Genomic DNA, 57,671 nt, shown 5'->3' on the forward strand with positions numbered 1-57,671 from the left:
TTGTAAACATGGTGCCGAGAGAGGGACTCGAACCCTCACACCCTAAGGCACTAGCACCTCATGCTAGCGTGTCTACCAATTTCACCATCTCGGCATCAAATCTTTGCAGATTATTGTGGAATCTCGTCGCCTTGCGCCGGAACTTCACTCACTGCATCTTCAGCTTGCTGAATTACCTGACCTTCAGTCGGGTTAATCCATTGTGACTCAGTTTTATGTGTAGACATATTACCAAGCACTAAGCTAAGGATAAAAAATGTAGTTGCAAAAATTGCAGTCATTCGGGTAAGGAAATTTCCTGAGCCACCAGCACCAAACACAGTGTTTGAAGCGCCAGCACCGAATGAGGCTCCCATATCTGCGCCTTTACCTTGTTGAATCAACACTAGGCCAATTACACCAAGCGCTGCCAACAGGTAAATCACAAGTAGAACTGTAAACATTTTTCCACCTATGTTCCTAATTGTTGAGCCAGCGCCGTTCAAAAAACTATTTTTAAGAACAAGGCTAGCGACCTCCTAACTGAAGGCCGAGCAATACTAGCGAATGCGACGATGACTGACAAGGGGAATTTGCTAAAAAATAAGCCTTTAACAAGCGAGTGGTTAAAAAAAGGGCAAAAGCGACACAAGTTAAACAAACTTAATCACGGGCATGATGATGCACGCCATTGCGATAAACTATTTAACTAGCAATTCGCTTTTACAGCATCAGCAATCTTAAGTGCAGATTTCTGAACAAGATCAGCATCTTCACCTTCAACCATCACTCGTAATAGTGGCTCTGTACCTGACTTACGCAGCAATACGCGGCCTTTCTCGCCAAGTTCAGCTTCCACTTCAACAACAGCCGCTTTAACCGCCTCTGCTTCTAATGGGTTTGAGTCGCCGCTGAAACGAACATTTTCTAGAACCTGAGGGTATAAAGTCATACCTTGAGAGAGTTCATTCAGTGTCATTTCGCTATCAACCACTGAAGCCAACACTTGCAGTGCAGCAACGATGGCATCACCCGTCGTTACTTTATCTAATAGAATCACATGGCCAGAGTTTTCTGCACCGATCTTCCAACCTTTAGCAAGAAGCTGCTCCATTACATACCGGTCACCTACAGCAGCACGTACAAATGGAATACCTAATTGCTTAAGTCCATTTTCCATACCAAGGTTCGTCATCAATGTACCAACAACCCCGCCTTTTAGTTCACCACGACGTAGCGCATCACGAGCAATGATGTAAGCAATTTGGTCGCCATCAACCTTGTTGCCTAGCTCATCAACCATAATGATACGGTCACCGTCGCCATCAAAGCCAAGACCTAGTGCTGCTTTCTCTTCAACCACTTTAGCTTGTAGAGCACGCACATCCGTCGCACCCACTTCATGGTTAATGTTGGTACCATTAGGCTCAACGCCCATTGCAATGACTTCAGCACCCAACTCTTTAAACACAGCAGGCGCAATGTGGTAAGTAGCACCGTGTGCGCAATCGACCACAATTTTCATTCCGGCTAATGTCATTTTGTGCGGGAATGTACTTTTACAAAATTCAATATAACGACCAGCGGCATCATTTAAGCGAACAGCTTTACCCAATGCTGAAGATTCCACGCACTCGATATCTTTGTCTAGTTCCGCTTCGATAGCCAACTCAATTTCGTCTGACAACTTAGTGCCTTCAGAAGAGAAGAACTTAATACCGTTGTCGTAATATGGGTTATGTGATGCAGAGATAACAATCCCCGCCTCAGCACGAAAAGTTTGTGTTAGGTAAGCAACAGCCGGTGTCGGCATTGGCCCCGTAAACGTTGCCTGTAGGCCCGCTGCAGCTAAGCCAGCTTCTAAAGCAGACTCAAGCATGTAACCAGAAATACGAGTATCTTTACCGATAATCACTTTCTTTGTGCCCTGCTTTGCTAAAACACGACCCGCAGCCCAGCCAAGCTTCAAAACAAAATCAGGTGTAATTGGGTACTGACCCACTTTGCCACGTACGCCATCTGTTCCGAAGTAACGTCTTTTATCAGACATATTGATTTTCCTTAATTATTATTTAGTGATTGTTGTTCATCACTTCAATTATCTTCATCGCTTCCAATGTATCTTCTACATCGTGAACGCGAATAATTTGAGCACCTTTCATCGCAGCAATGGTGGCGCAAGTAACACTTCCTACCATGCAATCTGCTGGTGCTTTATCTAGCAGCTTAAAGATCATCGATTTTCTCGAGATACCCGCTAAGATTGGCAAGCCAAGCGTATGAAATTTTTCAAGGTGCGCTAATAGGTGGTAATTATGCTCTATGGTTTTACCAAAGCCAAAGCCAGGATCTAAAATAAGTTGCTCTTTAGGTATACCTACGGACTCACAAGCCTCAACCCTTTCTTTTAAAAAGTCTTCAACATCCGTGAAAACATCGTCATAGCTAGGGTTAGCTTGCATGGTTCTTGGCTGGCCTTTCATGTGCATCAAACAAACTGGAACTTGAGCTTGAGCGGCAGCCTCTAAAGCGCCCGGCTCTTGCAGAGCTCGCACATCGTTGATCAAGTCAGCGCCCGCTTCAACGGCTTGACGCATCACTTCCGCTTTACTGGTATCAATAGAAATCCACACATCAAAATTAGCTCGAATCGCTTTAATTGCTGGTATAACCCTTGAGAGTTCATCTTCCAATGTAACTTCAGGCGCTCCCGGACGGGTAGATTCACCACCGATATCAATAATACTGACACCGGCTTTGATCATGCGTTCAGCTTGCTGTAATGCTTTCTCTAATGAGTTGAATTGACCACCATCAGAAAATGAGTCGGGAGTTACATTGAGGATACCCATCACATGCGGACGGTCTAAAAGGAGTGTTTTGTTGTTTGCTTGTAATATCATGGAAGGCAGGTCTTAAAAGGTTAAAACACTTTGCGCTATAAACAGAAAAACCCTGAGCGTACTCAGGGTTTTAATTAATAGCTTAGCGATTAAGAATCTTTGTTTTGAGCGTCATCTGATTCAGATTTAGCTTCTTCAACTTTCGACTCTTCAGCTTTTGGTTCGGCTTTAGCTTCAGATTTTTCCTCAGCTTCAGGCTTAGTTTCTTCCTTTGCAGGTTCTGCTTTTGCCTGGTCACCCCAACCAGCAGGCTCACGAATGTCAGTCTTACGTTCCATGAGGTCATCAATCTGACCCGCATCGATCGTTTCGTACTTCATAAGCGCATCTTTCATCGAGTGCATCAAATCCATATTATCTTCTAGGATTTGCTTAGCTCGAGCGTAGTTGCGGTCGATAAGAATACGAATTTCTTCATCGATAAGTCGAGTTGTATCGTCAGAAACATGCTTCGCTTGGCTCATGCCGCGACCTAGGAAAACTTCGCCTTCTTCTTCAGCATAAAGAAGAGGACCTAGTTTCTCAGAGAAGCCCCATTGCGTAACCATCTTACGAGCAATATCTGTTGCACGTTCGATATCGTTAGACGCACCAGTCGAAACATTATCTTTACCGTAGATAAGCTCTTCAGCAAGACGACCACCGTACAAGCTAGAAATCATTGACTCTAGATGTTGGCGAGACATGCTTACGCGATCTTGCTCTGGTAGATACATAGTCACACCAAGTGCACGACCACGAGGGATGATTGATACTTTGTACACTGGATCGTGTTCAGGTACCAAACGACCAACAATCGCGTGACCCGCTTCGTGGTAAGCCGTTGACTCTTTCACTTCTTCAGACATAACCATTGAACGGCGCTCTGCACCCATCATGATCTTATCTTTCGCAAGTTCAAACTCAACCATAGATACATTGCGTTTGTTTCCGCGAGCAGCAAATAGAGCCGCTTCGTTAACAAGGTTCGCAAGATCTGCACCAGAGAAACCTGGAGTACCACGAGCAATCAGAGATGGTTCAACATCGCCCGACAATGGAACTTTACGCATGTGTACTTTAAGAATCTGTTCACGACCGCGCACATCAGGCAGACCAACCACAACTTGACGGTCAAAACGACCTGGACGAAGCAGTGCAGGGTCAAGTACGTCTGGGCGGTTAGTCGCAGCAATAACGATAATACCTTCGTTACCCTCGAAACCATCCATCTCAACCAGCATTTGGTTCAGTGTTTGCTCACGTTCATCGTGACCACCACCAACACCAGCGCCACGTTGACGACCTACTGCATCGATTTCATCGATAAAAATGATACATGGTGCGGCTTTCTTCGCTTGTTCGAACATGTCACGCACACGAGATGCACCAACACCAACGAACATTTCTACGAAGTCAGAACCAGAGATAGTAAAGAACGGTACTTTCGCTTCACCCGCAATCGCTTTTGCAAGCAATGTCTTACCAGTACCAGGAGGACCAACCAACAGGATACCTGTAGGGATCTTACCACCTAGCTTTTGGAAACGACTTGGGTCACGAAGGTAGTCAACAAGTTCTTTAACGTCTTCTTTTGCTTCGTCACAACCAGCAACATCAGCAAACATCGTTTTGATTTGTTCTTCGCTCATCATTCGAGCTTTGCTCTTACCAAACGACATTGCGCCTTTACCGCCGCCGCCGCCTTGCATTTGACGCATGAAGAAAATCCACACACCAATCAGTAAGATCATTGGGAACCAAGAGATGAAGATAGTGCCAAGCAGGCTCTGCTCTTCAGGTGGTGTGCCCTGAACTTTCACGTTTTGGTTAATTAAGTCATCAAGTAGCTTCTGATCATAAACAGGCATGTAAGTTACATACTTAGCACCACCACCACGACGGGTGAAAGAGATTTCACTGTTATTGAACTGTGCGTCTTGAATCTGGCCTTGGCCAACTTCCTGTACAAACGTGGTGTAATCAACTGCTCTGCCATTACTTTCACCAGGGCCGAAGCTCTGGAATACAGACATAAGCACTACAGCGATAACTAGCCACAGAATTAAATTTTTTGCCATGTCACTCAAGGTGTCAGCCTCTCGATAACTAATTGTAATTAAAGGTAGGGTACTACAGTTTGTTACCTGTAGCTATATTGTTAACGGTTCAAAATCGAACAGAATCGTTAACCTTTGTAACCAGTGGCTACGATAAACACTTCACGAGAACGAGCTCGAGAAGAGTCGGGTTTTCTGACCTTAACCGTTTTAAACATCTCACGGACATCTTTAACGTATTGGTCAAACCCTTCGCCTTGGAATACTTTAACAACAAAACTACCATTGGTAGCTAGAACTTGTCGACACATATCCAAAGCTAATTCAACCAAGTACATAGCTCTTGGTTGGTCTACTGAGTTATTTCCTGCAATGTTAGGAGCCATGTCAGACATAACCACATCAACCATATTAGGTTGAATACGATCTAACAACGCTTCCAATACTGCTTCTTCGCGGAAATCACCTTGTAAAAAGCTCACTCCAGCGATGGGATCCATAGGTAACAAGTCACACGCAATGATTTGCCCACTGTCACCAATAATCTTAGCAGCATATTGAGACCAACCGCCAGGAGCTGCACCCAAATCCACAACAGTCATCGCAGGAGACAACAATTTATCTTTCGCTTGAATCTCTTCCATTTTGAAATAAGCACGTGAACGATAGCCTTTCTTTCTCGCCTCATTTGCGTACTTGTCGTCGAAGTGTTCCTTCAACCAACGGCCTGAACTGGCCGAGTGTTTCTGTTTACTCATTGGATACCTAAATTGGAGGAAAGTACTAATTGCTGAATAAATTATAGTCTTCAGCATTAGATGGCGTTAAAATAGGTTTTTTCAACCCTAATACTAAAGAAAATTGGCCGCGTAATGAACCTAAGTACCAAACAAAAGCAGCATCTAAAGGGCCTAGCTCACAGTTTAAAACCTGTTGTGCTAATGGGCGCAAATGGACTTACTGAAGCTGTTCTAGCGGAAATCGAATTAGCTCTAGACCACCACGAACTGATCAAGATTAAAGTAGCATCAGAAGACCGTGAGACTAAGCAACTGATTATCGATGCAATTGTACGTGAAACTAAAGCTGAGAAAGTACAAACTATCGGTAAAGTTCTTGTACTGTTCCGTCAGTCTGAAGCACGTAAAATCGAGATTCCACGCAAATAAGTTAGTTTGGCATCAAACTAGCTCCGCAATCAGAAAGCCACTGTGCTTATCTTTTAGTGTAGCGTGAGAAACGAAAAAGGTCGCATTAGCGACCTTTTTACTTATTAGAACCAAAGTAAATTCAATTAGATGTATTCTACTTTGTCGATTTCGAAATCTTTATCGCCGCCAGGTGTAGAGATAATAACCTCGTCACCTTCCATCTTACCAATAAGACCACGAGCGATCGGTGATTTCACCGAAATGCGGCCAGTTTTGATTTCAGCTTCATCTTCAGAAACGATTTGGTAACGGAACTCTTCATCAGTATCTACGTCAATCAAAGTAACCGTAGTACCAAAGATAACCTTACCTGTGTTATCCATTTGAGTTACGTCGATGATCTGAGCTAGTGATAGCTTGTATTCGATATCTCGAATTTGAGCTTCACAGATACCCTGCTCTTCACGAGCAGCGTGATATTCAGCGTTCTCTTTCAAGTCACCTAGTTCACGTGCTTCACCGATAGCTGCTGAAATAATAGGACGTAGCTTAAGTAGGCGATCTAATTCGTCACGTAGCTGCTGAGCGCCACGCACTGTCATTGGAACCTTTTCCATTTTTTACCTCTATGCCAAAGCTTTCTTTGGCCAACATAAATCCACCCAACATAGTTATTGGGTGATAGAAACAAAACGATTTGGCTTAGTGTAAACAAACTTTATGGCTAAATCACCTTTATTCCACTTTGCGTTATAAAAGCTTTATCTAGGTCTAAATTACAGACATCACAAAAATGAATAATAACCTCCCCATCAATAAGCTCAGAAATAAATACCTAAAAAAACAAAAAACAAACAAAATAAATACAGATCACACTTTTATAAAAGCCACGTTAAAACAGATAGTTAAGCAACAATAAATATAATAAAACAGTGTTCATTTTTTAGTTTTATATCATTTTACTAACTAACAATGGAACTTTAGAGGTAAAAAGTAACCCATGGATTGCACTGGCATTTTTCAGACTTCTGTTCTAATCATGATTATGAAGCCTGATTAATACAGGCAATACACAAAAGGGTTCAAATCCTTGATAAAACTTCTATGGACAGTAATTAGGAATTAATAACATGAACAAGACTATGATCGCGCTTGCTGTATCGGCTGCAGCTCTTGCTACTAACGCAGTAGCAGCGGACGGCAAACAAGCTGGTGGTATCGACGGCACTTCTGTATACAGCTCAAACGGCACTTCTCTAGAGATCGGTGGTCGTGCTGAAGCTCGTCTATCTCTAAAAGACGGCAAAGCTGAAGACAAAACACGTGTACGTCTTAACTTCCTAGGTAAAGTTGAAATCCAAGACGGCCTATATGGTGTTGGTTTCTACGAAGGCGAATTCACAACTGCTGAAAACGGCGGCTCTACTGATAACAACGACGGTGACATTACTAACCGTTACACGTACGCTGGTATCGGCGGTGACTTCGGTGAAGTAACTTACGGTAAAAACGACGGTGCACTAGGTGTTATCACAGACTTTACCGATATCATGTCTTACCACGGTAACTCTGCAGCGATGAAAATTGCTGTAGCAGATCGTTCAGACAACATGGTTTCATACAAAGGTCAATTCCAAGACCTAGGCGTTAAAGCTAGCTACCGTTTTGCTGACCGCGATGAACAAGGTGGCGAATTCGTTGACAACGACGCAGACGGCTACTCTCTATCTGGTATCTACGCAATCGGCGATTCTGGCTTTAAGCTAGGTGCAGGTTACGCTGATCAAGACGAGCAAAACGAGTACATGCTAGCGGCATCTTTCCGCACTGAGGCTTTATACTTTGCTGGTACATTCACTGACGGTGAATTAGCAGACAAAAACGGCGATTACACTGGTTACGAATTCGCAACTGCGTACACGCTAGATAAAACTGCATTCACTCTAACGTACAACAACGCAGAAACTGACGGTGAAACTTCAGCTGACAACGTTGCTATCGATGCGACTTACTACTTCAAGCCTAACTTCCGTACGTACATCTCGTACAACTTCAACCTTATCTCTGAAGGTGACAAGTTAGGTTCAGTTGGCCTTCTTAACGGCCCTGCATCAAAAGCAGATGCTGAAGACGAGCTAGCTCTAGGTCTACGTTACGACTTCTAATTCTGGTTACCTAATTGATTAATTAGTTAATTGAGAATCAAAACGCCCGCTATCTAGCGGGCGTTTTTTATATCTGTATACTGAAAAAATCAGCCATCCAAGAAAATCTTCTATGCGCCTTCTATCCACACTACTTCTATGTAGTTTTTCCATTAGCGTTTTCTCAATTAACGCTTTTGCATACGCCCCTTTAGATAAACTGCCCGATGGCAGTAGCACAAGTCTGATCTTAGAATCTTTAAGTGGCCGTTCAAATGAAATGAATACCAACAGTGATGGCTTTTATCCACCAGCCAGCACTTTAAAACTGGTTACAGCTTTAGCGGCTAAGTTGGAATTGGGGGATGACTTTCACTACACGACCAACATAGCTCGTTCTAATGATGATGTTGTGATCTCATTCAGCGGTGACCCAACGCTCCAACGAGAACAGCTTAAAAGCCTTTTGGCTCAATACGCAAAATCTCAATCCAGAACCATCAAGGGCAACTTATACCTAGATAACTCGACTTTTACGGGCTATCAGCGAGCTGTGGGGTGGCCTTGGGACATTCTAGGCGTTTGTTACAGCGCGCCTTCTAGTGCAATGACCTTAGATAGCAACTGCGCACAAGCCTCTATTTATACAAAAGATAACGGTTCGACACGTGTATATATTCCAGCTCATTATCCGATAGACGTGACAACCACCGCAGCCACCGTGACTCGCTCAGGGCAAAAGGCCACACAATGCGACTTAGAGCTCATGACGACTCCGGACAACGCTTACAAGCTCTCTGGTTGCTTAGTTGAGCGTAAGAAACCACTGCCGCTCAAATTCGCGATTCAAAATCCAGAGCTTTATACCTACCAAGTCGTGACATCACTGCTTCAAGAGTTAAAAATCCAAGTTAAAGGCGATGTGATTGTGGGTAAAAAAGCTAAAGCAAACAAAACGACGTTAGTCGCGAGCCACCATTCAGAAAAGCTTCCTGAACTGCTCAATACCATGTTGAAGAAATCAGACAATCTAATAGCAGATAATCTAACTAAAACGCTGGGTGCGACATTTTATGTTCAACCGGGCAGCTTCAATAACGGCACTGAAGCGATAAAGCAGATCTTACTGACTAAGGCCAACATCGATCTCAGCAAAGCGCAATTAGTCGATGGCTCAGGGTTATCGAGAAATAACCGAATGACCTCGCAAACCATGGCACAGGTGCTTCGTTATATCTGGGAAAACGATCAACAACTCAACCTAATTGATGCGATGCCAACGTCAGGCACCGATGGAACGCTTAAGTATCGTCAAAGCATGCGAAAAACTCCGATTCAAGGCAACATCATTGCCAAAAGCGGCTCTCTATACGGCAGTTACAACATGGCAGGGTTTGGTTTAGATAAATCAGGTAATCCAAATTCGATCTTCGTGCAGTTTGTTCGTGATTATTTCCCTGACAAGCCAGATCCTGACAGACCAGTGGAAGCACCGATCACTCAGTTCGAACGCGCTTTCTACAATGATGTGGTCGAGTTTAGTCAAACACAGAACAAATCTCAGTAGCTGCTAGCTTCTTGTAAGCGGTCAATTAAACAATAAAAAATGGCGCTGAAGATCTTGAATCTTCAGCGCCATTTTTGTTTCTAAGGTGTTTTTAGTTATTTTTATAGGTGCCTATTTGTATAGGAGCTAAGCGATACCGAGGAATGAATTCACTACCGTGAAGTAAATCCACATCCCTGAAATATCCACTATCGAAGCGAGAACAGGGCTCACCAACACCGCAGGATCTAACTTAAATAACCGAGCAACAATCGGTAACCCAGCGCCTAGCACGGTTGATATTGTCACTTGAATAAACAGAGCGACAGCAATCGCGTAAGCAATCATATTAATGTCATAACCACCCGTTGATTGGTTGTCACTAAACAGTAAGATGCGGCCAATCATCACTAAGGCGATCGCAAGTGCTAAGCAAATCGCGACTCTAAGCTCTTTCCATAGAACGTTCGCCCACTGGCGTTTCTTCAATTCCCCTGTGGCTAAGGCTCTGATGACCAGAGTCGCGGCTTGTGTTCCGGTGTTACCCCCTGCAGCAGCGATCACCGGCATATAGATTGCCAGAAGTACTAGCTGGCTAAGGATATCTTCATACTGAGCAATGATAAGCCCAGAGACAATACCCAGCAGCGCTAAAGCAATAATCCAACCGATACGTTGCCTTACGTGGCTTAGTACTCCAGTTGAAAGGTAACCTTGTTGCGGTTCAACCTCTGAGTAGATCAGCCCTAGTTGGTGAGCTAGATGTCGAGAGCGCTTCTCAAAGCCCTGCTCTTCTAACTCACTAAGTAAAGTCTGAATCGTACTAAGAGAACATTGCCCAAGCACTAACACCGCATCTTCAAGTGGCATACGGTTCAAAAGGTTAATTTGTTGCTCACGTCCGTACTGTTGAAAGGCATTAGATACCGCTTGGATGTCTTTCTCTGAGTACAGAGCTTCAATAGATAAAAAAGTGTTGTTCATTACCGTCATGGCGAATCTCCCGATTGGCAAAGGTAACGACCATCAAAACAAATAGCCTATAGCGAGTACACCAAGAACATATAACTCGTATATCAAGAGCGTATAGCTAGGCGCACCAAAAACTTAAAGCTAATATATCAACAACTTAAAGCGATAATGTGTCTACTTGTTAGAATCTAGTGTGTGGAAAAGAATGAGGGGGAAAAACAAAGATACCCTACCTGAACGGCAGGACAATAGATCAATACCGAGACAGGTTATTCTTCTCCATTCAAACTAGGAGGATGGTCGGTATTGTTCATAAAAATCTCCAGAATTACTGTCAATATGACAGCGCGCACAGTGTAGCAATGCACGCTCAAAAACTTCGTCAACTTTCTGTCAATAAATAAGGGGGAATAAAAAAGGCATCCGTGGATGCCTTTTTTTCAATTATTGATGTGCGTTATTACTTAATAGTAATACGAGCAAACTTACGCTTACCTACTTGGTAAACTGCAGTACCTGCTTCAGGTACGAATCTGCTGTCTTCAATCTTCTCGCCTTCAAGCTTAGCAGCGCCTTGCTTGATCATACGCATCGCATCAGAAGTAGAGTTTACAAGACCTGCTTCTTTTAGAACGTTAGCGATTGGTAGACCTGCTTCGAATTCGAATTCAGGCATTTCATCTGGCACTTGGTTCTTAGCAAAACGGTTAACGAACTCTTGCTCAGCTGCTTCAGCATCGGCTTCACTGTGGAAACGAGCAATGATCTCTTTAGCCAGTAGAACTTTAACGTCACGCGGGTTCTTACCTGCATCAACGCCAGCTTTCAGTTCCGCAACTTCTTCAAGTGGACGGAAAGACAGTAGCTCGTAGTAGCTCCACATTAGATCGTCAGAGATAGACATGATCTTACCAAACATCTCGCTTGGTGCTTCGCTGATACCGATGTAGTTGTGCGCAGACTTAGACATCTTCTTAACGCCGTCTAGACCAACAAGTAGTGGCATCATTAATACCGCTTGTGGTTTTTGACCGGCAGCTTTTTGCAGTTCACGACCCATGAGAAGGTTAAACTTCTGGTCAGTACCGCCAAGCTCAACATCGCTCTCTAGTGCAACAGAGTCGTGACCTTGAAGAAGTGGGTACATGAATTCGTGGATTGCGATCGGTTGGCCACCAGCGTAACGCTTTTTAAAGTCATCACGCTCAAGCATACGAGCAACAGTTTGGTTAGAAGCAAGACGAATCATGCCTTCAGCACCAAGCTCAGATAACCACTCAGAGTTGAAACGAATTTGCGTTTTCGCAGGATCTAGAATCTTGAATACTTGCTCTTTGTAAGTTTCAGCATTCTTCAATACGTCTTCACGGCTTAGCGGTGGACGCGTTGAGTTCTTACCAGATGGGTCACCAACCATTGCAGTGAAATCACCGATAAGGAATGTCACTTCATGACCAAGCTCTTGGAAAGCACGAAGCTTGTTAAAGATAACCGTATGGCCTAGGTGGATATCTGGAGCGGTTGGATCGGCACCCAGCTTAATGCGTAAAGGACGACCTTCTTTTAATTTAGCAATCAGTTCGTCTTCTGGAATCAGTTCTTCTACGCCACGTTTGATCTCGGCTAGTGCAGCTTCAATACTCGCCATTCTTGTTCACTCCCACAGATTTGGCAAAAATATAATAATTAGACATCTTACTTGAATAGCGATGTATTTTGAAACCAGTTACACTATTCCGTCGTCGATTTTCATAATATTTACAGAACGAACCGGAACATGTTGTCTATTTTTGCACGCCTTCCTATTTTGCACCGGGCTTTTATCGCATTTTTTAGTGCCGTAATTTTCGTCGCGATTTTCTTACTCCCCGATGTCAGCAGTTTGCGTGACGATACGGGCGCTTTAGTGGTGGGGAAACATTACCCACTGACTATCAATACATCCGCGCTTGTTAGCTCAAGTGACGCGCCGCCGACGGCTGTGCTTAATTGGGAGAAATACACCGTTCGTTCTGGCGAAAGCACCTCTGTTTTATTCGAACGTATTGGCCTCTCATACCGCTTGCTGATCACGCTACTCAATACCAATAACGATATTAAGAAGCAGCTGTCTAACCTAAGACCTGGCGATGTATTGCAATTCGGTTTTGATGAAAACAACGACCTTATTCAACTAAAACGACAACTTAGTGCATTTGAAAGCTTCAAGATCACGAAGTCTGGCGATTCTTTTACCTCTAGCATCGACAAGAAAGAAGTTGCCTACCAATACAATTACGCTGAAGCCAACATTACCTCGAACTTCTGGAATGCAGGCGTTAGCGCTGGCCTAACCGCAAACCAAATCATGGAACTAGCGGGCATCTTCGGCTGGGATATCGACTTTGCGTTAGATATTCGTAAGAACGACAGCTTCAAAATCTTATACCAAGAGAAAGTGGTTGAAGGTGAAGTAGTTGGTCGCGGTAAGATCATGGCAGCCGTATTCAAAAACCAAGGCGACTCATTTACCGCGGTATTAGATGATAAGAGCGGCAACTACTTCGATGAAAATGGTCGAGCAATGAAGAAAGCGTTCTTGCGCTCACCAATTGACTTTCGTCGTGTGACATCGAACTTTAATCCTACCAGGAGACACCCAGTAACCGGTAAGGTTCGAGCTCACCGCGGTACTGACTACGCTGCCCCTGTTGGCACACCTATCTGGGCGGCAGGTGACGGTATCGTTCAGAAGTCGGGTTACAACCAATTCAATGGTAACTACGTGTTCATTCGCCATAGCAACACCTATATCACCAAATACCTGCATATGAAGCGACGCATGGTAAAAACAGGTCAGCGCGTAAAACAAGGCCAAACCATTGGTACTTTGGGCGGTACAGGCCGTGTGACTGGCCCGCACTTACACTATGAATTCTTGGTCAATGGCGTACATAAGAATGCGCGTACCGTGAAATTGCCTCAATCTAAGTCGTTAACCGGTAAAGCAAAAGCAACGTTTATTGCGAACTCAGAGATTCGACTGAATAACCTTGAGCGATACGGCCAGTTACTAGCGACTAATTAGACTAATAGCCATATAAACCAACGAAAAGAGCGCCCACCAAGGCGCTCTTTTTATTTCCGTCGAACTAGGACTTATCTTTAACCGTCGTTGCTTTGGATCATATCGGGTTTCTTGTCTCGCCCTAGCATCAGTAAGCAAGGCGTCAGCACCAAGGTTAGTACCGTCGCAAATGCCAACCCTCCCGCAATTGCTGTAGCAAGTTGCGACCACCATTGGGTACTCGGGGCACCAAACTCTATTTTTTGGTTAATCAGATCGATGTTCATCTCTAATACCATCGGCATCAAGCCTAATATGGTAGTAACCGTAGTAAGCATCACTGGCCTTAAACGCTGAACACCAGTTCTTAGAATCGCATCTCGCTTATCCAAGCCTCGTTTAATCAACTGATTATAAGTATCGATCAGCACGATATTATTGTTCACGACGATACCAGCTAGTGCTATCACCCCAATACCTGACATCACAATGCCAAACGGACGTTGGAAGATAAGTAAACCGACAAACACACCAACCGTTGAAAACAACACCGCACTAAGAATCAAGAACGCTTGATAGAAGCTATTGAACTGAGTAATCAGAATCAACGCCATTACCGCAAGAGCAACCATGAATGCACTTTGTAAGAAGGCTGAAGAGTTTTCTTGTTCTTCATTCTGACCACGGATACGAAACTCGACACTACTCGGTAGCCCTAACTCACTCAGCGACTGTTCGATCTTTGGCAGCTCAAGGGTAAGGTTATAGCCCTCTTCCATATCAGCCATGATGTTCACGACTCGCTTACCATCGAGGCGTTTGATCGTGTCTTGCTTATGGTCAGGAACAATCTGCGCGAAGTTGGTAATCGGAACAAGGCCAGCCGGTGTTTTGACTCTTAACTGGTCAAAGCGCCCGATATCTCTTTTATCGCTTGGGTAGCGTACCAAGATATCGACTTCTTCTGATGAGTCATCTGGCAGGTAGTCACCAATCTTTAGTCCGTTAGTGACAAATTGAACGGTATTGCCGACCAAGGTCGCATCAGCCGCAAAACGCGCGGCATCGTCTCGGCGAATATCCACCTTCCAATCGATGCCGTCTTTGCTTGCAGTATCACTGATATTAGTCAGTGCTTGATTACCATCCGCCCAACCTCTTACGATCTTAGCCGCCTGATTGAGCTGCTCAGGCGTTTTGGCAGATAGCTCAATCACTAAGTCATTTTCAACCGGAGGTCCTGCATCTGGAAACTTATATTCAATCTCGACCCCAGCGTATTGATCAGTTTGTACCTTTAACTCATCAATGATCGCTTTAACACTGCGACGATATTGCCAATCCACAGGGGTGATCGATATCAAACCAATCTGGTCGTCCCCACCCGTTCGCGTGTAAACAGTATCGAGCTCATCATGATTTAGCATCATCTGTTCAATATCGCGCATGATGACATCTTTCTCTTGGATAGAAAGATCACCATGAGAACGAACTTTGACGTTAAAGAATGGCGGATCAACTTCTGGGAAGAACTCAGCACCTAGACCCGCTTTTGAATAAGTAAAACCAACTGCAACCGCGAGTAATATCGCACTGAAGAGAATCTTAAATGGGTGTTTAATCGCAAGCGAAAGCGTGTGGTAGTAAGCCTTGGTTAAGCCAGTCGCCTGTGAGAAATCACCGTTGTGCAGTGCCACCATTCGCGCTTGGCTTTTGGGCGATACGTATTGAGGTTTACCAATCAAACCACCTAATACAGGCACAAACAACAACGCCATAATCAATGAAGCGGTTAAGGTTGCAATCAACGTTAATGGCAGGAACTTCATGAATTCGCCTGTCACATCTGGCCAAAACAGTAACGGAGCAAATGCCGCCAAGGTTGTAGCCGTGGATGCTGTTATCGGCCATGCCATTCGTTTGGCTGCATCTCGATAGGCTGCTTTACGCCCTTCCCCTTCTTGCATTCGTCTGTCGGCAAACTCGGTGACCACAATCGCCCCATCAACCAACATCCCAACCGCCATGATCAATGAGAACAGCACCACTATGTTTACGGTTAAACCAAATACCGATAGAACTAGTAACCCCGTGAGGAATGATCCAGGAATTGAAATTCCGACCAATAATGCGGTTCGCACACCAAGAATAGCGATGATCACGATCACCACTAAAATGATGGCGGACAATATATTGTTTTGAAGATCGTTGAGCATGATCTTCACATCTTTAGATTCATCCCAAGTGTATTTGACCAACAGGTTATTTGGCCACTCGGCTTGCTGCTGAGCGCCTGCCATGACGGCTTTGACTAGCTCAACGGTTTCAATGATGTTTTCACCCGCTCGCTTCTTGATATCCAAGACAACCGCTGATTTACCATCTAAACGAGCAAAACTCTCTGGATCTCGAAACGCTCGACGAACCGTGGCCACATCACCAAAAGTCACGACCTGCTTACCATCGACTTTAATTGGTAGCTCAAGCACGTCTTTTAGAGAGTTAAACACCGAAGGAACTTTGACAGAGAAACGCCCGTAGCCCGTATCTACAAAACCTGCCGCAACCACTCGGTTATTCAGAGCGATCAAGTTATAGATATCCGCTTGATCTAGGCTGTAGCTTTCCATCAATAACGGATCAACGATGATTTCAACAATGTCATCGCGATCGCCTGCAATATCGACCTCTAGAATTTGGCGATAGCTTTCGAGCTTATCCCCAAGTTCTCGAGCAATTTGCACTATGGTGCGCTCAGGAACGGTACCAAACAGAACAACTGACAACACTGGCTGCTCAGACGCGAGCGTCACCTCATTGACAGTCGGCTCGTCACTGTCTTCTGGTAGCTTTGGTTTGGCAAGGTCAACCGCATCACGCACATCCGCCATAGCTTTAGTCAGGTCGACACCAACGTTAAACTCCAACACAACAGAGGCATGCCCTTCTGCTGCGGTTGCAGTCATCTCTTTTACGCCTTCAATTGACCTCAGCTCTTGTTCTATCGGCCTAACCAATAAGCGTTCTGCATCGGTTGGCGAAATACCTTGGTGCCCAACAGAAACGTAGATAATTGGAATGGTGATATCTGGGCTCGATTCTTTGGGTATCGTGATATAGGTAATCACACCTGCGACCAAGATGAGTGCCAAAAGGGAGAGCATTGTTCGAGCGCGAGACAAGGCTGCATCAATAATTGAATACATCGGTTATCTCCTACTGAGCAGTTACGTTAGAGAGTTCAGCGCCTTGCTCAACAGCAACCACCGAGTCACCATCACGAACAAAACCTTGCCCCACCGTGATGATATCGACACGCTGACCTAACCCCGTGAGCCACACTCCATCTTGCTCAGCTTTCACCAGTTGAATGCCGACGAATTTCACGATTGGTGAATCATCAATTGAAACCAAAGTTTTGACCCCTAGATTACCGGCCTCATCCAGTGCCAACATGGCAGGTGTCACTTTGATAGCGTCTCTCGTTTCTAGATTGAGGGTTACTTCGGCACTGACACCAGCAGGTAACAGGCCATCTGAGTTGTCGATTTCAATCTCAATGGGGAAGGTATTGGTTGAGGCAGAAGAGATTCGAGAGACGTAACGCAGCCGACCTTCCGCTTCTTCTCTCCCTAATAGGCGAACCAAAGCTGATTGATTGACGAGCAAATGCTGAATATGGCGCTCACTGACATCGGCCTCAATAACCAAAGGATCGAGGTCAATCACACCAGCGACAGGGTCGCCAACGCCAACGAAATCGCCCAGTTCCACCATCAAGTCTTGAACCACACCAGAGAAAGGTGATGTGATTACTGTGTTCTTTAGAGCCAATTCCGCATTGCGCTTCATGGCCTTTGCTTCCGTTAGTGAAGCCTCTGCGGTGGTATAGGCTATCTCGCCTTGCAGCCCTCTTTTCTTCAAAGACTGCGCTGCTTTAAATTCCTTTTGCTTCAAACGATATAACGCAGATGCTCGCTCCAGCTGGATCTCTAAGTCGCCTTTATCAATCTGAGCAATGGCTTGTCCTGCTTTAACCGTATCGCCTTTAACAACATTCAGCCGGACGACCTTACCCGCGACTTCCGCTCCCAACCGGGCATGCCTGTCGGGCGCAGTTCGTCCATAGAGGTCAATTGTTTTGAAGGTGGGTGATGAGCTGAATGTTTGAAAGGAAACCTTAGCCAACGGAATTTCTGTCGCCTTTTTTTCAGGCGCTTCTTCAGCTTGTCCCACTCCTAAACCAAGCCAGACAGACAACAACACGACTAGAGTCAGAGAAACCAGCCACGGTTGCTTCAATTTCTGAAAAAGTGGTGAGTTAGCAAATAGAGTGGGCATAACAAATCCTTTTGTCCGATGTAATTAAGGCGCGCTAATTGGCTTAACACGGTTATGTGCAACTTCCATATGCACAGAGATAACCTTAACAGACCAAAACCAAACGAAGTTGGACGTTATCGACAGTTTAAAAAATATGCCGTGTACTAAAAATGAAGGGAATACTTTGAAAAATAACAGGTTAAATGCCGAGGTAAGTACTGATTTCGAAGAAAAAGCCAAGCGGTCGACCGTCAGGCTTAACTTACTGCGGCTTTTTGAGGAGTCTATAAACACAAAAACGCCGAACATAGGTTCGGCGTTTACAGTGTTTCTAATGTAACTTCAGCTTTTTCAGTTCAAGCTATACGCTGAATGAAGCACCACAGCCACATGTTGTTGTAGCGTTCGGGTTATTCACAAAGAAACGAGCACCTTCTAGGCCTTCAGTGTAATCAACCATGCCACCCATTAAGTACTGTAGGCTCATTGGGTCAACAACCAACGTTACACCGCTGTTTACAATGGTAGTGTCGCCATCATTTACTTTTTCATCAAATGTGAAGCCGTACTGGAAACCACTACAACCACCACCTGTAATGTATACACGTAGTTTTAGTTCTGGATTTTCTTCTTCAGCAATTAGCGTTTGTACGCGGGTAGCTGCTGCATCAGAAAAAGACAATGGGATATTTACTTCGCTCACGACAACCTCTCTTACCTGTGTCAAAAACAACATGATACAAATCTAATTCGAGACCATAGTTGTTGAGTATTTTCTTATATTCTGGTGATTATCTAATACCTGACTGAAACGTTCAAGTATTCACCACAGGATCGGTCCTTTTACTGTTGTAAACTCGCCAGAATCTGACAATTAAAACGTGTAACCACACAAAACAACCAGATTCGGGGGATTATATCGGCGAAAGCATTCCTAGTTGGATTCGGGATAGGTACAATGCGAGCCAATTGGTCCGACAGTCAAAAGAGGATATATCAATGACCAAATCAGCAGAACTGTATCAAAAGGCACAGCAAACTATTCCAGGTGGCGTTAACTCTCCAGTGCGCGCTTTTAACGGTGTAGGTGGTTCTCCAATCTTCGTTGAGCGAGCTGACGGCCCACTTCTTTTTGATGCTGATGGTAAAGCATATATCGATTACGTTGGCTCTTGGGGTCCAATGATCCTAGGTCACAACCACGCGGTTATCCGTGAAGCTGTTATTGATGCAGCGCAACGTGGTCTGAGTTTCGGTGCTCCAACTGAAACTGAAATCAAAATGGCTGAGCTAGTATCTGAAATGGTTCCATCAATGGAACAGCTGCGTATGGTTAGCTCAGGTACAGAAGCAACAATGAGTGCGATTCGTCTAGCTCGTGGCTTCACTGGTCGTGACAAGATCCTTAAGTTTGAAGGCTGTTACCACGGTCACGCAGACAGCCTACTTGTAAAAGCAGGCTCTGGCGCATTGACGTTAGGTCAACCAAGCTCTCCAGGTGTTCCTGCTGATTTTGCTAAGCTGACACTAACAGCAACGTTCAACAACCTAGATTCTGTACGTGAAATCTTCGCAGCAAACAAAGGCGAGATCGCTTGTATCATCGTAGAGCCTGTAGCGGGTAACATGAACTGCATCCCGCCAGTAGAGGGCTTCCACGAAGGTCTACGTGAAATCTGTGACCAAGAAGGCGCGTTGCTGATCTTTGATGAAGTGATGACAGGTTTCCGCGTTGCTGAAGGTTGTGCTCAAGCTTACTACAACATCAAGCCAGACCTAACATGTCTTGGAAAAGTGATCGGTGGCGGTATGCCAGTGGGTGCTTTTGGTGGTCGTAGAGATGTGATGCAGTACATCGCACCAACCGGTCCGGTTTACCAAGCAGGTACGCTTTCTGGTAACCCTGTTGCAATGGCAGCTGGCTACGCATGTCTGAAGCTATTAAGAGAAGAAGGCAACGAGAAGCGTCTTGCTGCGAAAACTAAGCAGCTAGCAAGCGGGTTCAAACACCTAGCAGATAAACACGGCATCCCAATGCTCGTGCACCAAGTTGGTGGTATGTTCGGTTTCTTCTTTACGGATCAAGAAACAGTAACGTGCTACGAAGATGTAACCAAGTGTGATGTAGAACGCTTCAAGCGCTTCTTCCACCTAATGCTAAAACACGGTGTTTACCTTGCACCATCAGCATTCGAAGCAAGCTTTACGTCTCTTGCTCACGGTTCAAAAGAGATTGATGCAACATTAGAAGCAGCCGATCGCTGTTTCGCTATTATTGCTGCAGAAAGCAACGAATCAAACAGCTAACGATTTAGCTAAGCGTTTGAATTTAGGGCTGCATTACTGCAGCCCTTTTTAGTATTTGGTTCAGTGCATCTAAGGTAAATACCTCAACGACACAGGTTAGCCCTGTACTAAAAAGTCGTTAACGTTCCCAAAAAAGAAAAACCAGCAACATAATGGTGCCTAGAAACATTCGAAACCAAGGGATCTCTTTTTTTGTTTGCTGTTCTTCATCTTGGCATTTCTTATCTTTACCACAACATCCCATAATGCAAACTCCTCATTGCTAACTCTCTGTTTTGCAGCCATTATAAACTCAGAACGCCAATATAGAGACCATTACTGTGTCAGAAAAACTCAAAATCAATACAAGCCACTGGGTAATTATCATTGCCCTACTCGCGGCGGCTTATGCTTGTTTCTTACTTATCGAGCCTTATGTAAATTCCATAGTAATGGCATTCATCATCTCGTTACTGATGTTTCCAATTCACGAATGGCTTGAAAAGAAGATACCGAATAAAGAGAACGTAGTCTCTCTACTTTCTTGTGTCATCCTCACTTTCATTATCGTCATCCCTTTATTGGCGGTATTTGCAGCCATCGTGCAGCAAGGCTCGTTATTCTCGCAAAATACATATCAATGGGTAACACACGGCGGCATTCAAACCTTGTTTGAGCATCCTTTAGTCGTGAAAGCTTTATCGTTCGTGAACAATTATCTACCTTTTGACAACATCGAACCGAAAGCAATAGCCCAAAAAGTCGCAGAATTTGCCACCAGCTTTGGTTCAAAACTTGTGGGTATTAGTGCGAAGATCCTTGGTGATGCGACCAACTTCTTAATGGACTTTTTCTTAATGCTGTTTGTCTTGTTCTTCTTATTAAGAGATCACGACAAAATCATCAGTGTGGTTCGTCATATTTTGCCTTTATCTCGCAGCCAAGAAGACAAACTGCTAACCGAGATTGAGCAGGTTTCTAAATCAGCCGTGATGGGCTCATTTTTAACCGCAATAGCGCAAGGTTTTGCGGGTGGCTTAGGTATGTGGATTGCGGGCTTCCCTGGCCTATTCTGGGGCACGATGATGGGCTTCGCATCCTTTATTCCCGTGGTTGGTACTGCGCTTATCTGGATTCCAGCAGCCACGTACTTATTCCTAACAGGCGATACCACTTGGGCTATTTTCCTAACGGTATACTGCATTGCGATTGTGGGCTCGATTGATAACCTACTGCGCCCGCTATTAATGCAGGGCAGCGCTGGCATGAACACCCTTATGATCTTCTTCTCATTATTGGGTGGTATTCAATTGTTTGGCTTAATCGGCCTGATCTACGGCCCACTAATCTTTGCTATTACGATCGTCCTTTTCAATATTTACGATGAAGAGTTTAAAGACTTTTTGAACCAGCAAGACAAGAGTTAACCTAGTCAACGTCAACTTGGTTGGCGAACGAGTATTAAACACTTCAAGCTTTGGGCGGATTATGCGAAAATCCGCCCTCATTTTTTGCTAACGATTCAATAGAGTGTCCTATGTCCGCCTACATTGCCCCAAGCCAGATTGCTCAGCGTCAACTCGCCTACTTTGAAGGCAAACATGTTTTAGTTGCTGGTGAGGCAGAAGACTTATTCCCTGTTGAGTTAGCCAAACATTGTGAATCTGTCACCGTGTATACGTCTAATTACAGCTATTACCGCCAATTGGATAACTGCAGCTCTATTCAACGTTTTTACGGTGCTGAGTTCACCGAAGAAACCAAAGCTGACTTGGTGATGCTGTATTGGCCAAAAGCAAAAGCGGAAGCTGAGTTCTTACTCGCGATGCTGTTTGCGAAATTAGGTAAAGATACTGAAATCGTTGTCGTTGGTGAAAATCGCTCAGGCGTGAAAAGCATTGAGAAAATGTTTGCCCCTTATGGCAAGGTCGTAAAATACGATTCAGCGCGCCGTTGTTCTTTCTACTGGGGTCAGTGCTTCGAGCAACCGCAAGCGTTCAACCTACAAGATTGGTTTAAAACCTACACAGTTAGTATTGACGAGCAATCACTTACCGTTAAAAGCCTTCCTGGCGTATTTAGCCACGGTGCATTCGATGTCGGTAGTCAACTTCTGCTGGATACTCTGCCAAAACTAAAAGGCAAAGTACTGGATTTTGGTTGTGGTGCAGGCGTGTTAGGTGCGGTTATGGCATCTCGTAACCCTGATATCGAGCTAGAAATGTGTGATATCAGCGCGTTCGCAGTCGCATCAAGCCAAGCAACCCTCGAAGCCAATGGTCTAACGGGCAAAGTTTTCGCTTCTGATGTTTATTCTGATACGTCTAAAGACTATCAGTTCATCATCAGTAATCCGCCTTTCCACTCAGGATTAGACACAAGCTACAGCGCAACGGAAACTCTGCTAGCGCAGGCACCAAAGCACCTGAAGCGCTCTGGTGAGATGATTATTGTTGCAAACAGCTTCTTAAAATACATACCTATTATTGAACAAGCGTTTGGAAAATGCGCGACTCTAAATAAGACCACTAAATTCGCGATATACCACGCAAACAAGTAGCCCATCTAACACAGCGCAGGGTCATATTCTGCGCTGTCTGTTCATATTTCTATCAAAACTCTATAAAAATGAGCTTTTGCACACGCTTTAAATACCACTTACTTGTCAAAGTAAAAAAACTCGTTAATTTCGTTAAATTGGAACCCATTAATTCTATTCTCTGTACTTGTTTTCGCCCCTTTTAGCAGTACATCAAAGGAAAGTAGTACCCAATTTATGTTTAGATTCTATCGAAAGCAGAAGTTTAAGCGCCTTCAAAATACCTTAATGTTGGCGTTTCTCGTCCTCAGTATTACCCCAGTGACACTTATCGCGATCTTTTTCCTCCAATCGCACAGTCAGGATCTTCAGGAACAAAGTACTTCACACCTTGTTTCAGTCCGTGATACTAAGCAGCAGCAAATCGTCGATTACCTACAGGCGCAAGAGTCGCAAGTGATGGGCTTCGTTCGCTCTGAGCTAGCCAATGCCAGTGGTGGACGTTTCTACGGTTTAATCAATGCCTTTCAACGACTCGGCTTAGATATTGATGAAGCGCGCAGCAATGCTCAACAGCGCTACATTCAAGGCTCAGGCGATCAAATCAAAACATCTATCCTACCTGAATCGAGCAGTTTCATTGGAAGTGAACGCTATCGCTTGCTACATAAGCGCTACCATAACTCATACCAAGAACTGCTTAAGCGTTCAGATTTCGATGACATTTTACTGGTCGATATTAATGGTAACGTCGCTTATTCCGTATTCAAACGTGATGATTACGGTACCAACTTAGTAACAGGTAAATATAAAGATTCAAATCTAGGCCTTACCTTTCAACGACTAGCAAAAGACGTAAGAGAAAAACGTAAATCTAATGAAGACTATACGCCAGTTATCGTTTCAGACTTTAAAGACGAGAACGGTAAACAGACTGCATGGTTAGGTGCGCCAATTGTTCAACAAGGCTATCTGCACAGCTATGCGATGTTTAGACTGCCAATTAACGGCATTACCAAGCTTATTGCGGATCTAAACAAAAGCTCAAACATTCAAACACTTCTTGTTGGTAGTGACCACTTACCTCGTAGCCTCGCTCACTCTCAAGAATCGATTAACCTGAGCTTAGATGTTGTCGACAAAGCTCTGGCAGGTGAAACAGCAGTAGGCACGTTTGACAACACTCTCGATCAGGCGATCATCGCCGCTTACACCCCTATTGAATTGAAGTACGCAACTTGGGCTCTCGTCGTTGAGCTTCCAGAAAAAGAGGCGTTTGCTCGCATTCATCAATTAGAAAAGATCTTCGTGATTGTGATGCTGACGGCGATCATTCTTGTGGTCGTTGCATCGCACTACTTATCGAACTTCATCACCTCGCCATTGTTAAAGCTCACTTGGGCCGCCGAGAAGGTCTCCGCGGGCGATCTTGACGAAACGATGATCAATACCGAGCGTAAAGATGAAATAGGTCGCCTAGCGGTCAGCTTTGAAAGGATGCAGCGTTCGATTCGTGAAAAAATGCTGCTGATTAAAAGTCAAAATGATGAGTTAGAGGACAACCTCAAAACGATTCAAAAACAAAATGAAGAGTTACAGCTTGCCAATAAACTGAAAGATGAATTCTTGGCGACGACTTCGCATGAACTCAGAACCCCACTGCATGGCATGGTTGGTATTGCTGAGGCGCTGATATCTGGAGCAAACGGCCCTATTCCTGCCAACCAGAAGTACCAGTTGGATATCATCATCAATAGTGGTCAGAGATTGGCAACCTTGGTTGATGATCTGCTCGATTACCACAAGATGCGCTACGGCAGCTTAGATATTAAGAAATCAGCCGTGGATTTGTCTGCGGCCACCAGCTTAGTGCTTGAGTTATCTCATCACCTGCTAGGCAACAAACCGATCCGTATTATCAACCAAGTGCCAAGTGACTTAGGGTTAGTCTCGTCTGATCCTCAACGACTGGAACAAGTGATGTATAACTTGGTCGGCAATGCTATTAAGTACACATCCGAAGGTAAAATTGTTATCTCTGCGAGCGTTATCGACGACAACATTCGAGTACAAGTTGTCGATACAGGACAAGGTATCCCGGCAGAATACCTAGAACATATCTTTGAACCACTGATTCAAGCAGGACAAGATTCAAGTAACTATCGCCAAGGTGCAGGTCTTGGGTTGTCCATTAGTCGTCAGCTGATCGAGCTAATGGGTGGCTCACTGTACGTAAGTAGCCAACCTATGCTTGGAACAACCTTCAGCTTTACATTACCTTTAGCTACTCAAGAAGAATTGGATAGTTACAATGAATCAGGGAGCTACTCACACTTCCAAGCGCCTGATTTGATTGATAACACTCAGCAAGAAAATAGCGCTATCAGTGAAGACCCGAATGGCCCGCTGTTAGTAATTGCTGATGATGAGCCGGTGAACTTACGAGTGCTAGACAGCTTCTTGAAATTGGAAGGTTATCGAGTGCGCACCGCATGTGACGGCCCAGAAACCATCGAGTTGATTGAGAAAGAGAAACCCGAATTACTTCTACTCGACATCATGATGCCGGGCATGAGCGGCTATCAGGTTTGTGAAGCACTGCGTAAGCAATATGACCACGCACAATTGCCAATCATCATGCTCACAGCTCTTAATCAAGCAGAAGACCGTGTTCGTGGCTTTGAAGCAGGTGCCAATGATTACTTGTCCAAGCCGTTTAACAAACAGGAACTGGCAGCTCGAATCACAGCGCACTTATCCGCAAGTAAAGCTGAGCAGAGACGCCTTGAGAATGACCAACTGCAACTGGAGCTCAAACACCGAGCTATGGTTGAAGCGAACTTACTAGAAACTCAAGGACGCTTGCTAGAACAATTAGAGTCAGCACCAGAAGCCATCATCTGTATTCGAGAAGACCAACGTATTCGCTTTGCTAACGAAGCTGCTGCCAAGCTGTTTAGGCGCGGGCAAGAGCAACTTAAGCGATCAATGGCCGATGAGATCATTGCACCTAAATACCTTAAGGTGGAGCAAGCACACTACTGTGGTGACATCGATATCTATATTGATGATACGCGTCAGCGCATACCAAGTGACATTCTTAAACTACCTGAAGGTTCAGGGCTCGATACCATGTATATCTTCAATGTCGGTGGTGGCGTTAACTCAAACCGTATCAATAACCTTGAAACGGCGGTTGAGGCGCTTTCAAGCTACGCCTTTGAAGGTGATAAAGATAAACTGCAACAACTGAAAGAACTCGGTGGAGAATTTACTCGCCTTGCTGATAAGGCAACAGGTGAAGGTAAAAACAAACAAGAGCTAATGCGTGAAGTGTTAGTTGAGGCGATGACCAATGCGATCATTTATTGGGAGTCAGTCACTGGTGAAACAAAGTTTGCTTTCGCAGAGAAGAGTGGCTTGTGGCGTGTTTATTTAGACCGAAGTACGCTGCAAACTCGCACCTTAGATAAATACCTACGCTTTGAAACCTTACCTAAAACGCCTCGCTGGCGAACGGTATTGAGCTCTATCGAATTCATACTTGAGCACTGTAAAGAACAAACACCAGAAAGAACTCATATTGAGATGCTAAGGGATAAACTACAGAAACTACTGACCAGCTAACCCTGAAGTAAGATCACGATACTGTAAATAATGGAGCCCACCTAGCGTGGGCTTTTTTGTGAATATCATTCACGAACAAAGCACAATAATGTCTATTCAAACACACTTATTTCACTGTGTTAAACAAGCGAAATGACACGTTACTCAAGCTTAAACAATCATCAGTTCAATCGCTATTTGAAAGCTTATTCTTGGCTGAATTTCACATTCCTCTGACTCTTTGTTGCAGTTTGAGAAGCGAGTCACAACAGAACGGCAGATTTAATTTTCTAGGGAAATTTAACGTAAAACTGGCAAGTGACCGAGATCTACAATTACACCAACACACGTTAAGGCCTTATAATAAAAAGCCCAAAATGTAAGTAACCACTAACCATAAAGCATCCTTGCAAAATCAAATGCGAGTCACATCACCTTAACAATTGCGCGTAAAAAACCACCAAACTGGCCATTTTTGACGTTAATGACGTGTGGTTATGTGTTTTTAACGTTTTTGACGGGAAACGAGTTTGATTAATTCATCGATAAGGTGTTTTCTTACTCCTGCCAAAGGCCTACAGGCCACTCTTACCACTTCTCAGAAGAAGCAACAAATCTGGAGCAACGAAGAAGAGGTAGGCCTTTAACTAGAGTGTGTATCTACTAACCAATTAGCGACAGATAACATTCAATCCATTAGTGAAATGAAAGCAAATAGTAAGGAACAGCTATGCTTGCCAATATAAAAAAAACAGCAATAGCAACAGCAATTATTGCAACTGCTACAACAGGTTTTGCATCAGTAGCAACAGCTGCAGAACGCAGTGAGTTGACTATTCACCCGAAAGAGTACACTACCTTCGTACGTAACTTTAACCCGTACCTTGGTGCTACTAACCTACATACTACAACCGACTTCCTTTATGAGCCGCTAGTAGTATTTAACGAAATGCACGGTAACACTCCAGTGTTCCGTCTAGCTGAAAACTTCACAATGTCAGATGACCTGATGAGCGTAGTTTTCGACATTCGTAAGGGTGTTAAATGGTCTGACGGAGAAGCTTTCTCTGCTGATGATGTTGTTTTTTCTTTCAACCTTGTAAAAGAGAAGCCAGAGCTTGACCAATCTGGTATCAACTCTTGGGTAACTTCTGTAGAAAAACTGAACGACTACCAAGTTAAGTTCAGCCTAACAGAAGCTAACTCGAACGTACCTTACGAGATTGCTAAAGTACCAGTAGTACCTAAGCACATCTGGAAAGACGTTAAAGATCCATCAACGTTTACCAATGAGAACCCAGTAGGTTCTGGTCCGTTTACAGAAATCGATACGTTTACAGCTCAGCTATACATCCAGTGTGCTAACCCGAACTACTGGGATGCAGACAACCTAGATGTTGACTGTCTACGTGTTCCACAAATTGCGAACAACGACCAGTTCCTAGGTAAAGTTGTAAACAGTGAAATGGACTGGACGTCTTCTTTCGTTCCAGATATCGATCGTACATACGCTGCAGCTAGCCCTAAACACCACTACTGGTACCCGCCAGCAGGTACACAAGCATTCATAGTTAACTTCAAGCACCCTGATGCTGCGAAGCATGAAGCATTGAGCAACGTTGAATTCCGTCGTGCTTTCTCTATGGCTCTTGACCGTCAAACTATCATCGACATCGCATTCTACGGTGGCGGTACTGTGAACGATTTCGCATCAGGTCTTGGCTACGCATTTGAAGCTTGGTCTGATGAAAAAACTCACGACAAGTACAAAGGCTTCAACACTTACAATGCTGAAGGTGCGAAGAAGCTTCTTGCTGACGCTGGCTTCAAAGATGTAAACAAAGATGGTTTTGTTGATACTCCATCTGGTAAGTCTTTCGAACTAATGATCCAATCGCCAAATGGCTGGACTGACTTCAACAACACAGTTCAACTAGCGGTAGAACAGCTAAACGAAATCGGCATTAAAGCGAAAGCTCGTACGCCTGACTTCTCTGTGTACAACCAAGCAATGCTTGAAGGTACATACGACGTAGCTTACACAAACTACTTCCACGGTGCGGATCCATACACGTACTGGAACAGTGCTTACAACTCATCACTTCAATCTGGTGATGGTATGCCTCGTTTCGCGATGCACTTCTACCAAAACGACAAGCTAGATGGTCTTCTAAACAGCTTCTACAAAACAGCTGACAAGAACGAACAGCTAGATATCGCACACGGTATTCAGCAAATCATCGCTGCAGACCAAGTGACGATCCCTGTGATGTCTGGTGCTTACATGTACCAATACAACACAACTCGCTTCACTGGTTGGTGGAACGAAGAAAATCCAAAAGGCCGTCCAAACATTTGGGCTGGTATTCCAGAGCGTCTACTTCATGTACTGGACCTAAAACCAGTTAAATAAGTAATCGTTCAATCTTTGCGGCGTAACTTCTTACGCCGCTTATAAAAATCCCCACACTATCTATTGAAAGTATGGCGCTAGTCGTCAGGGGATTTTTCGTTCCAAATTTCGCTAGGAGCGACCTGAATCCAGAAACAGGGAAACAATCTGGGTGAGTAAGGTGTGAGTTATGGGTTATTTTTTAAGACGTTTGTCATTTTATTTTGTCGCGCTATTAGTTGCAGCGACGTTAAACTTTATTATTCCAAGAGCAATGCCTGGTGACCCGGTTACCATGATGTTTGCGAACGCTTCTGTACAAGTTACTCCTGAGCGTATTGCTGCAATGAAAGAACTATTAGGCTTCGTTGATGGCGGCTTACTGGTTCAATACGGCGCATACATGAAGAACATTCTAAGCTGGGAGCTTGGTACATCAATCCAGTTCTACCCACTTTCAGTAAACACACTGTTAGGTGGCGCATTCGGTTGGTCGCTTTTCTTAGCTGGCACCGCAGTTATTCTTTCTTTCTCTATTGGTTCAATCCTAGGTATTTTTGCAGCGTGGAAACGTGGCAGCAAATACGATGCCTTTGTGACTCCAGGAATGCTTATTCTACAAGCCGTTCCTCAAGTTGTTATTGCCATGCTTGCACTATTTACCTTCGCAATTGGTTTGAAGTGGTTCCCAACCGGCTACGCCTATACCGCAGGTACGATACCTGACTGGACAAGCTGGGCATTCATCAAAGACGTTGCTTACCACGCTTTCTTACCTCTGGTATGTGCTTCGGTTGTTCAAATTGGTGGCTTCCTAGTCAACATGCGTAACAACATGATCAACCTACTCGCAGAAGACTACATCACAATGGCGAAAGGCAAAGGCCTTAGCGAAAACCGAGTGGTATTCAATTACGCAGCTCGTAACGCGATGCTACCAAGTGTGACGGCCCTTTCAATGTCTTTAGGTATGGCAATCGGTGGTCAGTTAATTATCGAAATCATCTTTAACTACCCAGGTCTTGGTAGCGTACTTTTCAACGCAATTAACGCTCGTGACTACCAAGTATTACAAGGCCAACTGCTTATCATGACGCTATTCATGCTGTTCTTTAACCTAGTTGCAGACATGCTTTACGTTGTTCTTGACCCTCGTCTTCGTAAGGGTGGTAAATAATCATGAAAGATATTCTAAAACTCATTTGGCGTAACCCGATGGCCCTGACCGGTGTCATCATCCTAAGTATTTTTATTCTTGGTGCTATTGCAGCTCCATTGATCACCAAACATGTACCAGACAAGCGTACTGGTAATCCACACGAATACCCTGGCTTTGTCGTTAAATCTGCACAAACGAACCCGGATAGCTGGGTTGCTCAAAACCTAGCAGACGACCGCCGTACACTTATCATGTCTAAGAAGGCAGACCACGTACTAGGGACAACTCGTATGGGTCGTGACGTTTGGTCACAAGTGGTATACGGCGCACGTGTGTCTCTGGCTGTAGGTTTTGGTGCGGGCCTTACCGTATGTTTATTAGCAACTGTCATTGGTGTTTCTGCGGGTTACTTCGGTGGCCGTGTCGATGACGTTCTAACAGCCGCAATGAACATCATGCTGGTAATCCCTCAATACCCATTGCTGTTCGTAGTAGCAGCCTTTATCGGTGAGGCAGGGCCACTCACCATAACCTTGGTTATCGGCTTTATGTCCTGGGCGTGGGGCGCGCGTGTTGTTCGTTCCCAAACCTTGGCACTGCGTGAAAAAGAATTTGTAAAAGCCGCTGAAGTTTTGGGTGAATCTTCATTCCGCATCATCTTCGTTGAGATTCTGCCAAACCTTATCTCTATCGTTGGCGCAAGCTTCATCGGTTCGGTGATGTACGCAATCATGATGGAAGCTACGATTTCGTTCCTAGGTCTTGGTGACCCGAACACAATCAGCTGGGGCATCATGCTGTACAACGTTCAAACCTCTTCATCAATGCTGATTGGCGCTTGGTGGGAACTGTTGGCTCCTTGTATCGCACTGACACTACTTGTAACTGGTCTTGCTCTACTTAACTTCGCTGTCGATGAAATTGCTAACCCGCAACTGCGTTCTCACAAAGGCATGAAGCGCTGGAAGAAACTAGCAGCTCAAGACAAAGAAGAACGTGAACCAGAACTACCACCACAAAATGCACTTTGGAGCGGAGATAAATAATCATGTCTGAACCACTAATTTCTATCCGCAACTTATGCGTGGATTACATAACAGAGTCTGGCGATGTGCGCGCGTGTAATAACGTAAGTTTCGACATCGCTCCAGGTGAAGTATTTGGCCTAGCTGGTGAATCTGGTTGTGGTAAATCAACAGTCGCTTTCTCTCTTATGCGTCTGCATAAGCCGCCCGCTTACATCAGTGGTGGTGAAGTCATCTTCAATGGTGAGAACATCCTTGAATACAGTGACGAACGTATGCAGTCGTTCCGCTGGAGCGAGATGTCGATGGTATTCCAGAGTGCGATGAACGCACTCAACCCTGTACTTCCAATGGAAGAGCAGTTCTGTGACGTAATCATGCGTCACACCAACATGACTCGTGAGCAAGCTAAGCAACGCGCTGAAGGTCTACTTGAAATCGTAGATATTCACCCAAGCCGATTGAGTGACTACCCTCACCAATTCTCTGGCGGCATGCGCCAACGCTTGGTTATTGCTATCGCTTTAGCATTGAACCCAAAGTTGATCATTATGGATGAGCCAACGACCGCGCTTGATGTGGTTGTTCAACGTGAAATCCTACAAAAGATCTATGCACTGAAAGAAGAGTTTGGTTTCTCAATCCTGTTCATCACCCATGACTTGTCATTGATGGTCGAGTTCTCTGACCGTATCGGCATCATGTATTCAGGTGAGCTTATCGAGGTCGCAAACTCTCAAGATATTCTAGAAAACCCTTACCACCCTTACACCAAAGGGCTGGGTAGTTCTTTCCCACCACTGACAGGGCCAAAGACAAAACTAACGGGTATTCCGGGCAACCCTTTGAACCTGTTAGAGATACCTGAAGGGTGTCGTTTCCAAGCTCGTTGTGACCGTGTGCATGAAACATGTACCAAGGTGCCAACCAAGCTGCGTTCAATCGAACCGGGACATTTGTCTAACTGCCACCTGTACGGTGACCCAATAGTACAAAGGAAGCTATAGCTTGCACGCTGATTCAGCGTGAATAACGAATAAGGCGGCTCGACCGCCAAAATGCAAGCAAAGCGAATAAGGATTCTGGAGACAATTATGAGCAAAGATTTCGGTCAATTATTGGTAGAAGGCAAGAATGTCGTAAAAGACTTCCCAATAAGCAGTACCACAATTCAAACCCCAATGATGCGTGCGATTAACGACGTGTCATTCAAGATGTACAAAAGCCGTGGTCTAGCTGTGGTTGGTGAGTCTGGTTCAGGCAAATCAACAACAGCAAAAATGATCGCAAAAATGTACGCGCCTTCGGGCGGCACGATCGAATACAAAGGTCGTGATATCCAAGAGATCTCAAGCAGAAAAGATCTTATGCATTACCGTGAAGGCGTGCAGATGGTATGGCAAGACCCGTTTGGTTCCCTGAACCCGACACATAACATCTTCCACCACATTGCTCGCCCATTGTTGATCCACAAAAAAGTATCTCCAGGCAACAAGAAAGAGTTACAGGAACGTGTGTACGATCTTCTAGAGCAAGTGGGCTTAGTACCGCCGCAAGCAACAGCAGAAAAATACCCTCACCAACTTTCAGGTGGTCAACGTCAACGTGTCAACCTAGCCCGTAACATCGCGGTAGGTGCAGAGGTTGTACTAGCCGATGAACCAACATCGATGCTTGATGTATCGATTCGTGCTGGTGTTTTGAACCTGATGGAAGAGATGAAGTTTGAGAAGCAAATGTCTCTGCTTTACATCACTCACGATATCGCAACGGCTCGCTACATCGCTGAAGATATTTCCGTAATGTACGTTGGACACATGGTGGAATGGGGCGATACCGATGACGTGATTGCGAACCCTCAACACCCTTACACCCAACTGCTTGTTTCTGCGGTTCCAGACCCTAAGAAATCTATCCACGACCAACTAGCAGGTAACAAAGGCGAGATACCTCTTTGGACACCAGTATCAGCAGGTTGCCCATTTGCAGGCCGCTGTACTCACGCAATGGACAAGTGTAAAGAGCAATTACCGGGTGTCACTCAACTCGCAGATAACCACTTTGTGCGTTGTTACCTACACGAAAGCTAAGCAATAAATGCCCGTTAGGGTCTGCGGACCCTAACTATTTATCCTAAAAAATTTCAGGTACCTAGCCATAAGAAACTAGGACTTTTGGAGAACATTGATGCTGTTATTGACCAACCATATTGGCTACGAATCCACGGCTCCAAAGCAGGCTATCCTGCAAACGAAGAAAGCTCGCTTATCAAGTACGACTGCACTTTTGGTATGTGCCGACAACCATATTACCGTGGGTAACTTCGATGTTGTAAAGCAAGGCCGCGTAGCAAATTGGCATCAAGGGCAATTCTTCACAATTGATTTCAGTTCATTCACAGAAGCTGGTCGCTACTATCTACGTTTTGACAACCTACGCTCTGAAGTCTTTGAGATTGGTAGCAACCTATTAATGAACCACACGTTTTCTGACGTGCTTCATTACTTTAAGTCACAACGTTGTGGCGGCACTTTCGACAAAAAAGATCAACAAGCACAGATTCTAGGTACCGACAGATACGTCGATGTTCATGGCGGTTGGTACGACGCATCGGGCGATGTAAGCAAGTATTTTAGCCACCTATCTTATGGTAACTACCTCAATCCTCAACAGATTCCGATGGTTGTTTGGAACATGCTCAAAAGCGTGCGCTTAACCTGCAATAATCCAGACTTCCCGAAATTCTCCATGACCCGTTTGACGGAAGAAGCCCTATTCGGTGCGGACTTCTTAGTGCGCATGCAAGACGCCGCGGGATACTTCTATATGACGGTATTCGATAAGTGGAGCAAAGATATCAATCAGCGCGACATCTGCGCTTATGCCACTCAAGAAGGCCATAAATCAACCGACTTACAGGCGGGCTATCGACAAGGTGCCGGTGTTGCTATTGCTGCATTGGCCTCAGCTTCTGAGCTTGACACCTCTGGCAGTTACTCTAGCCAAACCTATCTTGATACAGCCGCGAAAGGTTACTGGCACCTAAAAGAGTACAACCTGCAATACCTAAATGATGGTGAAGAGAACATCATCGATGAGTATTGCGCCCTACTCGCAGCCAATGAGCTTTACCGAGTAACACAAGACGAACAATACCTTTCAGAAGCAAGAACTTGGGCGAGCCGCTTGATCGCACGTCAGCAATCTGATGATTCATTTGAGCACTTTTGGTCAGCTAATGCTGATGGCTCTCGCCCATACTTCCACGCTGCTGAAGCTGGATTACCAGTGATAGCCCTGTGCGAATACATCGACAATGAAACCGATACAGAGCTGAAAGAACGAGCTCGCACCGTTGTTGAACAAGCATGTCACTTCGAAATCAATATTACCGACAAAGTTATCAATCCATTTGGTTACCCAAGACAGTACGTTAAGTCTGTCGATAGTGATAAGCGCGATGCCTTCTTTGTCGCTCAACAAAACGAAACTGGCTACTGGTGGCAAGGTGAAAACGCACGTCTTGGCTCAATTGCGACCATGGCGTACTTAGTTCAACCACATATTAAAGATGCCGATCTTAAAAAGCGCTTAATCCAGCTGTCACAAAACAGCCTTGATTGGATTTTAGGATTGAATCCTTACCACATGTGCATGCTCGATGGTCACGGTCATAACAACCCAGACTACCTACCACAGCTTGGTTTCTTCAATGCCAAAGGCGGGATCTGCAATGGCATCACAGCGGGCTTTGACGATGAACAAGACATCGCATTCAATCCACCAGCGCAAAAAGATGACATGCTCCAAAACTGGCGTTGGGGCGAACAATGGATTCCTCATGGCGCGTGGTACCTACTGGCGACCGCAGCCCAATTCAATCATTTAGCACAGTGTAAGGAGCAATAATCATGACTCTTTACTACGTAGGTATTGATGGTGGAGGCACTTCTTGCCGAGCTCGAATTAGAGATGACCAAGGTAAACTGATTGGTGAAGCTAAGAGCGGCAGTGCCAACATCCTATTGGGCGTTGATGTTGCGATGAACTCTATTATTGATGCCATTGCCAAAGCAGCACAACAAGGTCAACTCGACTCAAACCATTTCTCAAACATGCATGTAGGGTTAGCACTGGCTGGCGCAGAGCAAAAATCAGCATGGCTCGACTTCATGGCACAGGCACACCCTTTCGCAAGTATGACACTAAACACCGACGCTTACGGCGCTTGCATTGGTGCTCACAATGGCCAAAACGGCGCGATCATGATAGGTGGCACAGGTTCGTGCGGCATCTACTTAAACAATGGCGAGCAACATGTTGTTGGCGGTCGTGAATTCCCAATTTCAGACCAAGGCGGCGGCGCAGTCATGGGCCTTCGTTTAATTCAGCAAGTTCTACTCGCTGAAGATGGCATTCGTAGTAAAACCCCACTAACTCAACATGTTATGAATCACTTTAATAATGATGTGGATGCGATTGTGGCGTGGTCGAAAGGGGCAATACCAAAAGATTACGGTCAATTTTCTCCAGTCATTTTTCAATTGGCGAATGAAGGAGATGAACTGGCTATCGAGATGCTTAAGCAGACTGCAGCCGATATCGAAATGTTTGTATTAGCACTTCATCAAAAAGGCGCTGACAAGGTGTGCTTAATGGGAAGTATCGCTGAGCGTATTCTCAACTGGCTATCGCCACCAGTACAACAATGGATCGTTGAACCTCAATTTGACGCTATTGAAGGCGCATTGATGTTTGCCGGAAAACCACAACACAACTTGTATCAACAGGCTTAGCAGGGAAGTTATATGAATTATCGCATCGACTTAGCTGTTCTTTCTGAACAAAAAAATAACTGCCGATTTGGCCTTACGGTACATAACTTAAGTGACCTCGACGTAAAAGATTGGTCACTGCACTTTGCCTTTGACCGATTCATCCTTCCTGAGAGTCTATCGCAAGGTGAACTGACTCAAGTTGGAAGCTACTGCTCGTTCAAGCCAAGTTCGCCAGCGTTAAAGGCCAATAACCATTACTACCTTGAATTCAGTATTCAAAGCGCCCCATTCCGCTTCTATTCGGATGGCTTGAATGATGCCTTTATCCAATCACATCACCAAGAAGAAACGTCAGTACTGCCTGTCGCAATATCACCGATTGTTCTGGCTTCACCATATCGTGAACGCAATCAAATTCCTGAAGTGAGCGCAGCTGAAGTGGCATTGATTCCTCAGCCGAATCAGATCGAACTCAAGCAAGGTAGCTTCGCACTAAGCTGTGAATCCAAGATTGTGATTCAATCCCACCTTGCTGATAAAGCAGCGTCTTGGCTGCAACAAGAATGGCTTTCTACCTTCGAAATATCTCTTTCGAATGAGCCTTCAACTGAACTTTCAAAAGACGAAAGCGGCGACATTCTATTTCGCAGCAATCCGACTTTAGACGAAGCCGAGTACAAGCTCACCGTCACAGCACAACAGATAATGGTTGAATCAGGCAGCCTGTCTGGCTTCACACACGCCGTGGCAAGCTTGATTCAATTGGTACAACAACTGGATGCCGAGAGCTTCTCTGTACCATGTTGCAAAATCGCCGATCAACCTCGTTTCAAGTACCGCGGTATGATGTTGGACTGCGCTCGTCACTTCCACTCGGTAGAGCAAGTGAAGCGTTTAATCAATCAACTGGCGCACTACAAGTTCAACGTATTTCATTGGCACCTAACTGACGATGAAGGTTGGAGAATTGAGATTAAGAGCCTACCTCAGCTGACTGAAATCGGCGCTTGGCGCGGGCCTGATCATGCATTAGAGCCACAATACACGCACCTTGCTGAAAACTATGGCGGCTTCTACACACAGCAACAGATTCGCGAAGTCATTGAATACGCAGAGCAACGCAGCATCACGGTGATCCCAGAGATCGATATCCCGGGACACTGTCGTGCTGCGATTAAGTCACTGCCAGAGATGCTGGTAGAGCAAGCCGACACCACTCAATACAAAAGTATTCAGCACTACAACGACAACGTGCTAAATCCAGGCTTACCCGGTACTTACCAATTCTTAGATGCTGTGATTGAAGAAGTAGCTGAACTTTTCCCTAGCGAATTGATTCACATGGGCGCAGATGAAGTACCACCGGGCGTGTGGACTAACAGCCCTGCCGCTCAAGCACTGATGAAAGAACACCAGTACCAAGACAGTAAAGACTTGCAAGGTCATCTATTCCGCTATGCCGAGAACAAACTTAAGCAACTCGGCAAGCGCATGGTGGGCTGGGAAGAAGCACAGCACGGTGACAAGGTGAGCAAAGAGACCATCATCTACTCGTGGCTCAGTGAAGAAGCTGCAGTGAATTGCGCTCGCCAAGGCTTTGATGTGGTGCTGCAACCGGCACAGTTTACCTATCTCGACATGACCCAAGATTATGCACCGGAAGAACCGGGCGTCGATTGGGCTGCCGTTATCCCATTAGAACAAGCTTATACCTACGAAGCGCTTGCTGAAATATCCGACACCGACCCAATTCGTAAGCGGATCCGCGGCATTCAGTGCGCTCTATGGTGTGAGATCGTCACCAATCAAAAGCGTATGGATTATATGGTATTCCCAAGAATTAGCGCTTTAGCTGAAGGATGTTGGACACATAAAAACAACCGAAACTGGCTAGATTACTTGTCTCGCCTAAAGGGTCACCTGCCATTACTCGACAGACTCAATGTTGACTATCGCAATCCTTGGAAATCTCAATAAAACAAAACCAAAGCGACACTCACATCGAGCGGTTGCTGACTCAAATTAAGGTGCTCAGTCAGATAAGGCTCAGCATCACTATTTAAAAATTAGCTGCATAGATGCAGTTTGTTAAAAAGGAAATGACAATGAAATACGGCTATTTCGATAACGACAATCGCGAATACGTCATCACTCGCCCTGATGTACCAGCACCTTGGACCAACTACCTAGGTACTGAAAAGTTTTGTACCGTGATTTCGCACAATGCGGGCGGTTACTCGTTCTACAATTCTCCGGAATACAACCGTGTTACTAAATTCCGTCCAAACGGCACCTTCGACCGTCCAGGACACTATGTTTACCTACGTGATGATGAGACGGGTGATTACTGGTCTATCTCTTGGCAGCCAGTGGCAAAAAGCCTAGATGAAGCGAACTACGAAGTTCGTCATGGTCTGTCATACTCAAAGTTCAAATGTGAATACAGCGGTATTACGGCAACTAAAACGCTATTCGTTCCTAAGGGTGAAGATGCGGAAGTTTGGGACGTCGTGCTGAAGAACAGCACTGACAAGCCAAGAACCATCAGCACTTTCTCATTTGTTGAGTTCTCTTTCAGTCATATTCAATCAGATAACCAGAACCATCAGATGTCTCTGTACTCTGCGGGGACGTCTTACCAAGAAGGTGTTCTGGAATACGACTTGTACTACAACACCAACGACTTTGAAGGTTTCTACTACCTAGCTTCAACTTTCTCACCAGACAGCTACGATGGTCAGCGTGACAACTTCCTTGGCATGTACCGTGACGAAGCAAACCCAATCGCGGTTGAAAATGGCAAGTGTTCTAACAGCGCTCAAACCTGTTACAACCACTGTGGTTCTCTGCATAAACAATTTACAATTCAACCGGGTGAAGAGGTTCGCTTTGCGTACGTACTAGGTATCGGCAAAGGCAACGGTGAGCGCCTACGTGAGAAATACCAAGACACAGCCAACGTAGATGCGGCTTTCCAAGGCATCAAAGATCACTGGGATGAGCGCTGCAACAAGTTCCAAGTTAAGTCTCCAAACGAAGGCTTAGACACAATGATCAACACGTGGACGCTATACCAAGCCGAAACCTGTGTGGTTTGGTCTCGCTTTGCTTCATTCATCGAAGTTGGTGGTCGTACTGGTCTGGGTTACCGTGATACTGCGCAAGATGCTATTTCAGTACCTCATGCCAACCCACAAATGACCAAGAAGCGTATTATTGACCTGCTTCGCGGCCAAGTGAAAGCGGGCTACGGTCTACACTTGTTCGATCCTGACTGGTTCGATCCAGAGAAAGCCGACGTTGAGCCATCAAAATCACCAACGGTTGTTCCAACGCCTTCAGACGACGACAAGATCCACGGCATTGACGATACCTGTTCTGATGATCACTTGTGGATCGTACCAACCATCATCAAGTACGTGATGGAAACCGGTGAACACGATTTCTTTGACGAAGTAATTCCATACGCAGACGGCGGCGAAGCAACGGTTTACGAACACATGAAAGCTGCACTGAACTTCTCTGCAGAATACGTAGGTCAAACAGGTATCTGTAAAGGTCTACGTGCTGACTGGAATGACTGTTTGAACCTAGGTGGCGGTGAATCTTCAATGGTTTCATTCCTGCATTTCTGGGCGCTACAAGAATTCTTAGATCTGGCCAAGTTCCGTAATAACAATACTGATGTCGCTAAATACACAGAAATGGCAGCTAACGTTCGCGAAGCGTGTGAAACGCACCTTTGGGATGACGAGGGTGGCTGGTACATCCGTGGTCTGACTAAAAATGGTGACAAGATCGGTACCGCGCAACAAACTGAAGGTCGTGTACACCTTGAGTCAAACACGCTAGCGGTTCTATCTGGCGCGGTATCTCAAGAGCGTGGCGAGAAAGCGATGGACGCTGTTGATGAAAACCTTTTCTCTGAATACGGCCTACACCTAAACTCTCCATCATTTGCTACACCAAATGACGATATTGGCTTTGTGACTCGCGTTTACCAAGGCGTAAAAGAGAACGGCGCTATCTTCTCTCACCCTAACCCATGGGCTTGGGTAGCCGAAGCGAAGCTAGGCCGTGGTGACCGCGCGATGAAATTCTACGACGCACTAAACCCATACAACCAAAACGACATGATTGAAACGCGCTACGCAGAACCATACTCGTACGTGCAGTTCATCATGGGTAAAGACCACCAAGACCACGGCCGTGCAAATCACCCTTGGTTAACAGGTACGTCGGGTTGGGCTTACTTTGCGGTAACCAACTTCATTCTTGGTGTTCGCACAGGCTTTGAAGGTTTAACCGTAGATCCTTGTATCCCAACTGATTGGCCAGAATTCGAGGTAACTCGTCAATGGCGCGGTGCGACTTACAACATCACAGTTCAAAACCCGAATTCAGTAAGTAAGGGCGTTGCCTCTATCACGATTAACGGTGAGCAGATTGAAGGCGCAATCCCAGTACAAGCAGAAGGCAGCGTGAACGAAGTTATCGTTGTACTCGGCTAATCACTTAATTTGATGAACAGCTCCTATCTCAAGTCTTTACTGGCTTGAAATAGTGAGACTAAAAGGATTTTCTAATGATTAAATTTGGTACTGGCGGCTGGCGCGCGTTTATTGGTGAAGAGTTCACTAGAGAAAACGTCCGCTTAGTCGCACAAGCACTCTCTAACATCATCAATAATGAAGATGCAGCGAAAAACGGCTTCGTTATCGGCTATGACCGCCGCTTCCTTTCAGATAAAGCCGCGTGCTGGTTTGCTGAAGTATTGGCAGCCAACAACATCAAAGTGAGCTTTATCGACAAGTTCGTTCCGACTCCTATCGTGATGTTCCAAGCGAAAGAGATGGGATGTGTTTACTCTGCGTGTATTACCGCTTCTCACAACCCAGCAGACTATAACGGTATTAAGATCTTCATTGAAGGTGGCCGTGATGCTGACGAGATCATCACAGAAAAGATCGAACAACAAATTTCGACCCTAACCAGTGAAGATGTCGTCAGAGTCGATTTTGAACAAGCATTGAACGACAAAGAAATTGAAATCATCAATCCGATGAACGCCTTTGTTGACTCGATCATTAACGCTATTGATATCGAATCGATTAAACAAGCCAACCTAAGAGTTCTGATCGACCCAATGTTTGGCGTGGCGAAAAACGCACTGCAAACCGTGTTAATCAGCGCTCGCTGTGATGTTGATGTAATCAATGATGGTAAAAACCCAGACTTTGGCGGCTTGATGCCTTCTCCAAGTGCAGCAACGCTGTATCGCTTGAAGCACTTAGTTGCGGCTGAAGGTTATGACATTGGTATTGGTACCGATGGCGATGCCGACCGTTTGGGCATTATCGATGAGAAAGGTCACTTCATTCACCCTAACGAAGTGCTGCTACTGCTTTACTACTACTTGTTGGAATACAAAGGTTGGAAAGGCTCAGTGGTTCGTAATATCGCAACCACACACCTGCTAGATAAAGTCGCGGCGGATCATGGCGAAAAGAGCTTTGAGGTTCCGGTAGGCTTTAAACATATCAGTTCTCAAATGGAAGCCGACGACTCACTGATTGGTGGCGAAAGTTCGGGTGGTTTAACCATTCGTGGCCACATCAAAGGTAAGGATGGCGTATTCGCATCAAGCTTATTGGTTGAGATGATCAGTGTGACAGGTAAGAAGCTCTCTGAGTTGCTTGATGAAATCTACTCTAAGTATGGTTATGCGTATACGGCGGAAGGGGATTGCAAATTCAAACCTTCAGAGAAAGAAGCGCTCTACACCAAGATCTACGTAGAGAAACAACTGCCTGAATTTGAATACGAAATTGAAAAAGTCAGCTATGAAGATGGCGCTAAGGTGTACTTCAAGAATGGCGGCTGGGTTATTGCTCGCTTCTCAGGAACAGAGCCGTTACTACGAATCTTCGCAGAAATGGAAGATAAAGACACTGCAGAACATGTTCTTCAAAAAGTGAAAGACTTCCTCTCTCTATAGGCTTATAGAGTGCAGCAGTTTTGTATAGGATTTAACAAATCACTGCCTTGTTAACGCCTATAAGTGAAGAACTCTTGCCCAGTACTTGATTAAAGTGCTGGGCTTTTTTGTCGCTATAATTTCGAGCTAGGCTTGGTTAGAACGCCAATACGCCTTTGGTGTCGACTTTCACCGTTACCGGCATACCGAACTCAAGCGCTTCTGAAGACGTTGCTAGCAATTTCTGGCCATTCGCTTCAATCACATAACGACAGTGGTCACCCATAAACTGCTGTTCCAATACCGAAAGGTTACTGTCGACATCGTGGCTCGCCACAATATGCTGAGGCCTTAACAGCAACGCACATTCAGCACCAATTTCGATCTGAGTCTGCGCTTTCGCTTCAATCAAACCTAAGCTTGTCTCGAACTCATGTTCAGAAATACGTTGTGCACCTAAATAACTGCCGCCGCCCAAGAAGTCTGCAACAAACTTGCTTGATGGGTGGAAGTACAATTCTGACGCCGAGCCGTATTGTTCGATGACACCATGATTCATTACTGCCATCTTGTCAGCAAAGGCAAACGCCTCTTCACGACTGTGAGTCACAAAAATAGCCGTCACACCCTGCTTCTTAAAGATTTTACGAATCTGAGAAATCAGCTCATGACGAACTTGGGTATCAATGTTAGAAAACGGTTCATCCAATAGCAGCAGGTCTGGCTTATATGCCAAAGAGCGCGCAATCGCGACACGTTGCTGTTGTCCACCAGATAGTTGATGAGGATAACGATCGCCAAATTGGTCAAGATGAACAAGCTCAAGCATCTCTTTAACTTTCGCAGCCTTATCTTGCTCAGACATATCACGCAGACCAAATGCCACGTTCTGATTCACAGTAAGGTGTGGAAACAGAGCATAGTCTTGGAAGATCATACCAATGTTGCGCTGCTCTGGTGGTAACCAATTCGCTGCGTCATCAATCACTTGGCAATTCAAGCTCATGACACCACTGCTCAATGGAAGCAGGCCGGCAATCGCTTTAAGCAGCGTCGTCTTACCACAGCCACTGGCACCAAGCAGACAAACAATTTCACCATGCTCAACTTCTAAAGAAAGAGATTCCAAAATAGTTTGGGACTCGTACTTACAAGTCAGATCTTTAATTGATAATGCACAACTCATTAGTGTTTCTGCTCCAAGGAACGGTTTACGATGATCAGCGGAATTAAACCCACCAAGACTAACAACACAGCAGGCATGGCTGCTAATTCAAGGTGCTCATCTGACGCATAGTTATAAACATAAGTCGCGAGCGTTTCGAAATTGAAAGGACGCAGCAGCAATGCCGCGTTTAACTCTTTCATTGATTCGATAAACACCAATAAGCCTGCAATCAGTGCACCACGCTTAATCAGAGGGAGATGCACACGACGTAACATCTGATTGGTATTACAACCCATTGTTTTAGATGCCATATCCAATGAAGGTGACACCTTACTTAAGCTACTTTCGATACTACCAATAGCAACAGCAGAAAAACGCACCACCATGGCAAATATCAGCGCAAACATAGAACCAGAGAAGATCAAACCAGGTCGGCCCCACTCCATCGCTTTCGCTATGTCATTAACTAAGTGGTCCATGAACAGTACAGGCACCATGACACCTATCGCCAACACGGTTCCAGGAACCGCATAGCCCATAGATGCGAATCTCATGTAAGCTAGGTTTTTCTTACCAGGGCTAACACGTTGATTAAAGTTAACAATCAACGCAACGAGCACACCAATAATCGCTGCAACAACAGAGACATAGAGGCTATTAAGCGCATACTCTCTGAACTCTGGGGTCCAGCTTTGGGCAAAATACTTGTAGGCATATATGATCAACTGCGCGAGAGGGAATAAGAACGCAATACACACCAATCCCCAACACCAAAAGAGTGCCAACCACTTCTTCCAACCAATTAGCTCGTAACGAAAGTCTTCACGGCTACTGAACTGATTCTGAAATAACTTCTGCTTACGACGGCTGTATCGCTCGGTACTCAACAATAGAATGACGATAACCAGCATTATTGCCGATATTTTTGCTGCGGCCGTTAAGCTCGAGTAGCCCAACCAAGTATCGTAAACAGCGGTCGTTAATGTGTTTACAGCAAAGTAACTCACGGTACCGAAGTCACCGATGGTTTCCATCGCAACAAGAGACAAACCTACCGCCATCGAAGGGCGCACGAGCGGTAATGAAATACGACGAAAGCTTTCCCAAGGAGAGCACTTTAACAAACGAGCGGATTGTAATAGGGATACGTTTTGCTCCATGAATGCCGCACGGCAGAGCAAATAAATATAAGGATAAAGAACAAGAGACAGAACAATAATCGCACCCGACAAGGTTCTAATATCGGGAAACCAATACTCACCAGGCCCCCAGCCCGTTAGATCTCGCAAGAGAATTTGAACAGGGCCAGCAAAGTCAAACCAGTCGGTAAAGATATAACCCACGATATAGCCAGGCATTGCTAATGGCAGCACGAGCGCCCATTGTAAAACACGCTCTCCAGGGACACGGCACATTGCCATGATCCATGCAGATGGAATACCAAAGATTAAAGACAGGAACATGGTTCCTATGACTAAAACCACCGTATTGTAGGCATAGGTGGGCATTACTGTGGACATCAGATGAGAAAATAGCTCATCTGTTTCTCCAACAGCAGTCGTGAATATCGCTAAGATTGGTAAAACGAGTAGTACAGCGATTATGCCGCTACTGGTGTTCCATAAATAATTCTTTTCTTTCATCGCCTAACTACAACGAGGCTTAATGAAATACATATGCATTTGCAAATACATCTCATGTCCTTTTAATGGTGGGGTTATTTATACCCATATACTCTAATGACTTCAAGGTGAGATGCACATAACTCAAGGGATCAACAGAGAGCTTTGTATCAAAAAGTGATTTCCCAAAAACAAACAACCCCAAGTGGCCAAAAAGTAGCAACTTGAGGTTGTAATTTTATGCGGGCCGAAGCCTACAATAATAAATTATAGATCGAACTTAACTTCATCTAATAGCTTGATTGCAGCCGCGTGGTGGTTTGCAATTTCATCTAGAGAAATAGTATCTGCTTTGAACTCACCCCATGAAGCAACAAGCTCAGAAGGCTTAACATCTGCTTTCACTGGGTATTCGTAGTTCACTTCTGCGTACATGCTTTGTGCAGTGTTACCAGATAGGAATTCCATCAGCTTAACGGCATTCTCTTCGTTTGGAGAGTATTTAGCCATCGCCATACCAGAGATGTTTACATGAGTACCTGTTGTCTCTTGGTTAGGGAAGTTAATGTAAACAGAGTCAGCCCAAGCTTTTTGCTCTTTATCATTAATCATTTTGCCTAGGTAGTAGCTGTTACCAAGAGCAACATCACATAGACCTTCTTTAATCGCTTTAACTTGTGCGCGGTCGTTACCTTGAGGCTTACGTGCTAGGTTTGCTTTTACGCCTTCTAGCCATTCTTTCGTTTCAGCTTCACCTTTGTGAGCAATCATCGAAGAAACAAGAGAAACATTGTATGGGTGCTTACCGCTACGAGTACAGATTTTACCTTTAAATTCAGGCTTAGTTAGATCTTCGTAAGTGAACTCTTCACCTAGACGACCAACGCGGTCACGTGAAGAATAAACGCTACGTGTACGAGTTGTTAGAGCAAACCACTCGTTAGCAGTATCTTGGTACTGAGCAGGGATGTTCTTTTCAAGTACATCGCTTTCAACTGATTGAACTAGACCTTGTTTAGTTAGCTCAGATAGACGGCTGATATCGACAGTTAAGACAACATCAGCAGGGCTGTATTCACCCTCTTGAGCTAACTTCTCTGCTAAACCTTTTTTAGCAAACTTAACGTTTACTTTAATACCAGTCTCTTTCGTGAACTCTTTGAACATTGGCTCAACAAGGAAAGGTTGGCGGTAAGAGTATACATTTACTTCTTCCGCAGCCATTGCTGTTGGGGCAATTACGCCACACGCTAGAGCTGAAAGTGTTAGCAGTTTCTTCATTTTAAAATCCTTTATATCGAAATGATAATGTCTATCAGTTGCGTTATTATATTCATCATTAACATAATTACAATGACGACCGACAAAAAATCCGTCTACTCAGAGCATTTAAACTCTCACTTTTGTAACAAAGCATTTCAGTAATTATGCCCGTCATGAGGCTTTCACATAGCTCCTGTAACCATGACAAGCTCGCTTACAATGTTCAGCCCCAAATACAACAAAACCCCACAACGGTTCGTTGCAGGGTTTTCTTTGTACTGCCTAACCCATTCAGATTAGGCGGTTACGGTTGATTATTTTACTGATACAAACTCAGGGTAAGCGCCTACACCACAATCGTGCATGTCCATACCTTCAAGTTCTTCATCTTCACTGACACGAATACCGATTGTTGCTTTAAGCACTGCCCATACCGCTAAGCTAGCACCGAATACCCATGCAAAGATAACGGCTGCACCCAGTAGTTGAGCACCAAATGTTGCATCAGCATTGCTTAGTGGAACAGCCATTAGACCGAAGAAACCACATACACCGTGTACCGAGATAGCACCCACTGGATCATCAATCTTAGCTTTATCTAGGGCAATGATACTGAATACAACCAACGCACCAGATACCGAACCAATCGCTACTGCGAATAGAGGTGATGGTGATAGAGGGTCTGCAGTGATTGCTACTAGGCCAGCTAATGCGCCGTTAAGAATCATTGTTAGGTCTGCTTTACCCCAAGTCGTTTTACATACTAGTAGTGCTGCGATAGCGCCTGCTGCTGCTGCTGCGTTGGTGTTAAGGAAGATTTGTCCAACCGCTGTTGCATTCTCAAAATCAGAAACCATCAGTTGAGAACCGCCGTTGAAACCGAACCAACCAAACCAAAGGATAAATGTACCTAGCGTTGCCAGTGGCATGTTTGAACCAGGAATTGGGTAGATTTCACCGTTCTTACCATATTTACCTTTACGAGCACCCAGTAGAAGCACACCCGCTAAGGCTGCTGAAGCACCAGCCATATGTACGATACCTGAACCAGCAAAGTCACTGAAACCAGCTTCTGATAGGAAACCACCGCCCCAAGTCCAGTAACCTTCCATTGGGTAGATGAATGCTGTTAGCACGACAGAGAAGATAAGGAATGACCAAAGTTTCATTCGCTCAGCAACCGCGCCAGATACCACAGACATTGCTGTTGCAACGAAAACTACTTGGAAGAAGAAGTCTGATTCTAATGAGTGGTCTGCACCTTCACCTTGAGTACCAATCAGAGTACCAAATGACGGTAACCAGCCACCTTCGCCGTTATCGACATACATAATGTTGTAACCAACGACTAAGAAAGTCGTACAAGCAATCGCGTACAAACAAATGTTCTTAGTTAAAATTTCTGTGGTGTTCTTTGAACGAACGAGACCAGCTTCTAACATCGCGAAGCCTGCAGCCATCCACATTACCAACGCACCTGAAATGAGGAAGAAAAAAGTGTCTAGTGCGTAACGTAGTTCCGTTACTGTTGTTGTAAGTTCCATATTAAAGTCTCCAGTCCTTGTAATTCTTTAAAGTGCTTCAGCATCCATTTCACCGGTACGAATTCGTACGGCTTGGCTTAGGTCATACACAAAAATTTTGCCATCGCCGATTTTTCCGGTGTGTGCCGCTTGGCTAATCGCTTCAACAACTCGGTCAACATTTTCAGCTTGGGTTGCAATCTCTAGCTTTACCTTTGGTAGGAAATCAACTTGGTACTCTGCACCACGATACAACTCCGTGTGTCCTTTTTGACGACCAAATCCTTTTACTTCAGAAACTGTCATACCTTCAATACCAACATCAGAGAGCGCTTCTCGAACATCATCCAATTTAAATGGTTTAACTATGGCGTTTATTAATTTCATATTCTTTCCTTAAATTCTTCACTTAATCCGTTAATACTCTTATTACAATCCAAGTAGCGTGCCAGAAATTTAAGTTATTGATTTTAAATAAAATATAAACAATACCGTTTTAGAAATGAAAAAGGCCGCACCAATATGGTGCGGCCTTTTCACTATCTTAATGCGTTGCACTGTCGTTGCTCTAGTTTTGGGCAACGAAACTTTCACGATGCAAAATCATTAGCAACTAGTAACCTAAAAAATCAATCCAACGTTCGATTAGCAACTCGAAATCATCGATTCCGCAGCTTGCTTCGCTTTCACAATTATAGAAATCGAACTCACTGCCCTCTTCCATCTCTTGCTCGTGCCCTAGCACATTTTCTTGAATGGTTACGTCGTCTTCATTGATCGCTAGGCTGATCTCTTTGCCTAGTAGCGTCACTTCATTGTTCAGATCTTGTCGAGATTGCTCAATCAACGCCATCACATGATCCAGTTTCTGCTTATCTTTCCCGATCTCTTCTTGAAGCCAGCGGCCAACAATTTCATGACCCATGCTGCACTTTACATAGTACTCGCCCATTAAAGTGTTTCGTGTAAATTCAAATTCCATAAAGGCTCCGCGCACTAATGACAGATAGGGTAAAAAATGAGGCGAGAGTATATAGCGAAGTCATCAATAGATCGAGTCGCTCGTCGTCCAACATTCAGACATAAAAAAACGCCTTCTACGAATAGAAGGCGTTCTGTCTGTATCTTACTCAGTCAACGATTACGCTGGCTCTTGGAAGATAACCGTGTCTGCTTTATCCGTGTACTGACCCATTTTATGGAAGTTCAAGTAACGGTAAGTATCGGCAGCGGTTGCATTAATCTTCTCTGCGTACGTTAAGTACTCTTCTTTAGTTGGAATACGACCAAGAATCGCACCAACTGCAGAAAGCTCAGCAGAAGCTAGATAAACGTTCGCACCATTACCCAAACGGTTCGGGAAGTTACGAGTAGACGTCGACATTACTGTCGAAGCGTCAGCAACACGCGCTTGGTTACCCATACATAATGAACAACCCGGAGTTTCAATACGAACCCCAGCACGACCGAAGATGCCGTAGTAGCCTTCTTCTGTCAGCTGGTCTTTATCCATCTTAGTTGGCGGAGCAACCCATAGGCGAGTATTCAAAGAGCCATTAAACTCTTCAAGCATCTTACCTGCAGCACGGAAGTGACCGATGTTGGTCATACAAGAACCGATGAACACTTCTTGAATCTCAGTACCTTGAACGTCAGAAAGAAGACGAGCATCATCTGGATCGTTTGGTGCACATAGGATTGGCTGATCGATGTCAGCAAGGTCAATCTCGATAACATGAGCGTATTCAGCATCTGAATCAGCAGCAAGTAACTCAGGGTTCGCTAGCCACTCTTCCATTGCCGTAATACGACGCTCGATAGTACGAACATCACCGTAACCTTCAGCGATCATCCACTTAAGCATAACGACGTTCGAGTTCAGGTACTCTTCGATAGACTCTTGAGAAAGCTTGACAGTACAACCAGCAGCCGAACGCTCTGCCGATGCATCTGAAAGTTCAAATGCTTGCTCAACAGAAAGGTGCTCAACACCTTCAATCTCTAGTACACGACCAGAGAATTCATTGATCTTACCAGCTTTTTCTACAGTCAGTAGGCCTTGCTTGATACCGTAAAGAGGAATGGCATGTACAAGGTCACGTAGCGTGATACCTGGCTGCATTTCACCTTTAAAGCGAACCAAGATTGATTCAGGCATATCAAGAGGCATAACACCTGTTGCTGCAGCAAATGCTACTAAGCCAGAACCTGCTGGGAACGAAATACCTAGAGGGAAACGAGTATGCGAGTCACCACCTGTACCAACAGTATCAGGCAAAAGCATACGGTTTAACCATGAGTGAATAACACCATCGCCCGGACGAAGTGAAACACCCGCACGGTTCATGATGAAATCAGGCAGTGTATGGTGAGTGTTTACATCAACTGGTTTCGGATATGCAGATGTGTGACAGAAAGACTGCATCACAAGATCCGCTGAGAAACCAAGACAAGCCAGATCTTTCAGCTCATCACGTGTCATAGGACCCGTAGTATCTTGAGAACCTACAGTTGTCATTTTAGGTTCGCAATACTGACCGGCACGCACACCTTCAACGCCACACGCTTTACCTACCATCTTCTGAGCTAACGTGTAGCCTTTATCAGAAGCAGAAGGGTCGATTGGCTTAGCAAACAGATCGGTTTCAGCTAGGCCTAGAGCATCACGAGCACGGCCCGTTAAGCCACGACCGATGATCAATGGAATACGACCACCAGCTCGAACTTCATCTAGAAGTACTTTGCCTAGTTCAAAGCTTGAGATATCTGCACCGTCTTTGCGAACAACACCTTCATAAGGATAGATATCAATCACATCACCCATGTTCATGTCTTGTACGTTCAGCTCAATTGGTAGCGCGCCTGAGTCTTCCATCGTGTTGTAGAAGATCGGAGCAATTTTACCACCAAGACAAACACCGCCAGTACGCTTGTTTGGTACGAATGGGATATCTTCGCCCATGAACCAAAGCACTGAGTTTGTCGCTGATTTACGCGAAGAACCGGTACCAACAACATCACCAACGTAAGCCAGTGGAATGCCGTCTTTTTGCATTTCTTCAATTTGAGTAATTGGACCAACGTTGCCCTGCTCATCAGGAGTAATGCCATCACGTTCCATCTTCAGCATCGCTTTTGCGTGTACTGGGATATCAGGACGTGACCATGCATCTGGCGCTGGAGATAGGTCATCGGTGTTTGTTTCACCAGTGACTTTGAATACTTTAACGGTAATTTTTTCCGCGACTTTCTCTTTAGCTGTAAACCACTCAGCATCAGCCCAAGACTGAAGAACTTGCTGAGCAGAAGCATTGCCAGCTTTTGCTTTTTCTTCTACGTCGTAGAATGCGTCAAACATCAATAGAGTATGAGAAAGCGCTTTAACAGCGATAGGAGCAAGCTCTGCATCATCCAGTAAAGAAACTAGAGATTCGATGTTGTAACCACCTTGCATTGTGCCAAGTAGTTCCGCAGCTTTAGCTTTGCTTACTAGTGGAGATTCAACTTCACCTTTAGTGATAGCCGTTAGGAAACCCGCTTTAACGTAAGCAGCTTCATCTACACCTGGTGGAATACGGTTTTCTAGTAGGTCAAGAATAACAGCTTCTTCACCTTGGGGCGGGTTCTTTAAAAGTTCAACTAGGCCTGCTACTTGTTCAGCATCTAATGGTCTAGGAACAACTCCTTCGGCAGCACGCTCTGCGACGTGTTTACGGTAGGCTTCAAGCACGACTTTTTCCTCTCATTGCGGTTCCTTCTTTACATTGGTAATTATTAGTAAAATAAAGAAGCGAACATCCTTGGAAACTTGGCTCTCCATTGCCATTTTTGTCATTCAATTTGTATTGATGAGCGGCGTCATAGAGGCCAAACTGTGGGCGACAGAATAGCAAATTTAACGATAAATTAAAATCTTATCATTTTGACCAACATAGCAAGTTAAGACGAAAGTCCTACGATTTTTTCCTAATTCCGCACTTAAATGGTGACTCTACGCATGATTATTTGTAGGAAGTACCTACAATCAGATACACCGAATCGAAGTTATCTTCGGTTCGGCCATAAGCTAAAATGATCGGCCCGATTGGTGAATCGACACCCGCGAAAACAGAACCCGCGGTGTACATGGGCGCTTCATCCAATGACAAATCGTTATTCGACCAAACGCCGCCATGTTCTAGAGATGCACCTATGTAAAATGGCGACTCAAACAAGCCGAAGTCATTTTCAAACCATTTATAGCGATAGATTAAACTGCCGTATGCTAAGTTTTGTCCAATAAGACTGTTTCTTGGTATTCCCGATAAGTTTAAGAAGCCTCCAAGCTCCTTTGGATCGATGGGGAACACGGAGTTTTTACTCTCTACCATGCCAAAATCGAACTTTGCGACTAAAGTATGCTTTTCAATACTCTGTGCCGCCATGAAATTAGCCGAAATCTCATAAACAGTGTCGCTTTCAGCCCCTAGATCCGGGGTATCTCTAGACGTATTGTCCTCAAAATCATCATGGGAGACAAGGTATTCTAAATCGACAAAGTAGCCTTTGGTCGGCAAACTGAAGTTATCCAAAGTGTCCAGTCGGTAACCGACGAAACCGCCAATACGCGTGTAGCCACCGCTGCCCAACGAAGGTAACGAAGATACCTCAACATTACCATCAGTATAACGAACACCAAACTTCAGCTCTTGCCACAAGGTAGGTTGATAGCCTAATGCTAATTCACCGACATACTCGCTATAACTCATTGGAAAGTAGTCTTTCGTTGCGTCCAGTGTTGGCTCTCCAATCTCGCCCTCACCCGCTGGCAAGTTTCTGTTTTCCTTACTGTAAACAACCGATGCTGAAGTGAACAATTTTTGACTAGAAAAGAATGGCGAGTAGAGTTCCGCTTCAATTCGTTTGTCAGTACCCATCTCGATATTGGTTCTTAGCTCTGCACCATGCTTATTAATATCAGTAAAATTGGCGGAGACACCTATCGAGTACTGACTGGTAGTCGAGAAATCATCTTCAAGAAAAAATCGAAAGTTGAGGTAATTGGGGCCCCATGATTTTTCATTTACATCGACCTGCAGTTGATCTTCACCATCTACATTGTCAAATTCATAGGTGACCAGTTCAAAACGATCGAGCGCATACAGGTCTTTAACCTGAGATTCAATTTCACTGGTTTTAAGGACTTTTCCAGAATCGAGGTTCAAACGATTGGCAATCAACTTATCTGAATAGTGGGTGTTATTATTGATAACGACCTTATCCACAACCGTTTTATCACCATGCTTGAGCTGCTTTCGAGCTTTCTGCTTGTCATCAATATAATGTTGGTAGTCCGCATTCGAGAGCGCCAACTTAGAAAGCTGATCCCGATACTGCCTTGTTGCTTCGTATCCCGCATGGTAAGCCGTCGGCATTTTATCGAAGTCTGTGGTTTCCATTCGCCCAACATCAGGACGTAGGAAAAAATCATCGTCTGTTAACGTCGCGGCTTGCTCTTGCGTGCTGCGTTGAACAAGGTAATTAGAGAGTTGATCTGCTGCGGCTAAAAAGTTAGTGAAGTCTTCTTTACTTTTGTAGTTAGTACTGATGTCAACGGCAATAACGATGTCGGCTCCCATTGCTCGAGCAACATCCACTGGCATGTTATTGGTGACACCACCATCAACCAGCATGCGCCCTTCTACTTCATAAGGAGGAAGCGCACCGGGTACTGACATACTCGCCATCATCGCATCAACAAGATGACCATGATCGATGACCACTTCTTCAAGATCGATGATGTCGGTTGCAACAGAACGATATGGAATAGCAAGGTTGTCGAAAGAATCGAGTGGAGATAAGTTACCGGTCGTTTCACGCAGAATACGCAACATATTCTGACCTTGAACCACACCTTTTCTTGCTTTGATCTCGCCCCAACCTAGACCGAGGTCGGTATTCAGTTGGTAACGGTCTTCATACTCTTTGTCACGCACTCGGCGATCGCTACGGTTAACGCGATCACGGTAACCGCGATTCCAATCCACCGTATAAATAAAACTTTCGATCTCATCTGCGCTCATCCCTGTCGCATAAAGACCACCAACGTATGCACCCATACTGGTACCGGTAATGTAATCAACCGGAATCTGCATCTCTTCCAAAGCTTTAAGCACGCCAATGTGGGCTGCACCTTTAGCGCCTCCACCAGCGAGCACGACAGCAACGGTTGGCCTTTTATGAGCTTGTTTAAGTTCAACATGTTCTGATGAATCTACCTGTGCTGCAGTAGCTGCAAACAGTTGAAAACTGATCACTGTACCGACAACACCTAAGCTACTCACTAACCAACGAGAAATCATTATTTAAACTATCCTTGTCATTCTTTTCTGTTATGACTTTACCACTGAAAAAGCTTCTTTAGCCACTGTTTTGGTTGACTTTCACAGCCCTTTTTAATGCTGCCACTCTCATCCCAAACCGGTAATTTCACCGTACCATCACAATCAAACTCTAACGCCCCTTCAGAAGTTCGAGTAAAGCTAGCAGTCGCAATTCCTGTTGGCCAAGGCAACAATAGCTGTTCTGGTGTTCTCTGTTTCAGGTAATCAGCATAGACACGCAACGCACCACTAGAACCTGTTAGTTTAGTCGGTTTATTATCATCTCGACCTAACCAAATCGTCGTTACTTCACGACCATCAACACCAACAAACCAACTGTCTCGACTGTCGTTACTGGTACCGGTTTTACCGGCTAATCCTGCCCATGCAAACTGACCTTGTAGGAAACGACCTGTGCCTTCAGACACACCACGCTTCATCGCATACGTTGTTAACCAAGCCGCTTGCTGATCAACGCTTTGTGAAACACGAGGAATCGATTGATACAACACCTCACCTTCACTATCAATAACAGAGCGAAGCGCAGACAAAGGCGCAATACGGCCAGAGTTAGTAATCGTTTGGTACATTTGTGCTACCTGAAACGGTGTTAGCGAAAATGAACCTAAGAACATCGATGGAACTGGGCGAATTTCGTTTTTATCAACACCCAGTTTGCCAATCGTATCCGAGACACTATCAATACCTAACTGCATCCCTAAACGAACGGTCGGTACGTTATAAGACTTAGAAAGCGCCACATACAACGGCACGTCTCCGCGAAACTTACGGTCGAAGTTTCTTGGGCTCCATACGCTTCCTTTACTGCCTTTCAAGCTCAGTGGCGTATCCATCAAAGTCGTCGCTAACGTGTACTTTTCGGGTTGTTCTAATGCGGTTAAGTAGATTGCAGGCTTAACCAAAGAACCAATAGGACGACTCGCATTCAGTGCACGGTTAAAACCATCGTAACCGGTACGTTTACCGCCGACCATCGCTCGGATTTCTCCGGTATTTCTATCAACAGCAATCGCAGCCGCTTCCAATTTGTTACCTGCCGTTCTAGACAGATCTGGCACCTTACGAGCAATCGATTTCTCTAGTTTATCTTGAGAAACCGGATCTAGAGAGGTAAAGACTCGAATACCTTTCTGAGCTTCAAATCGATCACCCACATACTTCTTCAGCTCAATGTTTACTTGTTGGAAGTAAGCTGGCTGACGGCTGGCAATACGAGGGTTGTCTTGAATATCTAAATCACGACTTGCTGCTTCTTCGTATTGTCGCGGAGTCAAGATGTCTTGCTGCATCAACAAGCGAAGAACCAGATCTCGTTGAGTCTTAGCACGTTCTGGGTAGCGAACAGGGTTGTAATACGAAGGCCCTTTCACCATACCAACAAGCAGTGCCAACTGATCAATTCTTAACTCTTGAATAGGCTGGCCGAAATACAAACGAGATGCCAAGCCGAAACCATGAATCGCTTCACCACCATTCTGCCCAAGATAAACCTCGTTCAGATACGCTTCTAAGATACGATCTTTGCTGTAACGATGATCCAAGATAAGTGCGATATACGCTTCACGCACCTTACGCCACAAAGTACGTTCACTCGATAAGAACAGGTTTTTCGCCAACTGTTGCGTCAACGTGCTGCCACCTTGAACCGTTCGTCCTGCCTTGATGTTCACTACCATTGCACGAGCGATCGCCAATGGTGAAACCCCATCATGCTGATAGAAGTTTCGGTCTTCGGTTGCCAGCAATGCGTCAACCATCACTTCAGGGAACTGATTGCGTTTTAAGAACAAACGCTGCTCATCGTTACTTTTCTCAAGCATACCGAGCATTTTAGGTTCGACACGTAAGTAACCCATGTCGCCTTTTTTCTCTAATGACTGGATACGAGTTAGCTCGTTGCCATTAAAGTGCAGCATCACATGACGATCGGCTTCTGGCCCATCGACAAACTCGAACGGACGACGAATCATTTCAATCTTGGTTGAAGAAGAAGAGTACTCACCAGGGTGACGAGGGGAATTCACTTTACGGTAATTCAGCACATCCAATTCATTTTTGACTTGTACCAAACTAACGGCTGTACCCGGAGATAGATCCAATACACGAGCATAAACAACGGTTGGCAGATCAAAAAGCTGACCTTCAAAACGCTGCTTAACCACCGAATCCAAATAAATCCCAACGAACAACAACAGAGCTGCCGTTGCTAAACCCAGCTTCCAAGCGATACCCCATAGGATCTTCAGCCAACCTTTGTTGCCCGTTTTCTTGGTCTTTGCCTTACTTTTCTTCGCGGCTGCTCTAGGCTTTCTTGGCTTGGCTTTGGTCGCTGGTGACTTCTTTGCTGGCGCTTTTTTAGGTGGTGCCTTTTTCGGCGTTAACATTTTGGTCATCATCGGTTCAACTGTCGTTTAGTTTTAGTGGTTGCTACATGATTAGCAGGGTCATCCGGCCAAGGATGTTTGGGGTAACGGCCTTTCATTTCTTTTTGAACTTCTTTATACGCGCCAGCCCAAAAGCCAGCTAAATCCTGAGTAATTTGCAGTGGTCGTTGCGCAGGAGACAATAACTCAAGCACTACCTTTTTACGCCCTTGGGCAATCAAGGGTGAATCTTGCTCACCAAAGACTTCCTGCATTCGAACAGAGATCATTGGCTCAGATAGATATTGGTATCGAATCGACTTCTTACTGCCCGTTGGCATCAGGTAATTCGTAGGTAACCATTGATCAATTTCTTGATTAAGAGGCCAGCCAAGATAAGCCGACAATGCTTGCTCGACCGAGATACTCGTCAGTCCTTTTGCCGACTTGATACCATTCAAATAAGGTAAAAGCCACCCATCAAGATGGCGCAATAAGCTCGCTTCATCCATTTGAGGCCATTGCTGTTCAGGCAGCCACAACTCAGCACAGCGCACGCGTTCAACCAGCTGTTTAGCAGAAGCAGTCCAATTTAAGCTTTCAAGTCCGCGTCGAGCGATATAATTCAGTAACGCTTGGCTTATCTGATCGGAATCAGGCTCTGGCAAAGGTTTAGTGCTGATAATCAGCTTACCCAGTAATACTCTTTCTTCAGCAACCAAGCGACCGCGTTTTTCATCCCAATCTGCATAATCTTCGCGTGTGAAAATACCGGAGAATGAAGCCTCAAGCTGCACTATATCAATCGGTGTCGCTAAAAAGATCTGACTTGCTCGCCCTGCCGTCCGCATCAAATCAATCACCACGATGTATTCGTTGTTTGCCAGCGGATCATCATCACGAACCTCGGCTCCATGGCCATTGGCAAGACGAAATGCACAGCCAGTCGCACTTCTCGATTGAGCAATTCGGTCTGGAAAGGCCAAGCAAAGCACTAATGGTAGCAATGATTCATCGACTTGTGACAAATCCAGGTGATGATTGAGTTTGCTAGCGAGACTTTTCGCTCGCTGCATCACAACACTATTTTTCGAGTGCTTTCTTTGCGTAAGTCGATGTAGCGAGTGTTGAATATCTGTCACGTTACGTTCAGGTTCTTCGAGTAAAGCGGCAGCGACAATCGCGACATTCAACAAGGCTTGGCTGTTTTGCTGCGCTTTGATCAGCATACTGGCGATACGCGGCTCAATACCTAAGCGCTGGGCTTGCTTTCCGACTGGAGTAAATTGCCCATTACTATCTAATAAATCAAGCCCTTGTAACAGTTCTGTCGCTTGCTCAATCGATGCCTGTGGCGGAACATCTAACCAATGAAGCTCATCGGCACTACTTGCTCCCCATTGCGTCAATTCAGCCACCAGCGAAGAGAGATCAGAATGGAGTATTTCAGGTTCAGGAACGGATGGTTGTTGCATCAACTGTGT

The 57,671-nt window shown here is 45.0% G+C and carries 39 protein-coding genes and 1 tRNA gene (1 of these 40 cut by a window edge); 18 read left to right on the forward strand and 22 right to left on the reverse strand.

The features are described from left to right. Positions 1 to 9: 9 nt before the first annotated feature. The 6 genes from AC3CKG_RS13325 to rlmE all read right to left on the reverse strand — a co-directional run bounded on the left by AC3CKG_RS13325 (position 10) and on the right by rlmE (position 5,679). A tRNA-Leu gene (locus AC3CKG_RS13325) sits at positions 10 to 94 on the reverse strand. A gap of 16 nt (positions 95 to 110) precedes the next feature. After that, entirely contained in the window at positions 111 to 443 is a 333-nt protein-coding gene (gene secG / locus AC3CKG_RS13330; protein ID WP_029223252.1) for a preprotein translocase subunit SecG, read from the reverse strand. A gap of 245 nt (positions 444 to 688) precedes the next feature. After that, entirely contained in the window at positions 689 to 2,029 is a 1,341-nt protein-coding gene (gene glmM / locus AC3CKG_RS13335) for a phosphoglucosamine mutase (protein ID WP_065110834.1), read from the reverse strand. A 22-nt stretch (positions 2,030 to 2,051) separates the two neighbouring features. Continuing rightward, on the reverse strand, positions 2,052 to 2,882 hold the full coding sequence (gene folP, locus AC3CKG_RS13340) for a dihydropteroate synthase (protein WP_488528464.1): 831 nt from the start codon (positions 2,880 to 2,882) through the stop codon (positions 2,052 to 2,054). Between the two features lie 89 nt (positions 2,883 to 2,971). Then, positions 2,972 to 4,942 carry an ATP-dependent zinc metalloprotease FtsH gene (gene ftsH, locus AC3CKG_RS13345; RefSeq protein WP_102513049.1) on the reverse strand — a complete coding sequence of 657 codons (1,971 nt, stop codon included), beginning with the start codon at positions 4,940 to 4,942 and terminating at the stop codon, positions 2,972 to 2,974. 107 nt (positions 4,943 to 5,049) lie between these two features. Beyond that, entirely contained in the window at positions 5,050 to 5,679 is a 630-nt protein-coding gene (gene rlmE / locus AC3CKG_RS13350; RefSeq protein ID WP_017106934.1) for a 23S rRNA (uridine(2552)-2'-O)-methyltransferase RlmE, read from the reverse strand. A 114-nt stretch (positions 5,680 to 5,793) separates the two neighbouring features. Here rlmE and yhbY point away from each other — a divergent pair, with 114 nt between their 5' ends. Next, complete coding sequence (gene yhbY / locus AC3CKG_RS13355; protein WP_004738252.1) at positions 5,794 to 6,090, forward strand: ribosome assembly RNA-binding protein YhbY; 297 nt, start codon at positions 5,794 to 5,796, stop codon at positions 6,088 to 6,090. A gap of 125 nt (positions 6,091 to 6,215) precedes the next feature. On the opposite strand, the gene greA is transcribed toward yhbY, so the two are convergent. Continuing rightward, positions 6,216 to 6,689 (reverse strand): transcription elongation factor GreA, encoded by a 474-nt coding sequence (greA, locus tag AC3CKG_RS13360; RefSeq protein WP_017084249.1) that lies wholly within the window; start codon positions 6,687 to 6,689, stop codon positions 6,216 to 6,218. 513 nt (positions 6,690 to 7,202) lie between these two features. On the opposite strand from greA, the gene AC3CKG_RS13365 reads away from it, so the two are divergent. After that, positions 7,203 to 8,237: a porin gene (locus AC3CKG_RS13365; protein WP_488528465.1), complete on the forward strand. Its 1,035-nt coding sequence runs from the start codon at positions 7,203 to 7,205 to the stop codon at positions 8,235 to 8,237. Between the two features lie 112 nt (positions 8,238 to 8,349). Further along, a complete protein-coding gene (gene dacB, locus AC3CKG_RS13370) occupies positions 8,350 to 9,783 on the forward strand; it encodes a serine-type D-Ala-D-Ala carboxypeptidase (protein ID WP_488528466.1) in 1,434 nt (477 codons plus the stop codon). 126 nt (positions 9,784 to 9,909) lie between these two features. Here dacB and AC3CKG_RS13375 read toward each other — a convergent pair whose 3' ends face one another. Continuing rightward, complete coding sequence (locus AC3CKG_RS13375) at positions 9,910 to 10,755, reverse strand: magnesium transporter (protein WP_102279534.1); 846 nt, start codon at positions 10,753 to 10,755, stop codon at positions 9,910 to 9,912. Positions 10,756 to 11,194: 439 nt separating this feature from the next. After that, the gene (gene tyrS / locus AC3CKG_RS13380; RefSeq protein WP_017108750.1) at positions 11,195 to 12,382 is read right to left on the reverse strand and encodes a tyrosine--tRNA ligase; all 1,188 of its coding nucleotides are present in this window, start codon (positions 12,380 to 12,382) and stop codon (positions 11,195 to 11,197) included. A 129-nt stretch (positions 12,383 to 12,511) separates the two neighbouring features. Here tyrS and shyC point away from each other — a divergent pair, with 129 nt between their 5' ends. Beyond that, positions 12,512 to 13,801 carry a peptidoglycan DD-endopeptidase ShyC gene (gene shyC / locus AC3CKG_RS13385; protein ID WP_488528467.1) on the forward strand — a complete coding sequence of 430 codons (1,290 nt, stop codon included), beginning with the start codon at positions 12,512 to 12,514 and terminating at the stop codon, positions 13,799 to 13,801. A 77-nt stretch (positions 13,802 to 13,878) separates the two neighbouring features. Here shyC and AC3CKG_RS13390 read toward each other — a convergent pair whose 3' ends face one another. The 3 genes from AC3CKG_RS13390 to erpA all read right to left on the reverse strand — a co-directional run bounded on the left by AC3CKG_RS13390 (position 13,879) and on the right by erpA (position 18,806). Continuing rightward, complete coding sequence (locus AC3CKG_RS13390; protein ID WP_488528468.1) at positions 13,879 to 16,986, reverse strand: efflux RND transporter permease subunit; 3,108 nt, start codon at positions 16,984 to 16,986, stop codon at positions 13,879 to 13,881. 10 nt (positions 16,987 to 16,996) lie between these two features. After that, complete coding sequence (locus tag AC3CKG_RS13395) at positions 16,997 to 18,121, reverse strand: efflux RND transporter periplasmic adaptor subunit (protein WP_488528469.1); 1,125 nt, start codon at positions 18,119 to 18,121, stop codon at positions 16,997 to 16,999. A gap of 343 nt (positions 18,122 to 18,464) precedes the next feature. Next, a complete protein-coding gene (gene erpA, locus AC3CKG_RS13400) occupies positions 18,465 to 18,806 on the reverse strand; it encodes an iron-sulfur cluster insertion protein ErpA (protein WP_004734539.1) in 342 nt (113 codons plus the stop codon). 296 nt (positions 18,807 to 19,102) lie between these two features. Here erpA and hemL point away from each other — a divergent pair, with 296 nt between their 5' ends. The 14 genes from hemL to AC3CKG_RS13470 all read left to right on the forward strand — a co-directional run bounded on the left by hemL (position 19,103) and on the right by AC3CKG_RS13470 (position 41,886). After that, entirely contained in the window at positions 19,103 to 20,410 is a 1,308-nt protein-coding gene (hemL, locus tag AC3CKG_RS13405; protein WP_017106926.1) for a glutamate-1-semialdehyde 2,1-aminomutase, read from the forward strand. A 320-nt stretch (positions 20,411 to 20,730) separates the two neighbouring features. Next, the gene (locus AC3CKG_RS13410) at positions 20,731 to 21,816 is read left to right on the forward strand and encodes an AI-2E family transporter (RefSeq protein WP_017106924.1); all 1,086 of its coding nucleotides are present in this window, start codon (positions 20,731 to 20,733) and stop codon (positions 21,814 to 21,816) included. A 110-nt stretch (positions 21,817 to 21,926) separates the two neighbouring features. After that, a complete protein-coding gene (gene rsmC / locus AC3CKG_RS13415) occupies positions 21,927 to 22,949 on the forward strand; it encodes a 16S rRNA (guanine(1207)-N(2))-methyltransferase RsmC (RefSeq protein ID WP_017108745.1) in 1,023 nt (340 codons plus the stop codon). Between the two features lie 216 nt (positions 22,950 to 23,165). Further along, complete coding sequence (locus tag AC3CKG_RS13420) at positions 23,166 to 26,555, forward strand: response regulator (protein ID WP_076672229.1); 3,390 nt, start codon at positions 23,166 to 23,168, stop codon at positions 26,553 to 26,555. A gap of 709 nt (positions 26,556 to 27,264) precedes the next feature. Then, positions 27,265 to 28,947 (forward strand): ABC transporter substrate-binding protein, encoded by a 1,683-nt coding sequence (locus AC3CKG_RS13425; protein ID WP_017106921.1) that lies wholly within the window; start codon positions 27,265 to 27,267, stop codon positions 28,945 to 28,947. Between the two features lie 169 nt (positions 28,948 to 29,116). Next, positions 29,117 to 30,103, forward strand: a complete 987-nt coding sequence (locus AC3CKG_RS13430) for an ABC transporter permease (protein WP_004734532.1) — start codon at positions 29,117 to 29,119, stop codon at positions 30,101 to 30,103. 2 nt (positions 30,104 to 30,105) lie between these two features. Further along, positions 30,106 to 31,131, forward strand: a complete 1,026-nt coding sequence (locus tag AC3CKG_RS13435) for an ABC transporter permease (RefSeq protein WP_065110823.1) — start codon at positions 30,106 to 30,108, stop codon at positions 31,129 to 31,131. A gap of 2 nt (positions 31,132 to 31,133) precedes the next feature. Beyond that, a complete protein-coding gene (locus tag AC3CKG_RS13440; protein ID WP_017106919.1) occupies positions 31,134 to 32,117 on the forward strand; it encodes an ABC transporter ATP-binding protein in 984 nt (327 codons plus the stop codon). Positions 32,118 to 32,204: 87 nt separating this feature from the next. After that, positions 32,205 to 33,200 carry an ABC transporter ATP-binding protein gene (locus tag AC3CKG_RS13445; RefSeq protein ID WP_017108741.1) on the forward strand — a complete coding sequence of 332 codons (996 nt, stop codon included), beginning with the start codon at positions 32,205 to 32,207 and terminating at the stop codon, positions 33,198 to 33,200. A 97-nt stretch (positions 33,201 to 33,297) separates the two neighbouring features. Further along, a complete protein-coding gene (locus tag AC3CKG_RS13450) occupies positions 33,298 to 35,019 on the forward strand; it encodes a glycoside hydrolase family 9 protein (protein ID WP_488528470.1) in 1,722 nt (573 codons plus the stop codon). Between the two features lie 2 nt (positions 35,020 to 35,021). Continuing rightward, positions 35,022 to 35,906 carry a glucosamine kinase nucleotide-binding domain-containing protein gene (locus AC3CKG_RS13455; protein WP_488528471.1) on the forward strand — a complete coding sequence of 295 codons (885 nt, stop codon included), beginning with the start codon at positions 35,022 to 35,024 and terminating at the stop codon, positions 35,904 to 35,906. Positions 35,907 to 35,918: 12 nt separating this feature from the next. Then, entirely contained in the window at positions 35,919 to 37,865 is a 1,947-nt protein-coding gene (locus AC3CKG_RS13460) for a beta-N-acetylhexosaminidase (protein ID WP_488528472.1), read from the forward strand. 128 nt (positions 37,866 to 37,993) lie between these two features. Further along, entirely contained in the window at positions 37,994 to 40,399 is a 2,406-nt protein-coding gene (locus AC3CKG_RS13465) for a glycoside hydrolase family 94 protein (RefSeq protein ID WP_488528473.1), read from the forward strand. A 74-nt stretch (positions 40,400 to 40,473) separates the two neighbouring features. Next, entirely contained in the window at positions 40,474 to 41,886 is a 1,413-nt protein-coding gene (locus tag AC3CKG_RS13470) for a phosphoglucomutase/phosphomannomutase family protein (protein WP_017108736.1), read from the forward strand. A gap of 136 nt (positions 41,887 to 42,022) precedes the next feature. On the opposite strand, the gene AC3CKG_RS13475 is transcribed toward AC3CKG_RS13470, so the two are convergent. From AC3CKG_RS13475 to hrpB, 10 genes are all read right to left on the reverse strand, one after another. Beyond that, the gene (locus AC3CKG_RS13475) at positions 42,023 to 43,051 is read right to left on the reverse strand and encodes an ABC transporter ATP-binding protein (RefSeq protein WP_017108735.1); all 1,029 of its coding nucleotides are present in this window, start codon (positions 43,049 to 43,051) and stop codon (positions 42,023 to 42,025) included. Then, positions 43,051 to 44,676: an ABC transporter permease gene (locus AC3CKG_RS13480; RefSeq protein WP_017106912.1), complete on the reverse strand. Its 1,626-nt coding sequence runs from the start codon at positions 44,674 to 44,676 to the stop codon at positions 43,051 to 43,053. Before AC3CKG_RS13480 ends, AC3CKG_RS13475 begins: the two co-directional genes overlap by 1 nt. A gap of 246 nt (positions 44,677 to 44,922) precedes the next feature. Beyond that, on the reverse strand, positions 44,923 to 45,936 hold the full coding sequence (locus tag AC3CKG_RS13485) for a Fe(3+) ABC transporter substrate-binding protein (protein WP_017106911.1): 1,014 nt from the start codon (positions 45,934 to 45,936) through the stop codon (positions 44,923 to 44,925). A 296-nt stretch (positions 45,937 to 46,232) separates the two neighbouring features. After that, the gene (locus AC3CKG_RS13490) at positions 46,233 to 47,462 is read right to left on the reverse strand and encodes an ammonium transporter (protein WP_065102984.1); all 1,230 of its coding nucleotides are present in this window, start codon (positions 47,460 to 47,462) and stop codon (positions 46,233 to 46,235) included. 27 nt (positions 47,463 to 47,489) lie between these two features. Further along, positions 47,490 to 47,828, reverse strand: coding sequence for a P-II family nitrogen regulator (gene glnK / locus AC3CKG_RS13495; RefSeq protein WP_004738200.1), 339 nt, complete (start codon positions 47,826 to 47,828; stop codon positions 47,490 to 47,492). Positions 47,829 to 48,054: 226 nt separating this feature from the next. Continuing rightward, positions 48,055 to 48,423 (reverse strand): YacL family protein, encoded by a 369-nt coding sequence (locus tag AC3CKG_RS13500; protein ID WP_029223248.1) that lies wholly within the window; start codon positions 48,421 to 48,423, stop codon positions 48,055 to 48,057. A gap of 159 nt (positions 48,424 to 48,582) precedes the next feature. Continuing rightward, a complete protein-coding gene (gene acnB, locus AC3CKG_RS13505) occupies positions 48,583 to 51,171 on the reverse strand; it encodes a bifunctional aconitate hydratase 2/2-methylisocitrate dehydratase (protein WP_488528474.1) in 2,589 nt (862 codons plus the stop codon). 271 nt (positions 51,172 to 51,442) lie between these two features. Next, positions 51,443 to 53,782: a patatin-like phospholipase family protein gene (locus tag AC3CKG_RS13510; protein ID WP_488528475.1), complete on the reverse strand. Its 2,340-nt coding sequence runs from the start codon at positions 53,780 to 53,782 to the stop codon at positions 51,443 to 51,445. 38 nt (positions 53,783 to 53,820) lie between these two features. Further along, positions 53,821 to 56,220, reverse strand: coding sequence for a penicillin-binding protein 1B (gene mrcB / locus AC3CKG_RS13515; RefSeq protein WP_488528476.1), 2,400 nt, complete (start codon positions 56,218 to 56,220; stop codon positions 53,821 to 53,823). Continuing rightward, a protein-coding gene (hrpB, locus tag AC3CKG_RS13520; protein WP_488529249.1) for an ATP-dependent helicase HrpB crosses the window boundary here: on the reverse strand, positions 56,217 to 57,671 show its 3' portion. Its footprint extends 984 nt past the window's final position; the window shows 1,455 of its 2,439 coding nt (coding positions 985-2,439); its start codon lies beyond the right edge, outside the window; it ends in the stop codon at positions 56,217 to 56,219. The genes mrcB and hrpB overlap by 4 nt, the downstream gene beginning before the upstream one ends.

Source organism: Vibrio sp. QJM3NY_15, from assembly GCF_057785995.1.

Bases quoted from the DNA above. Each gene is read 5' to 3' on its own strand.
- secG (WP_029223252.1), bottom strand. From the start codon at position 443: ATGTTTACAGTTCTACTTGTGATTTACCTGTTGGCAGCGCTTGGTGTA.
- glmM (WP_065110834.1), bottom strand. From the start codon at position 2,029: ATGTCTGATAAAAGACGTTACTTCGGAACAGATGGCGTACGTGGCAAA.
- folP (WP_488528464.1), bottom strand. From the start codon at position 2,882: ATGATATTACAAGCAAACAACAAAACACTCCTTTTAGACCGTCCGCAT.
- ftsH (WP_102513049.1), bottom strand. From the start codon at position 4,942: ATGGCAAAAAATTTAATTCTGTGGCTAGTTATCGCTGTAGTGCTTATG.
- rlmE (WP_017106934.1), bottom strand. From the start codon at position 5,679: ATGAGTAAACAGAAACACTCGGCCAGTTCAGGCCGTTGGTTGAAGGAA.
- yhbY (WP_004738252.1), top strand. From the start codon at position 5,794: ATGAACCTAAGTACCAAACAAAAGCAGCATCTAAAGGGCCTAGCTCAC.
- greA (WP_017084249.1), bottom strand. From the start codon at position 6,689: ATGGAAAAGGTTCCAATGACAGTGCGTGGCGCTCAGCAGCTACGTGAC.
- AC3CKG_RS13365 (WP_488528465.1), top strand. From the start codon at position 7,203: ATGAACAAGACTATGATCGCGCTTGCTGTATCGGCTGCAGCTCTTGCT.
- dacB (WP_488528466.1), top strand. From the start codon at position 8,350: ATGCGCCTTCTATCCACACTACTTCTATGTAGTTTTTCCATTAGCGTT.
- AC3CKG_RS13375 (WP_102279534.1), bottom strand. From the start codon at position 10,755: ATGACGGTAATGAACAACACTTTTTTATCTATTGAAGCTCTGTACTCA.
- tyrS (WP_017108750.1), bottom strand. From the start codon at position 12,382: ATGGCGAGTATTGAAGCTGCACTAGCCGAGATCAAACGTGGCGTAGAA.
- shyC (WP_488528467.1), top strand. From the start codon at position 12,512: ATGTTGTCTATTTTTGCACGCCTTCCTATTTTGCACCGGGCTTTTATC.
- AC3CKG_RS13390 (WP_488528468.1), bottom strand. From the start codon at position 16,986: ATGTATTCAATTATTGATGCAGCCTTGTCTCGCGCTCGAACAATGCTC.
- AC3CKG_RS13395 (WP_488528469.1), bottom strand. From the start codon at position 18,121: ATGCCCACTCTATTTGCTAACTCACCACTTTTTCAGAAATTGAAGCAA.
- hemL (WP_017106926.1), top strand. From the start codon at position 19,103: ATGACCAAATCAGCAGAACTGTATCAAAAGGCACAGCAAACTATTCCA.
- rsmC (WP_017108745.1), top strand. From the start codon at position 21,927: ATGTCCGCCTACATTGCCCCAAGCCAGATTGCTCAGCGTCAACTCGCC.
- AC3CKG_RS13420 (WP_076672229.1), top strand. From the start codon at position 23,166: ATGTTTAGATTCTATCGAAAGCAGAAGTTTAAGCGCCTTCAAAATACC.
- AC3CKG_RS13425 (WP_017106921.1), top strand. From the start codon at position 27,265: ATGCTTGCCAATATAAAAAAAACAGCAATAGCAACAGCAATTATTGCA.
- AC3CKG_RS13430 (WP_004734532.1), top strand. From the start codon at position 29,117: ATGGGTTATTTTTTAAGACGTTTGTCATTTTATTTTGTCGCGCTATTA.
- AC3CKG_RS13435 (WP_065110823.1), top strand. From the start codon at position 30,106: ATGAAAGATATTCTAAAACTCATTTGGCGTAACCCGATGGCCCTGACC.
- AC3CKG_RS13440 (WP_017106919.1), top strand. From the start codon at position 31,134: ATGTCTGAACCACTAATTTCTATCCGCAACTTATGCGTGGATTACATA.
- AC3CKG_RS13445 (WP_017108741.1), top strand. From the start codon at position 32,205: ATGAGCAAAGATTTCGGTCAATTATTGGTAGAAGGCAAGAATGTCGTA.
- AC3CKG_RS13450 (WP_488528470.1), top strand. From the start codon at position 33,298: ATGCTGTTATTGACCAACCATATTGGCTACGAATCCACGGCTCCAAAG.
- AC3CKG_RS13455 (WP_488528471.1), top strand. From the start codon at position 35,022: ATGACTCTTTACTACGTAGGTATTGATGGTGGAGGCACTTCTTGCCGA.
- AC3CKG_RS13460 (WP_488528472.1), top strand. From the start codon at position 35,919: ATGAATTATCGCATCGACTTAGCTGTTCTTTCTGAACAAAAAAATAAC.
- AC3CKG_RS13465 (WP_488528473.1), top strand. From the start codon at position 37,994: ATGAAATACGGCTATTTCGATAACGACAATCGCGAATACGTCATCACT.
- AC3CKG_RS13470 (WP_017108736.1), top strand. From the start codon at position 40,474: ATGATTAAATTTGGTACTGGCGGCTGGCGCGCGTTTATTGGTGAAGAG.
- AC3CKG_RS13475 (WP_017108735.1), bottom strand. From the start codon at position 43,051: ATGAGTTGTGCATTATCAATTAAAGATCTGACTTGTAAGTACGAGTCC.
- AC3CKG_RS13480 (WP_017106912.1), bottom strand. From the start codon at position 44,676: ATGAAAGAAAAGAATTATTTATGGAACACCAGTAGCGGCATAATCGCT.
- AC3CKG_RS13485 (WP_017106911.1), bottom strand. From the start codon at position 45,936: ATGAAGAAACTGCTAACACTTTCAGCTCTAGCGTGTGGCGTAATTGCC.
- AC3CKG_RS13490 (WP_065102984.1), bottom strand. From the start codon at position 47,462: ATGGAACTTACAACAACAGTAACGGAACTACGTTACGCACTAGACACT.
- glnK (WP_004738200.1), bottom strand. From the start codon at position 47,828: ATGAAATTAATAAACGCCATAGTTAAACCATTTAAATTGGATGATGTT.
- AC3CKG_RS13500 (WP_029223248.1), bottom strand. From the start codon at position 48,423: ATGGAATTTGAATTTACACGAAACACTTTAATGGGCGAGTACTATGTA.
- AC3CKG_RS13510 (WP_488528475.1), bottom strand. From the start codon at position 53,782: ATGATTTCTCGTTGGTTAGTGAGTAGCTTAGGTGTTGTCGGTACAGTG.
- mrcB (WP_488528476.1), bottom strand. From the start codon at position 56,220: ATGATGACCAAAATGTTAACGCCGAAAAAGGCACCACCTAAAAAAGCG.